At 38.6% G+C, this 57,671-nt stretch carries 50 protein-coding genes and 1 riboswitch (1 of these 51 running past the window's edge); of the genes, 29 read left to right on the forward strand and 21 right to left on the reverse strand.

Going from position 1 to position 57,671, the window contains the following annotated elements:
- Positions 1–182 precede the first annotated feature (182 nt).
- The 4 genes from ybeY to ABD769_RS10340 all read left to right on the forward strand — a co-directional run bounded on the left by ybeY (position 183) and on the right by ABD769_RS10340 (position 6,912).
- Complete coding sequence (ybeY, locus tag ABD769_RS10325; RefSeq protein ID WP_344851348.1) at positions 183–620, forward strand: rRNA maturation RNase YbeY; 438 nt, start codon at positions 183–185, stop codon at positions 618–620.
- A gap of 605 nt (positions 621–1,225) precedes the next feature.
- On the forward strand, positions 1,226–3,088 hold the full coding sequence (gene abc-f, locus ABD769_RS10330; RefSeq protein WP_344851349.1) for a ribosomal protection-like ABC-F family protein: 1,863 nt from the start codon (positions 1,226–1,228) through the stop codon (positions 3,086–3,088).
- A gap of 199 nt (positions 3,089–3,287) precedes the next feature.
- Positions 3,288–5,150 carry a tRNA uridine-5-carboxymethylaminomethyl(34) synthesis enzyme MnmG gene (mnmG, locus tag ABD769_RS10335; protein WP_344851350.1) on the forward strand — a complete coding sequence of 621 codons (1,863 nt, stop codon included), beginning with the start codon at positions 3,288–3,290 and terminating at the stop codon, positions 5,148–5,150.
- 121 nt (positions 5,151–5,271) lie between these two features.
- Positions 5,272–6,912 (forward strand): Ig-like domain-containing protein, encoded by a 1,641-nt coding sequence (locus ABD769_RS10340; protein ID WP_344851351.1) that lies wholly within the window; start codon positions 5,272–5,274, stop codon positions 6,910–6,912.
- A 114-nt stretch (positions 6,913–7,026) separates the two neighbouring features.
- On the opposite strand, the gene ABD769_RS10345 is transcribed toward ABD769_RS10340, so the two are convergent.
- Complete coding sequence (locus tag ABD769_RS10345; RefSeq protein WP_344851352.1) at positions 7,027–7,539, reverse strand: gamma carbonic anhydrase family protein; 513 nt, start codon at positions 7,537–7,539, stop codon at positions 7,027–7,029.
- 71 nt (positions 7,540–7,610) lie between these two features.
- Positions 7,611–9,197: an L-aspartate oxidase gene (gene nadB, locus ABD769_RS10350; RefSeq protein WP_344851353.1), complete on the reverse strand. Its 1,587-nt coding sequence runs from the start codon at positions 9,195–9,197 to the stop codon at positions 7,611–7,613.
- Between the two features lie 450 nt (positions 9,198–9,647).
- Between nadB and nadA the strand changes: the two genes are divergently transcribed.
- The 3 genes from nadA to thiL all read left to right on the forward strand — a co-directional run bounded on the left by nadA (position 9,648) and on the right by thiL (position 13,164).
- Positions 9,648–10,646, forward strand: coding sequence for a quinolinate synthase NadA (nadA, locus tag ABD769_RS10355; protein WP_113950144.1), 999 nt, complete (start codon positions 9,648–9,650; stop codon positions 10,644–10,646).
- A gap of 108 nt (positions 10,647–10,754) precedes the next feature.
- Entirely contained in the window at positions 10,755–11,990 is a 1,236-nt protein-coding gene (locus ABD769_RS10360) for a dicarboxylate/amino acid:cation symporter (RefSeq protein WP_344851354.1), read from the forward strand.
- 133 nt (positions 11,991–12,123) lie between these two features.
- On the forward strand, positions 12,124–13,164 hold the full coding sequence (gene thiL / locus ABD769_RS10365) for a thiamine-phosphate kinase (protein ID WP_344851355.1): 1,041 nt from the start codon (positions 12,124–12,126) through the stop codon (positions 13,162–13,164).
- A 328-nt stretch (positions 13,165–13,492) separates the two neighbouring features.
- On the opposite strand, the gene ABD769_RS10370 is transcribed toward thiL, so the two are convergent.
- Positions 13,493–14,878, reverse strand: a complete 1,386-nt coding sequence (locus ABD769_RS10370; protein WP_344851356.1) for a DNA recombination protein RmuC — start codon at positions 14,876–14,878, stop codon at positions 13,493–13,495.
- 118 nt (positions 14,879–14,996) lie between these two features.
- Between ABD769_RS10370 and purU the strand changes: the two genes are divergently transcribed.
- Complete coding sequence (purU, locus tag ABD769_RS10375) at positions 14,997–15,836, forward strand: formyltetrahydrofolate deformylase (protein ID WP_344851357.1); 840 nt, start codon at positions 14,997–14,999, stop codon at positions 15,834–15,836.
- Positions 15,837–16,259: 423 nt separating this feature from the next.
- On the opposite strand, the gene ABD769_RS10380 is transcribed toward purU, so the two are convergent.
- Positions 16,260–16,589 (reverse strand): hypothetical protein, encoded by a 330-nt coding sequence (locus ABD769_RS10380; RefSeq protein ID WP_344851358.1) that lies wholly within the window; start codon positions 16,587–16,589, stop codon positions 16,260–16,262.
- A gap of 83 nt (positions 16,590–16,672) precedes the next feature.
- Here ABD769_RS10380 and ABD769_RS10385 point away from each other — a divergent pair, with 83 nt between their 5' ends.
- Positions 16,673–17,368, forward strand: a complete 696-nt coding sequence (locus tag ABD769_RS10385) for a zinc metallopeptidase (RefSeq protein WP_344851359.1) — start codon at positions 16,673–16,675, stop codon at positions 17,366–17,368.
- Between the two features lie 551 nt (positions 17,369–17,919).
- Here ABD769_RS10385 and apaG read toward each other — a convergent pair.
- Both apaG and dusB read right to left on the reverse strand, forming a co-directional pair.
- A complete protein-coding gene (apaG, locus tag ABD769_RS10390; protein ID WP_025141661.1) occupies positions 17,920–18,306 on the reverse strand; it encodes a Co2+/Mg2+ efflux protein ApaG in 387 nt (128 codons plus the stop codon).
- A 35-nt stretch (positions 18,307–18,341) separates the two neighbouring features.
- Positions 18,342–19,349, reverse strand: a complete 1,008-nt coding sequence (gene dusB / locus ABD769_RS10395; protein ID WP_344851360.1) for a tRNA dihydrouridine synthase DusB — start codon at positions 19,347–19,349, stop codon at positions 18,342–18,344.
- A gap of 43 nt (positions 19,350–19,392) precedes the next feature.
- On the opposite strand from dusB, the gene ABD769_RS10400 reads away from it, so the two are divergent.
- Genes ABD769_RS10400 through ABD769_RS10410 form a run of 3 tightly spaced genes read left to right on the forward strand, consistent with a single transcriptional unit; the run spans position 19,393 to position 21,359 of the window.
- On the forward strand, positions 19,393–20,319 hold the full coding sequence (locus tag ABD769_RS10400) for a CPBP family intramembrane glutamic endopeptidase (RefSeq protein WP_344851361.1): 927 nt from the start codon (positions 19,393–19,395) through the stop codon (positions 20,317–20,319).
- A complete protein-coding gene (locus ABD769_RS10405; protein ID WP_029274925.1) occupies positions 20,300–20,506 on the forward strand; it encodes a putative signal transducing protein in 207 nt (68 codons plus the stop codon). The genes ABD769_RS10400 and ABD769_RS10405 overlap by 20 nt, the downstream gene beginning before the upstream one ends.
- 43 nt (positions 20,507–20,549) lie before the next feature.
- Positions 20,550–21,359 carry a phosphatidate cytidylyltransferase gene (locus ABD769_RS10410; protein WP_344851362.1) on the forward strand — a complete coding sequence of 270 codons (810 nt, stop codon included), beginning with the start codon at positions 20,550–20,552 and terminating at the stop codon, positions 21,357–21,359.
- Positions 21,360–21,470: 111 nt separating this feature from the next.
- On the opposite strand, the gene ABD769_RS10415 is transcribed toward ABD769_RS10410, so the two are convergent.
- The 3 genes from ABD769_RS10415 to metE all read right to left on the reverse strand — a co-directional run bounded on the left by ABD769_RS10415 (position 21,471) and on the right by metE (position 25,034).
- Positions 21,471–22,049 (reverse strand): class I SAM-dependent methyltransferase, encoded by a 579-nt coding sequence (locus ABD769_RS10415; protein ID WP_344851363.1) that lies wholly within the window; start codon positions 22,047–22,049, stop codon positions 21,471–21,473.
- Between the two features lie 151 nt (positions 22,050–22,200).
- Complete coding sequence (locus ABD769_RS10420) at positions 22,201–22,587, reverse strand: acyl-CoA thioesterase (RefSeq protein ID WP_025141655.1); 387 nt, start codon at positions 22,585–22,587, stop codon at positions 22,201–22,203.
- A 113-nt stretch (positions 22,588–22,700) separates the two neighbouring features.
- Positions 22,701–25,034 carry a 5-methyltetrahydropteroyltriglutamate--homocysteine S-methyltransferase gene (gene metE / locus ABD769_RS10425; protein ID WP_344851364.1) on the reverse strand — a complete coding sequence of 778 codons (2,334 nt, stop codon included), beginning with the start codon at positions 25,032–25,034 and terminating at the stop codon, positions 22,701–22,703.
- 195 nt (positions 25,035–25,229) lie between these two features.
- A riboswitch (cobalamin riboswitch) is annotated at positions 25,230–25,435 on the reverse strand.
- 623 nt (positions 25,436–26,058) lie between these two features.
- On the opposite strand from metE, the gene ABD769_RS10430 reads away from it, so the two are divergent.
- Both ABD769_RS10430 and ABD769_RS10435 read left to right on the forward strand, forming a co-directional pair.
- The gene (locus ABD769_RS10430) at positions 26,059–28,755 is read left to right on the forward strand and encodes a M14 family metallopeptidase (protein ID WP_344851365.1); all 2,697 of its coding nucleotides are present in this window, start codon (positions 26,059–26,061) and stop codon (positions 28,753–28,755) included.
- Between the two features lie 199 nt (positions 28,756–28,954).
- A complete protein-coding gene (locus ABD769_RS10435) occupies positions 28,955–29,671 on the forward strand; it encodes a DsbA family oxidoreductase (protein WP_344851366.1) in 717 nt (238 codons plus the stop codon).
- Positions 29,672–29,844: 173 nt separating this feature from the next.
- Here ABD769_RS10435 and ABD769_RS10440 read toward each other — a convergent pair whose 3' ends face one another.
- On the reverse strand, positions 29,845–30,063 hold the full coding sequence (locus tag ABD769_RS10440; RefSeq protein ID WP_025141651.1) for a DUF3820 family protein: 219 nt from the start codon (positions 30,061–30,063) through the stop codon (positions 29,845–29,847).
- A gap of 28 nt (positions 30,064–30,091) precedes the next feature.
- Positions 30,092–33,430, reverse strand: a complete 3,339-nt coding sequence (mfd, locus tag ABD769_RS10445; protein ID WP_344851367.1) for a transcription-repair coupling factor — start codon at positions 33,428–33,430, stop codon at positions 30,092–30,094.
- A 230-nt stretch (positions 33,431–33,660) separates the two neighbouring features.
- On the opposite strand from mfd, the gene ABD769_RS10450 reads away from it, so the two are divergent.
- The 5 genes from ABD769_RS10450 to ABD769_RS10470 all read left to right on the forward strand — a co-directional run bounded on the left by ABD769_RS10450 (position 33,661) and on the right by ABD769_RS10470 (position 38,023).
- Positions 33,661–33,963, forward strand: a complete 303-nt coding sequence (locus ABD769_RS10450; RefSeq protein ID WP_344851368.1) for a DUF2752 domain-containing protein — start codon at positions 33,661–33,663, stop codon at positions 33,961–33,963.
- 5 nt (positions 33,964–33,968) lie between these two features.
- On the forward strand, positions 33,969–34,355 hold the full coding sequence (locus ABD769_RS10455) for a TM2 domain-containing protein (protein WP_029985343.1): 387 nt from the start codon (positions 33,969–33,971) through the stop codon (positions 34,353–34,355).
- 168 nt (positions 34,356–34,523) lie between these two features.
- On the forward strand, positions 34,524–35,621 hold the full coding sequence (locus tag ABD769_RS10460; RefSeq protein WP_344851369.1) for a Nif3-like dinuclear metal center hexameric protein: 1,098 nt from the start codon (positions 34,524–34,526) through the stop codon (positions 35,619–35,621).
- Positions 35,621–36,364, forward strand: coding sequence for a zinc ribbon domain-containing protein (locus ABD769_RS10465; protein ID WP_344851370.1), 744 nt, complete (start codon positions 35,621–35,623; stop codon positions 36,362–36,364). The genes ABD769_RS10460 and ABD769_RS10465 overlap by 1 nt, the downstream gene beginning before the upstream one ends.
- A 171-nt stretch (positions 36,365–36,535) precedes the next feature.
- A complete protein-coding gene (locus ABD769_RS10470) occupies positions 36,536–38,023 on the forward strand; it encodes a YfgM family protein (protein WP_344851371.1) in 1,488 nt (495 codons plus the stop codon).
- Here ABD769_RS10470 and ABD769_RS10475 read toward each other — a convergent pair.
- From ABD769_RS10475 to rsfS, 4 genes are all read right to left on the reverse strand, one after another.
- Complete coding sequence (locus tag ABD769_RS10475; protein ID WP_344851372.1) at positions 38,020–39,096, reverse strand: 3-oxoacyl-ACP synthase III family protein; 1,077 nt, start codon at positions 39,094–39,096, stop codon at positions 38,020–38,022. The genes ABD769_RS10470 and ABD769_RS10475 overlap by 4 nt on opposite strands.
- Before the next feature lie 249 nt (positions 39,097–39,345).
- Complete coding sequence (locus ABD769_RS10480) at positions 39,346–39,990, reverse strand: LutC/YkgG family protein (RefSeq protein ID WP_344851373.1); 645 nt, start codon at positions 39,988–39,990, stop codon at positions 39,346–39,348.
- 63 nt (positions 39,991–40,053) lie between these two features.
- Complete coding sequence (ftsH, locus tag ABD769_RS10485) at positions 40,054–42,063, reverse strand: ATP-dependent zinc metalloprotease FtsH (RefSeq protein ID WP_344851374.1); 2,010 nt, start codon at positions 42,061–42,063, stop codon at positions 40,054–40,056.
- Between the two features lie 27 nt (positions 42,064–42,090).
- Positions 42,091–42,465, reverse strand: a complete 375-nt coding sequence (gene rsfS, locus ABD769_RS10490) for a ribosome silencing factor (protein WP_183766650.1) — start codon at positions 42,463–42,465, stop codon at positions 42,091–42,093.
- Between the two features lie 44 nt (positions 42,466–42,509).
- On the opposite strand from rsfS, the gene ABD769_RS10495 reads away from it, so the two are divergent.
- The 4 genes from ABD769_RS10495 (at position 42,510) to pfkA (ending at position 46,561) form a co-directional block, all read left to right on the forward strand.
- Positions 42,510–43,286 (forward strand): biotin--[acetyl-CoA-carboxylase] ligase, encoded by a 777-nt coding sequence (locus tag ABD769_RS10495; protein WP_344851375.1) that lies wholly within the window; start codon positions 42,510–42,512, stop codon positions 43,284–43,286.
- 7 nt (positions 43,287–43,293) lie between these two features.
- A complete protein-coding gene (locus ABD769_RS10500; protein WP_344851376.1) occupies positions 43,294–43,743 on the forward strand; it encodes a protein-disulfide reductase DsbD domain-containing protein in 450 nt (149 codons plus the stop codon).
- Positions 43,744–43,890: 147 nt separating this feature from the next.
- The gene (locus ABD769_RS10505; RefSeq protein ID WP_344851377.1) at positions 43,891–45,585 is read left to right on the forward strand and encodes a protein-disulfide reductase DsbD family protein; all 1,695 of its coding nucleotides are present in this window, start codon (positions 43,891–43,893) and stop codon (positions 45,583–45,585) included.
- Positions 45,578–46,561, forward strand: a complete 984-nt coding sequence (pfkA, locus tag ABD769_RS10510) for a 6-phosphofructokinase (RefSeq protein ID WP_344851378.1) — start codon at positions 45,578–45,580, stop codon at positions 46,559–46,561. The genes ABD769_RS10505 and pfkA overlap by 8 nt, the downstream gene beginning before the upstream one ends.
- An 85-nt stretch (positions 46,562–46,646) precedes the next feature.
- Here pfkA and ABD769_RS10515 read toward each other — a convergent pair whose 3' ends face one another.
- Positions 46,647–46,970 carry a heavy metal-binding domain-containing protein gene (locus ABD769_RS10515; RefSeq protein WP_025141635.1) on the reverse strand — a complete coding sequence of 108 codons (324 nt, stop codon included), beginning with the start codon at positions 46,968–46,970 and terminating at the stop codon, positions 46,647–46,649.
- 178 nt (positions 46,971–47,148) lie between these two features.
- On the opposite strand from ABD769_RS10515, the gene ABD769_RS10520 reads away from it, so the two are divergent.
- Positions 47,149–50,229 carry a VIT domain-containing protein gene (locus tag ABD769_RS10520; RefSeq protein WP_344851379.1) on the forward strand — a complete coding sequence of 1,027 codons (3,081 nt, stop codon included), beginning with the start codon at positions 47,149–47,151 and terminating at the stop codon, positions 50,227–50,229.
- 46 nt (positions 50,230–50,275) lie between these two features.
- On the opposite strand, the gene ABD769_RS10525 is transcribed toward ABD769_RS10520, so the two are convergent.
- Complete coding sequence (locus tag ABD769_RS10525; protein ID WP_344851380.1) at positions 50,276–50,797, reverse strand: 5' nucleotidase, NT5C type; 522 nt, start codon at positions 50,795–50,797, stop codon at positions 50,276–50,278.
- 144 nt (positions 50,798–50,941) lie between these two features.
- On the opposite strand from ABD769_RS10525, the gene ABD769_RS10530 reads away from it, so the two are divergent.
- Both ABD769_RS10530 and rimM read left to right on the forward strand, forming a co-directional pair.
- A complete protein-coding gene (locus tag ABD769_RS10530) occupies positions 50,942–51,514 on the forward strand; it encodes a 30S ribosomal protein S16 (protein WP_344851381.1) in 573 nt (190 codons plus the stop codon).
- 140 nt (positions 51,515–51,654) lie between these two features.
- Positions 51,655–52,182 carry a ribosome maturation factor RimM gene (rimM, locus tag ABD769_RS10535; RefSeq protein ID WP_344851382.1) on the forward strand — a complete coding sequence of 176 codons (528 nt, stop codon included), beginning with the start codon at positions 51,655–51,657 and terminating at the stop codon, positions 52,180–52,182.
- Here the strand turns inward: rimM and ABD769_RS10540 are convergent.
- Positions 52,179–53,243 (reverse strand): serine hydrolase domain-containing protein, encoded by a 1,065-nt coding sequence (locus ABD769_RS10540; protein ID WP_344851383.1) that lies wholly within the window; start codon positions 53,241–53,243, stop codon positions 52,179–52,181. The genes rimM and ABD769_RS10540 overlap by 4 nt on opposite strands.
- A 138-nt stretch (positions 53,244–53,381) precedes the next feature.
- Here ABD769_RS10540 and trmD point away from each other — a divergent pair, with 138 nt between their 5' ends.
- From trmD to ABD769_RS10555, 3 genes are all read left to right on the forward strand, one after another.
- Entirely contained in the window at positions 53,382–54,056 is a 675-nt protein-coding gene (gene trmD, locus ABD769_RS10545) for a tRNA (guanosine(37)-N1)-methyltransferase TrmD (RefSeq protein ID WP_025141629.1), read from the forward strand.
- Positions 54,057–54,194: 138 nt separating this feature from the next.
- Entirely contained in the window at positions 54,195–54,542 is a 348-nt protein-coding gene (gene rplS, locus ABD769_RS10550; RefSeq protein WP_057930964.1) for a 50S ribosomal protein L19, read from the forward strand.
- A 70-nt stretch (positions 54,543–54,612) separates the two neighbouring features.
- Entirely contained in the window at positions 54,613–55,788 is a 1,176-nt protein-coding gene (locus ABD769_RS10555; RefSeq protein WP_344851384.1) for a mechanosensitive ion channel family protein, read from the forward strand.
- A gap of 369 nt (positions 55,789–56,157) precedes the next feature.
- Here the strand turns inward: ABD769_RS10555 and ABD769_RS10560 are convergent, their stop codons facing one another.
- From ABD769_RS10560 to ABD769_RS10570, 3 genes are all read right to left on the reverse strand, one after another.
- A complete protein-coding gene (locus tag ABD769_RS10560; RefSeq protein ID WP_113950186.1) occupies positions 56,158–56,817 on the reverse strand; it encodes a phosphatidylserine decarboxylase family protein in 660 nt (219 codons plus the stop codon).
- A 55-nt stretch (positions 56,818–56,872) separates the two neighbouring features.
- Positions 56,873–57,415, reverse strand: coding sequence for a hypoxanthine phosphoribosyltransferase (hpt, locus tag ABD769_RS10565; RefSeq protein WP_344851385.1), 543 nt, complete (start codon positions 57,413–57,415; stop codon positions 56,873–56,875).
- Between the two features lie 193 nt (positions 57,416–57,608).
- Positions 57,609–57,671: the 3' end of a transglycosylase domain-containing protein gene (locus ABD769_RS10570; protein WP_344851386.1), read on the reverse strand. The gene runs 2,100 nt beyond the window's last position; 63 of the gene's 2,163 nt are visible here — the last part of the coding sequence; its start codon lies off the right edge, out of view; its stop codon occupies positions 57,609–57,611.

Consider the following 57,671-nt stretch of genomic DNA (forward strand, 5'->3'; position numbering starts at 1 on the left):
CTTAGGCATAAAAACCTTGACGACTTTTTAATGTGCCGCTACCGCTTTAGGTAATCTGATTAATAATTAAGCAAATTAGATATTTGTTATCCTAAAATTAAATATCAAAACAAATCTAAAGGACGACATTTATAAATAGTACAAAATTATATTTCCTAAATTTGCAATACAAATACAATATTATGCCTGCAATTTCCTTTTTTACTGAATCCGTTAGCTACAACCTTCTGCAAAAACTTAAAATCAAAAAGTGGATTAAAGCTACTATCGAAAAAGAAGGTTATAAATTACAAGAACTCAATTTTATCTTCTGCAGCGACGAATACTTGTTGGGCATCAACCAGCAATACTTAAACCACGACACTTACACCGATATCATCACATTCGATAACTCTGACGAAGAAAAACAGATTGTAAGTGATATTTTCATCAGCATTGAGCGTGTAAAAGAAAACGCCAAAACCTTTAAAACTTCTGAATTTGATGAGGTTTGCCGCATCATGATCCACGGAACCCTGCACCTGTTGGGTTATAAAGACAAAGGAAAAGCGGCCAAAACCCTTATGACCCAAAAAGAAGATGAACATTTAGGCTATAGAGTTGAAGTTGGATTGGTTTAGCAATTAGCCACCACCATTTCTCTTTTCCAGACTGTCCTCTCGACTGAAACACAGTGTAATGCCCGCCTGCTTCGGGCAGGGAAAGATCTATCTCGAAATAAATTTCTCTACTTCGCTGCACTCCCCTCGAAATGACGAATATGTTTTTCATGACATTTGCTATTACCATAATTCCCTAATTAAAAGGAAAATACTCCTGCCCCCTTATATTTTTTATTCGTGTTCGTCTAAATGTTACGGGTGTTCGTCGACAATTACACTCTACTGGTATAATATAGCCAATCTTCCTGCAACTTTTCTGCCCCGTTACAGTCTTATATTCAAAAAACAACAATAACATAATGAGCTTAGATTCTCCTTCGCTACATTATTCAAGATAAAGTTTAGTTTTAGTTAATGATTGAAGCAGCGGTGGAGCGAGTCCAACCGCTGTTTTGTATTTATCTTTTATTTACAAATGATCCATCGAACATTTGGACTCTAAGCATCAACATTTTGCCATTTTTACCTGATACAGATTGCTTTCCAATTTCAATATGCCGTTGCAAGTAATTTATCCTTACCTTTGCAATAATTTTCCTTTATAAATCCGAAATACAAAAAAATTGAGCACACTAATTGCGGCAGAAGGCTTAGGACATGGTTATCATGACGAATGGCTATTTAAGAATTTAACCTTGGGTATAAACACTGGCCAGCGCGTAGCGTTGGTTGGTATTAATGGTGCAGGTAAGAGTACACTTTTGAAATTACTGGCAGAAAGATTCCCTCCGCTTGAAGGTAAAATTGTAAAAAATAAAGCCGTTAAAATTGGTTTTTTAGATCAGGAACCTCAGTTTACTGAAGGTTTTTCCATTAGTGATCATATTTTTTCGTTGGAGAATAAACAACAGCAGTTGATTAAGGAATATGAAGAACTAATTGAAGATCCTAACCCGGATGAGAAAACGCTTAACCGTTTGTATGAAGAGTTAAGCGAGCATAATGCCTGGGAATATGAGCATGAAATAAAGACCATTTTAAATAGAATGGGGATTACTCATCTTCAGCAAAAAATATCTACACTATCGGGCGGACAAAAGAAACGTTTGGCCCTCGCTAAACTTTTAATTGAAGATCCGGAGATTCTGGTGCTTGATGAGCCTACCAACCATTTGGATATTGATACCATTGAGTGGCTGGAAAAATTATTAACTACGGGACAAAAAACAATTTTACTCGTTACCCATGACAGGTATTTTCTGGATAACGTTTGTAATACCATAGTAGAATTAGATAGAGGAAAAATCTTCAACTACAATGGAAATTACGCTTACTACTTAGAAAAGAAATCTGAAAGGGAAGCTTTAGATGCAACAGTTCAGCACAAGAACCAACAGCTATTAAAAAAAGAATTGGATTGGATGAGACGTATGCCACAGGCTCGTGGAACTAAATCTAACGCCAGGATTAATGCCTTTTATGATTTAGAGGAAAAAACAAAGAAAAAGTCTGACAATCAGAGCATTAGCCTGCAAATGAAGATGTCTCGCCAGGGTGGAAAAATTATTGAGATAGAGCATATTGCAAAAGCATTTGATGGCCGCCCGATTATTAACGATTTCAGCTATACCTTTAAAAAAGGTGATCGTATCGGTTTAGCTGGAAAAAATGGAACTGGTAAATCTACTCTGCTTAATATTATCACAAGTCAGTTAACACCTGATGCGGGCAAAGTGGACACCGGAGAAACTACTGTTTTTGGTTATTACAAACAGGGTGGTTTAACCTTCGATCCAAAGGAACGGGTTATCGATATTGTAAAATCTGATGCCGAATATATTAAAATGGCCGATGGTTCAGTGATTACAGCTTCTGCCCTTTTAACCTTATTTCTCTTTCCACCAAAGAAACAACATGGCCTGGTTGAGAAGTTAAGCGGTGGTGAAAAGAAGCGTTTGAACCTGATGAAAGTATTGATGCAAAATCCAAATTTTTTAATTTTGGATGAGCCAACAAACGATTTGGATATTGATACTTTAAACGTTCTTGAAGAATTTTTAGAAAATTTCCCTGGTATATTAATGCTGGTTTCTCACGACAGATACTTGCTAGATAAAATGAGCGACCAGCTATTTATTATGGAAGGCGAAGGTGTGGTTAAAATTTATAACGGTAATTATTCAGAGTATCGTTTGAGTTTAGAACAACCAAAAGTTAAAGTCGAAACCAAGAAAGCTCCTGCTTTGGTTACTGAACAGACACCTTTTAAAGCAGTAAAAAAATTAAGTTTTAAAGAACAAAAAGAATTAGAAGATAGCGAAAAAGGTATGGAAGAAACTGAAGCTAAAATAGCCAGCCTTACTAATACCTTAAATAAAGTTGATGCTACTGACTATATAAAAATTCAGGAAATCTCTAACGAGATAGAATCGCTCCAATCAAAGCTTGACGAGCTTACTATGCGTTGGCTGGAATTATCAGAATAAATTAGGCAGTTCAGAGATGTTTTATACGTTATGTTTCACGTGGAACATGCGTAAATTACAAAGTGATTGTCTCCCTGAACCTAGTCGAAGGGCTATAGATAATATTAAATTAAAGAGTAGTTTATTATGATCGTGATGAACATAAAAGTTAATTAAATAAAATTGTTCCACGTGGAACATTAAAGAAATATATCATAAAATGTTTTCAAAATACGATTTGATTGTTGTTGGTGCCGGTCATGCAGGCTGTGAAGCTGCTGCTGCTGCTGCCAATTTAGGATCATCTGTTTTATTAATTACAATGAACATGGGTACTATTGCCCAAATGAGTTGTAACCCTGCAATGGGTGGTGTAGCAAAAGGACAGATTGTTCGTGAGGTTGATGCGCTAGGTGGATACTCTGGTATTATATCAGATAAATCAACCATTCAATTTCGAATGCTGAATAAATCTAAGGGGCCTGCCATGTGGAGTCCCAGAGCCCAGATAGATAGAATGCGTTTTGCAGAAGAGTGGAGATTAGCGCTAGAGAATACTCCAAATGTAGATATATGGCAGGATAATGTTGTAGGTTTACTGGTAAAAAATAATACCGTATATGGCGTAAAAACTTCACTAGGTATTGAAATAGAAAGCACGGCAGTTGTACTTACCAATGGTACTTTCTTAAACGGAATCATTCACATTGGAGAGAAGAAATTTGGTGGAGGCAGAACTGCAGAAAGATCATCTACCGGAATTACCGAACAATTGGTTGATTTGGGAATGGAATCAGGTAGGATGAAAACAGGTACTCCCCCACGCGTTGATGGTAGAAGTTTAGATTATTCTAAAATGGAAGAACAATGGGGCGATGATGATCGAAGCAAATTTTCTTTCACTGATACACCTGTTACCACTGATCAACGTTGCTGCTGGATTACTTATACCAATAGTGATGTACATGAAACTTTGAAAGAAGGATTCGAAAAATCACCGATGTTTACCGGCAGGATTAAAGGTTTAGGCCCGAGATATTGTCCTTCCATTGAAGATAAAATTAACCGTTTTGCAGAACGCGATCGTCACCAGATTTTTGTTGAACCTGAGGGCTGGAATACTTGCGAAATTTATGTAAACGGATTCTCAACTTCACTCCCGGAAGATGTACAATTTAAAGCACTAAGATTAATACCAGGTTTTGAGCAGGCTAAAATGTTCAGACCAGGTTATGCTATTGAATATGATTTCTTCCCACCTACCCAGTTGTCTTTAACGCTGGAAACAAAATTAATCAGCAATTTATTTTTGGCCGGACAAATTAACGGAACTACAGGTTACGAGGAAGCAGCATGTCAGGGTTTTATGGCAGGTATAAATGCACACCAAAAAATTAACGATAAACATGAGCTGATCATGAAAAGATCTGACAGTTATATTGGTGTTTTAATTGATGACCTGGTTACCAAAGGAACTGAAGAACCCTACCGTATGTTCACTTCAAGAGCAGAACATCGTTTATTATTAAGACAAGATAATGCCGATATCCGCCTCTCTCCTATTGGCCATGAATTAGGCTTAATCTCTGACGAGCGTTTAGAAAAAGTAAATCAAAAAATTGCAAATGCTGAGACACTTGTAAAATTTACAAGAAACCAGGGAATCGAAATGGCTGATGCCAACCCGATGCTGGAAATTTTAGGATCGAGTGCTTTAAATCAAAATGTAAAAATCCATAGTTTAGTAGGAAGACCGCACGTTGGTTTACAAGACTTGATTAAAGTGAGTAAACCTCTTGCTAAAGCAACTCAGCATTTAGATAATGAAACCATAGAGCAGGCTGAAATCAAAATTAAATATGAAAGTTATTTTGAGAAAGAAAATGAAATAGTAGCCAAAATGCTGAAAATGGAAGACAAAGAAATTAAGCCGGATTTCGACTATAATAAAATTGTATCCATTTCGAAAGAAGCACGTGAGAAGTTATTTAAGATCAAACCTCGTACTTTAGGTCAGGCTTCGAGAATTTCAGGTGTTTCTCCATCAGATATCTCGGTATTAATGGTTTATATTAATAAGTAGTTGATTATCAATATTTTAATTAATTAAAAATAGACTTTAAATAAATCGATATAAAGCCATAAAAAGATTTTTTAATGTTAGAGTTCCAAAAAGTATAAAAATTCGTCAGAACGTTTAAAATATGCCAAATTTAAAAGCTCAGTATTTTAACCTTAAAAATTTAGTAGTTGTAATGACCCTACTCCTGTTTTTTGGTTGTGCAAGTATCCAGACACCACAAGGTGGACCAAAAGATACCAAGCCACCAAAAGTTTTGAGTATGACTCCAAAAAATCAGACAAGGAATTTTAATGCTAAAAAAATTATTATTGAGTTTGATGAATATTTTAACATCAAAGATGAATTTAAAGAATTCTCAATTTCCCCTGATCAGGAAAAATTACCGGTTTTAAAAAAGAGATCGAAAAGATTGGAAATTGTTCTTCAGGATTCTTTAGAAAAAAATACAACCTATACTTTAAATTTTGGAAAATCGATTGCTGATGTAAATGAGGGAAATGTGGTTAAAAATTTATCTTATGTTTTTTCAACCGGTCCTGAAATAGATTCTTTATCTATCAGTGGTAAGGTTATTAATTCGTTAAGTGATGAGCCGGAAAAAGATGCTACCGTATTTATTCTTCCTTTAGAACGGGATACCATTTTTGGAAAAAGGCGCCCGTCTATATACACCACTACCGATAGCGCCGGCACTTATAAATTAAATAACCTGAGAAAAGGTACTTATAAAGTTTATGCCATTAAAGAAAGTAGCGGTGGCGGAGATAAAATATACCAGCAGATTTCTGACGAAGTTGGTTTTATTAAAGAACCCCTTGTGATCGACAAAAATCTGGACAATATTAATCTACAGATTTTTAAAGAACTGGCACCAGAATTTCGCGTGGTTGACCGCAAATTAAATAATGACGGAAGTATATCAATTATCTTCAATCAGCAGCTTAAAAGCCCTAAAATCACCATTACAGATCCATCTGCGGTTGATGTGGGTAAATATGTTCACTTTACAAAAAATAACGATACTGCTAAAATATGGCTAAAAGACCTGAGTTTCGATTCGGTAAAAGTAGCCATCCAGGATAAGGATAAACTATTACAAACGCTTAACTTTACACGTGGTAAAAAGGATACTTATACCCGCGAGGTAACCATAGCAGATAATTTATCCGGAGGTAAATTAAATCCGTTCCAGAACTTAACCCTCACCTTTCCATTTCCGATGACTGGCGCAGATCCTTCAAAGATTACACTATTGGAAGATTCAGTAAAACGTACCAATTTCGAACTGGTAAAAGACAGTGTAGATCAACAGAAATACTACGTTAAATATCCCTGGAAAACCAAAAGAACTTATGATTTAAAACTTGGTGCAGGCGCTTTTACAGCTATTTTTAATGCTAAAAACAAAGATATACCTAAAAGATTTACTTTAGAGAACCAGGATGCTTATACTACACTTGTATTGAATGTAACCGTGCCCGATACGAGTAAAAGTTATGTAGTGCAATTTTTAACGGAGAAAAAAGACATTGTAAAATCGTACCCGATAAGCAAAAATTCGAAAATTACTTTTTCTAAGTACCCGGCCGGAAAATACATGCTGAGGGTAGTTTACGATGATAATAAAAACGGAATCTGGGATACCGGAAGTGTTAAAGGTGGTTATCAGCCAGAAAAAGTCTGGTACTTAAAAGCTTTAATGGATTTAAAACCAAACTGGGAACGGGAAGATCCATTGGTAATACCGCCTCCAGCACCTTAAAAAAGCTGTCACCTCGACTGGAACACAGTGGAATGCCTGCCCGTACAGGCGGGGAGAGATCTATCTTGAGGTAGATTTCTCGACTCCGTTGTACTCCGCTCGAAATGACGCAAACTATTGGGTAAACCAACCCGAATACATGATATAATTATCAGGTAACTTATTTAATAAAGCCCTTTGCTCATCAGTAATGGGCTTTATTTTTTTGGCAGGCGTACCGGCATATAAATAACCCGTTTCGCAGATGGTATTCTCTAGTACCACCGAACCAGCTGCAATAATGCAATACTCCTCTATTATCGCATGGTCCATTACAATAGCCCCCATACCGATTAAAACATGATCCTGAACGGTACAACCATGTACAATGGCATTATGCCCTACAGATACACGATTACCGATGTGTGTTGAAGCTTTTAAATACGTAGCATGAATTACCGCTCCATCCTGAATATTCGATTCATTTCCAATGGTAATGGCATTTACATCGCCCCTGATCACGGCATTAAACCATACTGAACATTTATCTCCGATGACCACATCACCAACGATGGTGGCATTTTCGGCAATGAAATTATCTTTTCCTATTTCAGGGTATTTATCTTTTACGGGTAGTATTAAAGGCATAATATAATGTAAAATGGGTGATAGATAATGGACGACGTGTTAAAGTCCCCTTAAGAGGATTTAGGGGTGGGCTAAAAAACAGTATCTACCAATTCTTTAGCATGCTCCGGATAATCCGTGGTATAGTGTAACCCCCTGCTCTCTTTTCGTTGCATGGCAGATTTAATAACTAAATAAGCCGTTTGGATGACATTTCTTAATTCGCAAAGTTTAACCGATACCTTATTCTTTTTATAAAATTCTTCTGTTTCCTGGTAAATTAAGAATAAACGGCGATGTGCCCTTTCTAAACGAAAATCAGACCGCACGATGCCTACATAATCGCCCATAACTTTTTGAAGCTCTCTTAAGTTATGGGTTACCAATACATCTTCATTACTTTGGGTAACCCCTTTAGAATCCCATTCGGGAATATGATCGGGAATGATATTATTTTTAAAGTTTTCAATGGCATCCTGATAAATTCGGTGTGCAAAAACGGTAGCTTCAAGTAATGAGTTGGAAGCCAAACGATTAGCGCCATGTAAACCCGTTGACGAACATTCTCCGCAGGCATATAAATTTTTGATCGAAGAACGGCCATATTCATCCACCAGAATACCCCCACACATGTAATGAGATGCAGGTGTAACCGGGATATAATCCTTCGTCATATCGATGCCTATCGATAAACATTTCGCATATATATTAGGAAAATGCTTCAAAATATCTGCTTTCTTACGCATCGTAATGTCCAGGTACACAAAGTCATCGCCCGATTTCTTCATTTCGTTATCTACCGCACGGGCCACAATATCACGCGGAGCAAGCGATTTACGCTCATCGTACTCATGCATAAATTCTTCGCCATTCTTACGTCGTAAAACACCACCAAAACCTCTTACAGCTTCCGAAATTAAGAACGACGGATATTCTCCGGGATGGTATAAAGCCGTTGGATGGAACTGTATAAACTCCATATTCCTCACTTTTCCTTTCGCACGGTAAACCATCGCCATACCATCGCCTGTTGCAATAACCGGATTTGTTGTGGCCGAATACACATGGCCCGCACCACCCGAAGCCATTACAGTCACATTTGCTACAATCTTTTCCACATCGTTAAGCTCTGTGTTAAAGGCATATATCCCATAACAGTTAATATCTTCTGTACGCTTATCAACAAATTCACCCAGGTGATGCTGTGTGATCAACTCCAGAGCGAAGTAATGTGTTAATATCTCTATGTTGTTATTCTCATGTATTTCATTTAGCAATACCCTTTCAATCTCGTATCCGGTGATGTCTTTATAGTGTAAAACACGATGTTCAGAGTGTCCACCTTCTTTAGCTAAATCGTAGAATCCTGAGTTGTCTTTATCGAAATTTATACCATAGTCAATGATCTCCTGGATGCGCTGAGGCCCCTCTTTTACAACGATTTCCACAATTTTTTCGTCGCATAATCCATCGCCCGCAATCAGCGTATCTTCGATATGTTTCTCGAAAGAATCACCTTTATCTACTACAACTGCAACACCGCCCTGGGCGTATTTTGTGTTAGATTCGTCTTCATTCGACTTTGTAACAATTAAAACCTTACCGAACTTTGCAGCCTTAAGTGCAAAACTCAAACCCGCTATCCCTGAACCGATTACCAGAAAATCTACTTTTCTCATTAATAAAAACATTTACTTTATCCACGATGTTAACAACTAGTTAATAAATGTTAACTCCATGTCTAAATTATCCTAACAAATAAATTTGAATGTTTAAAGCTACTCTAAAAACACAATTTGCCACAATCTTTTGCGCAATTTTTAAGCAGCTTTATACAAGTAATTAACTTTTTCCCCACTTATAAACAATTAACATTCCAGTATTGATAAAAATTGAACCGATTTTCGATAAGCCTGAAAATCAAACTCATGATATTACAAAAATGTAATCTAAATGTTAGTAAACGATTAACAACTTATATAAAAGAAAGAATTTTCTGAACTTGCCAACATTATTAACACACTAATAAACAAACAAGATTTATTTATTTAAAATAACTTATTAATTATTGAGACGTGGAAAGCTTTATCTTTGACCAACGTCAAAATTCAAAAAAGGAAAATTTTAAAATGAACATAGATGTCTTAGAAGAAATCAACAAAAAAGGTTTCGCAGAAGAAGAAATTGATCCTACGCTCGATCTTTTTGCAGAGATTGAGAAATTAAAAAAGGAAAAGAATGCCATCATCCTTGCACATTACTACCAAGAACCTGACATACAGGATATTGCAGATTATATTGGTGATAGTTTGGGATTATCTCAGGAAGCTGCAAAAACGGATGCTGACGTAATTGTGTTTGCCGGTGTGCATTTTATGGCCGAAACTGCAAAGATTTTATCGCCAAATAAAACGGTTTTATTACCTGATGTAAAGGCAGGATGTTCATTAGCAGATAGTTGTCCGCCGCATTTGTTTAAAAAGTTTAAGGAAAAATATCCTGATCACCTGGTAATCACTTATGTAAACTGCACGGCCGAATTAAAAGCTTTAAGTGATATTGTTTGTACAAGTACCAACGCGGTGCAAATTGTGGAGAGTTTGCCGAAAGATCAAAAAATCATTTTTGGTCCGGATCGTAACTTAGGTGCTTACGTGGCGAAAAAAACGGGCAGGGATCTGGTATTGTGGAATGGTGCCTGTATGGTACATGAAATTTTTTCGCAGGAGAAAATTACAAAACTGAAAGAACGCCATCCGAATGCCAAATTTATTGCACATCCTGAATGTGAAGAGGTGGTTTTAAAAATGGCTGATTACATTGGTTCTACTACCGGTTTGCTAAAGTACACCATCACTAATCCGGCTACCGAATTTATTGTGGCTACCGAAAGTGGAATTATCCACCAGATGGAAAAGGCAAATCCGACAAAAACGTTTATCCCGGCACCACCAAACAACAGTTGTGCCTGTAACGATTGCCCGTATATGAAAAGAAATACTTTAGAAAAACTATATTTATGTATTAAAAATGGTTTGCCTGAAGTAACTGTGCCTCAACATATTATTGAACAGGCAGTTAAACCGATTCAACGCATGCTGGATATTTCGGCGGAGCTGGGGTTATAATAAATAAAAGTCATCATTGCGAGTAGATAAGAATAAGCAATAAAGCGCACGCTACCTGCAATCGCTGTAGGATTGCTTCGTGCCTCGTAATGACGGAAAAATAATTACATGGAAAAAAACAACATTCTTAAAAATTATGCTGGCTTATTATGGCTTTTGGCGGGTATAACCGTTGGGAGCATTGTAGGTTTAATTTTTGGGAAAAGTGTTGAAAGTATAAAACCTTTGGGTGATATATTTTTGAACCTGTTGTTTACCGCTGTTATTCCTCTGGTATTTTTTGCAGTTTCATCAGCCATTGCAAATATCGACAGGAGTAAAAAATTAGGGAGATTATTAACCGTAATGGTTTTAGTTTTCCTGGCTACCATATTGATTTCGGCGGTTTTGACATTAGTGGCTACATGGATTTTTCCGATTCATCAGCAATTGGGAAATGCAACTTTACCAACCGAACCCGAAAAAATACAGTCATTTGGAGAGCAGATGACTCAACTTTTAACCGTTGGAGAATTTTTTGAGATCGGCAGCAGGAAAAACATGTTGGCGCTAATTATTTTTTCAGTTTTAGTTGGTTTTTCTACCCTATATGCCGAAAAAGAAGGCGAAGGATTTAAGAAATTCCTGGTTTCCGGTAATGAAGTGATGAAAAAACTCATCATTTTGATCATGAAACTTGGCCCGATAGGTTTGGGTGCCTATTTTGCCTATCAAGTAGGTGTTTTTGGTCCACAGCTCTTTGGAACTTACGCAAAGGCTTTAGGATTGTATTATGGTGTTGGCGCATTTTATTTTGTCGTTTTTTTTACGTTATATGCTTTTGTAGCGGGCGGATTTAAAGCAATAAAAGTGTTCTGGAAAAATAATATTGTACCTTCTTTAACCTCTATCGGAACCTGTAGCAGCATTGCCACCATTCCGGCAAATTTAGAAGGGACTACAAAAATGGGGGTACCGGCTTACATCACCAATGTAACCATTCCATTAGGATCCACATTGCATAAAGATGGTTCGAGCATTAGTTCCATTATAAAAATTGCTGTTGTTTTTGCCATTTTTGGTAAAGATTTAGTGCATGTTGATACCATTATTTTAGCTTTGGGTATTACCGTTTTGGTGAGTATAGTTGAGGGTGGAATACCAAACGGAGGATATATTGGCGAATTATTAATGATTTCGGCTTACCAATTACCACCGGAAGCTTTGCCACCAGCCATGATTATCGGTACTTTGGTTGATCCGATGGCGACATTGTTAAATGCTACCGGTGATAATGTTGCCGCGATGTTAATTGCCAGGTTTACCGAAGGTAAAAACTGGATGGAAAAAGATTTGCCATCCTGATGAAGGAAGGATCTTTTTAATTCTTCGCTAGGCTCAGCATAACAATTAATTTTTTAAAAATAAAAAATAAGGGCTTAGCCCTTTATAAATATATAATTATTAATAAAAGCCCCTTAAGGGGGTTGGGGTGAATATGTTTGAAAATAAAGAGCGTACAGATATTAATGAATTAGGTGAGTTTGGGTTAATTAACCACCTGACTACCAATTTCAAAATTAAAAATGATTATTCGGTAAAAGGTGTTGGTGATGATGCAGCCGTTTTGGATGCAAAAGGAAAACAGACCTTAATTTCTACCGATTTATTGCTGGAAGGAATCCACTTCGATTTAGCTTATGTGCCATTAATGCACCTGGGTTACAAGGCTGTACAGGTAAACCTGAGTGATATTTATGCGATGAACGGAAAAGCCAGTCAGATTACGGTTTCATTGGGATTGTCGAGTAAATTTCCTTTAGAAGCTGTTGAAGAAATTTATAAAGGGATTGAGCTGGCCTGTAACAAATACAATATTGATTTAATTGGTGGCGATACTTCGTCAAGTAAACAAGGCCTGGTAATCAGTATTACCAGTATCGGTTATGCCGATGCTGATAAAGTAGTGTATAGAAACGGTGCACAGGAACACGATTTGCTCTGTGTTTCCGGTGATTTGGGTGGTGCTTATTTAGGTCTGCAGATTTTAGAGAGAGAAAAACTGATCTATCTGGAAAACCCTCAAATCCAACCCGATCTGGAAGGAAAGGATTATATCATAGAGCGACAGTTAAAACCTGAAGCCAGGATGGATATTGTGGCACTTTTAGAAGATTTGAATATCAAACCAACTTCTATGATTGATGTTTCAGATGGTTTGGCTTCAGAAATTTTGCATCTGGCAGAACAATCAGATAAAGGGATAACGATTTACGAAGAGAAAATTCCTTTAGACCCTATGACCTATGAAACTGCCCGTGAGTTAGGTTTAGACCCAACGGTTTGTGCTTTAAGTGGTGGTGAAGATTATGAATTGTTATTTACCATCAGTCAGGAAGATTATAAAAAACTGAAACATGATGTAGATATCACAGTAATCGGCCATGTTACCGATAAAAATTCGGGCTGTAAAATGGTTTCGAAATCAGAAAAAGTACATGAGCTGAAAGCCCAAGGCTGGAACGCTTTTAATAAATAAACTTTAGTTAAAACTACACGTCGTCATCTCGACCGCAAGGCAGTGAAGCGGAGAGATCTATCTTGAGATAGATTTCTCGACTTCGTTGCACTTCGCTCGAAATGACGACTTTTTTATAAATGCCATCTTTAGAAAGGAGACCCTAAAATGAATTCAGGGTGATGACTATGAGTAAAATAACAGCTCTACATCCCGAAAAATAAAAAATAGTAAAAAAATCGTCCTAAGGGTGTCAGAAAAAATTACTAACTTTGTAAGTTTTGACTATTATTTTTAATAGCATAGATTTTCCAAAAATTGCGAGGCTTCGCATCGTTTTTAATAAAAGCTACAAATCCTGCGTTTCATTAAAATCGAGATACTTGGTATCGATCTGTTTAGTTGCTTTCGCACCAAGTTTTTTAATCTTTTCGGAAGTGTTTGTTAAATTTCCGGCGCCTACTGATAGTTTATTTATGGCTTTATCGTAAGCATCCTGTCCGTTTTTAATGTATTTGCCAATATTTTCCATATCGGCTACAAAACCTACAAACTTATCGTACATGCTGCCGCTTAAACGGGCAATTTCCATTACGTTTCGGTTCTGGCGTTCCTGTTTCCACATACTGGCGATGGTGCGTAATGTAGCGAGCAAAGTAGATGGACTCACAATTACCACTCTTCTGTCCCATGCAAAATTGAAGAGTTCGGCATCTTTTTGTACCGCAATGCTAAAAGAAGATTCTATCGGAACAAATAAGAGCACGAAATCCGGAGAATTGATTTTATATAAATCCTGATAATTTTTTGAAGACAGCTCCTGAATGTGATTCTTTATTGAGGCCAGGTGTTGTTTTACATGGCCTTCACGCTCTTCATCGGTCTCGGCTGATACCGAACGTTCATAAGCAACCAAACTAACCTTAGCATCAACCACAAGATGTTTGTCATCAGGAAGATCTATTACCACATCGGGTTGGTAGCGACTGCCTTCTGCAGAAGTATGCGAAGCCTGGATGCGGTATTCCTGATCTCTAACTAAACCTGAGCGTTCTAATACCTTTTCCAGAATAATTTCTCCCCAGTTTCCCTGTTTTTTACTGTCGCCTTTTAATGCTTTGGTTAAATTATTGGCATCTTCCTGGATGAGTTTGCTTTGAATCTGCAGTTCAGAAATCACACCTTTTAAAATATTTCTTTCATCTGATTCTGCTTTATAAACCTTTTCTACCTTATCTTCAAAGGCTTTAATGTTTTCTTTCAAAGGATTAAGGATAATATCTAGATTGGTACGGTTCTGCTCAATAAATTTAGTTGATTTTTCTTCCAGTATTTTATTGGCAATTAATTCGAAATCTTTATTCAGCTTTTCTTGCGATTGCTCATAACTTAACTTTTGTTCTGCCAGTTTTTCTTTTTCGGCAAGGTAAAATGATCTTGTGCTTTCCAGTTCACGATTGGCATCTGCCAGGCGGTCGCGTTCCGATTGCAATTCATCAATTAAGCGTTGTTGCTCCTGTTTCAGAAGCATTGTAATGTGTTCTTTTTCTATCGTTAAATTGGAAACGCGTTCGTCGGCTTTGGCCAAACTGATTTTTAAAGCTTCATTTTCGCTTTTCATCCGCTCAAAATCCTCTACTGAAATAATAGATAGCGCAGTCTGTGGTTTCTTTAGCAATAAAATGACCAGCACAATTAAAATAACGATTAGTAAAGCAATGCCGACGATCTCCATAATGATAAAAATTTTAGCAAAAATGGAAATTTAAAATAGATATACCAAAAAAAATTAGTCAAAATGAAACAGAAAAAACCGTAAAATTTTTCTATAATTGAGCATTAGTATTTTATAAATGAACGCATTAACAGTCCTTATTTCTTGTCCCGATCAGGTTGGTTTAGTTACAAACATTACCCGCGTCCTGGCTGCACATCAACTTAATATCGTCGCCATGCGTGAGTTTGTGGATGAAGCCAATAAAGCGTTTTTTACCAGGATAGCCTGTACCGGAAACCTGAAAGATGCAGATAAACTGAAGGAAAAACTTTTAGAAAATCTTCCAAATGCGGCCGAAGTAAATTTAATTACAAAACAGGAAAAGCAAATTGCTGTTTTGGTAACCAAAGAGTACCACTGTTTGGCAGAAATACTAATCAAAAACCAGTTTAAAACTTTAGGGGCCAATGTTCAATGTGTAATAGGCAATTACGAAAGTTTAAGGGATTTTACCGAAAAACTGGGCATCCCTTATTTTTATGTTGATCATAGCAATAAAGATAAAAGTGTATTCGAAGCCGAAATAAAGGAAATTATCAACCGCTTTGAGGTAGATTATCTCGTATTAGCAAAGTTTATGCGCATTTTATCTGCTGATTTTGTAAAAGATTATGCAGGTAAAATCATCAATATCCACCACTCTTTTTTACCGGCTTTTATTGGTGCAAATCCTTACCGGCAGGCTTTTGAGCGTGGTGTAAAAATTATCGGTGCCACAGCCCATTTTGTTACCGATAATTTAGATGAAGGCCCGATTATTACCCAGCACACCAATCATGTTGATCATAATTTTGGCGTAAAAGAAATGGTTAGGGCTGGTAAAGAAATAGAAAAAAAAGTGCTTTTAGAAGCTTTGGAACTTATTTTTGAAGACAGGGTTTTTGTGAGTGGGAATAAAACGGTTGTGTTTAAGTAGGACGCTTAGCGATAGGCGCTTGGCGGATTTGCGTAAACTTCTTTCCCGCGTATTCGTCATTTCGACTGTAACGCAGTGGAATGGAGAAATCTACCTCGAGATAGATCTCTCGACTTCGTTGCACTCCGCTTGAGATGACGGAAATTAAAAATATAAAAACTCTCCCGTTCTTTTTAGTTAAAAATTACAAACTCTTCAACAACAGCTCTGCCACATCTTCTCGCGTTTGTGAGCTGATGGTAACTCCCATACCATTAAGTCTCGTGCACAAAATACATTTGCACGGATTTCTTCAATTAAAAGGTCGAGTATTTTTCCAACCGGCAACATCGTTAATATGACGGTTAAAATGTTCAATTTTGGATACACTTAAGGTGGCTAAAAAACTGTGATCATTTTTAAATAATTCATAGCCGCCATGCATTAATAATCTATGGTATTATCGCCCAGCAAATTGTAAGTTTGACTAGGCCCTTTCAGCGTTTTCCAATAAGTGCTGCAAGCCCGATGGATGCCTGTTATTTCTTCTCGCTCAATTGGTTCAGAAATGCTTCCAAAACAAGTAAAACCCGCATTTTTGGTGTTAGCATCTGTAGGTATAAATCCTTTTTCGGGTATCGCCATTTTTAAGGATGGAACCAATTTTTGAAGGTGAATGGCCGCGTTTAAAACAACAATACCGCTACCAATAATAATGGCATCATGGTTATAAAAAAATGATTCTTTTTCCCAGTATGAAAGCCCGGTTGGCATAGTATAAATGAACTATTTTTTAACACTTAAATAATATGGGAACGCTTTTTGATATATGCTGATTGAAAAACATACATAAGAAAATGGGAGTTTATTTAATATTAATCATCCCGGTATTATTGTTGAGCATGTTTGTACAGTGGCGCTTTAGGAATAAATTTTCTAAGTATGCTGAAATGCAATTAAGTTCAGGTTTATCGGGCAAGGAGGTGGCAGAAAGAATGCTGCATGATAATGGGATATTCGACGTGAAAGTGATGAGTACCGAAGGGCAATTAACTGATCATTACAATCCAACAGATAAAACCGTTAATTTAAGTACTGATGTTTATTACAGCCGGAGCGTTGCAGCAGCAGCCGTGGCTGCACATGAGTGCGGGCATGCCGTACAGCACGCAAAATCTTACAGCTGGCTTAATTTAAGGAGTACAATGGTGCCTGTGGTAAGTATATCGTCAAATCTTTTACAATGGGTATTATTGCTTGGCGTAATGTTGCTGGCATTTTCTGTTACACCAATTGTTTTGGCCATTGGCGTAGTGGGATTAGCGCTTGTAACGGTATTTAGTATTATAACATTACCTGTAGAGTTTGATGCAAGTAACCGTGCATTGGCCTGGCTAAAAAATAATAACGGCGTAATGCAAATGGGAGAAGAAAACAGACAGGCTAAAGATGCGCTATGGTGGGCAGCAATGACTTATGTTGTGGCGGCTGTAGGTGCCCTGGCTAATTTACTTTACTATGCATCTATGCTTTTTGGAAGAATAAGGGATTAAGAAATACCTAATTATGAAAAACACATTGCGGCCGGGATAATAATCCTGGCCTTTTTTTTTGAAATTATTTTAATGAAGTTTTTTTGGAAAGCAGGTTTGGTGAGAATAGGCATGCTTCGGTCCCGCTCTACGTTTTTTCCGGTGAACCTGTGAAACAAGCAAGCACACAATAAAACAGCAAGAGCAAGTGCTTAAATCGGAACCACTTCGATCGGGTTTAGGTGGCACGGTTTGTTCTACTATTTGTGGTTGCAAGGCGCAGAAACTAAACATTATTAGCGTAATGCGATTAACCTTTAATTTATGCAGCGGCACTGCGGTTTAAACCTGATTGCAATGGAAAGCCCGTAAACGAGGAACGAGTGCGGACTTGAAATGAAAAGCAGGACTAACTTTAAAATGAAATGCTTAAATTGCTTTTCTAATAGATTTGTCGTCATTCGATCGGATCCGATACCAATCGGGTGCAAGTAATGCGGTCGAGAAATCTGTCTTGAGATAGAGCTCTCCGCTCCACTTCGTTTCGGTCGAGATGACGATTCTTAACCGGATTAATTTAATTTATATGGTGCTACCAATTGAAATTCGGGAATATCTACATCGAATTCAGAACCATCAATGTCGCGTTTCATGAGGTAGGTACCTTTCATGCTGCCCATATCGGTTTTGAGGTTACAGCCAGAAACATATACATGCGTTTCGCCGGGTTGGATAATGGGCTGTAAGCCTACAACACCCTCTCCTTCTACCTCTCTGCGGCTACTGTTCGAATCGAAAATTAACCACTGACGGCGCATTAACTGTACAGCATAATCAGAAAGATTAGAAATTTCTACGCGATAAGCAAACATAAAATGCTCGTTAGCCGGATTTGAATATTCTGGCTGGTAAACTGTTTCAACTGAAACTTTAACCCCGTCTGTAATAGCTGTAACCATGATAATAACGAATGTAAGAAAAAACCTTTCAAAAATCAAGCCAGTACGCTGGTGGCATCATAGTTGGCAAATTTTTCTGCCACTTCTCCTAAAATGCTGTAAATGTTATTGATATCGGGCTCTGCCACCAGGCGCATGCGGTAAGGTTTAAAATCAGGCAGGCCTTTAAAATAGTTTGCATAATGGCGGCGCATTTCGAAAATTCCGGTTTTAGGACCTTTCCATTCGAGTGATTTATCTAAGTGTGTGCGACAAACCTCAATACGTTCTTCAATGGTTGGTCCGGCAAGGTGCTGGCCGGTTTTGAAAAAGTGTTTTACCTCACGGAAAATCCAGGGGTAACCAATAGCAGCACGACCGATCATAATGCCATCAACCTCATATTCCATGCGCCAGTTGGCTGCTTTTTCAGGGCTATCTACATCGCCATTGCCAAAAATCGGGATTTTGATGCGTGGGTTGCGTTTAATTTCGCGAATTAAACTCCAATCGGCTTCGCCTTTATATAATTGTGCCCTGGTTCTGCCGTGGATGGTAAGTGCCTGGATGCCCACATCCTGAAGTCGCTCGGCAACCTCGTAAACATTTTTGGTATTATCATCCCAGCCCAGGCGGGTTTTAACGGTAACAGGTAAATGTGAAGCTTTAACTACGGCTTCGGTCATTTTTACCATTTTATCAATATCCTGAAGTAAACTTGAGCCCGCACCTTTACAAACCACATTTTTTACAGGGCAGCCGTAATTAATGTCGACAAGATCTGGTCCGGCGGCAGAAGCAATTTCAGAAGCTTCGCGCATGTGTTCGATATCGCCACCAAAAATCTGGATGCCGATTGGTCTTTCATATTCGAAAATATCAAGTTTTTGTATGCTTTTTGCAGCATCGCGAATCAAGCCTTCCGAAGAGATAAACTCGGTGTACATCATATCAGCCCCGTTTTTTTTGCATACATAACGGAATGGCGGATCGCTTACATCCTCCATCGGGGCCAGCAATAACGGGAACTCACCTAAATCTATATTTCCTATCTTAACAGACATTTTCTATCTTCAACGATTAATAAAACATACAAAGGTACAAATAATGAATTTTGTAACACCCATCCGCAAAGGCAGTCACCCACTTTTACAAATATTTTTACTTTGCGTTTACTGGGCAGCCGGTGCGGTAATATGCACATTATTAGGCTTTATTGTGGTTGCAATGGTTTATGGAACCTCTATATTTGGTGAATTCGGGTCAATTATGAATGGTGATCCAAAGTTTATTACAGCCTTAAAAATAATCCAGATTTCGAGTTCGATAGGGATGTTTATTTTGCCTCCTATCATTTTAGCCTACACTGAAGGACAAAAACCAGATACTTTTTATGGTTTTAAAAAGCCTACATTTCTTCCTTTTGTTTTAGTTTTTGCCATCATGGTGGTGAGCATGCCCGTTATGGAATGGGTAGCAGTTTTAAATCAAAAAATGGTGTTGCCGGAGTTTTTAAAGGGACTGGAAAACTGGATGAAAATGAAGGAACAGGAAGCCATGAAAATGACCATACAATTGATTACGGTGAGGAGTAACTGGGATTTTGTGGTTAACCTGATGATGATCGCTGTATTGCCTGCAATAGGCGAAGAATTATTTTTCAGGGCCGGGCTGCAAGGCTCGTTGCAAAAAATGTTGGGCAATCATCATGTGGCCATTTGGAGTGCTGCTATTATTTTTAGTGCCATACACGTCCAGTTTTATGGTTTTATACCGCGTATGCTCCTGGGTGCAGGTTTTGGTTATTTATATTATTACAGCGGAAGCATCTGGTATGCCATGCTGGCCCATTTTATAAATAATGCTTATGCAGTTTGTGCAGCATTTTACATGCAAAAACACCACATGCCACTCGATAAAGCAGATGAACCGATCGGTTTTCCTTGGTATGGCTATTTAATTAGTGCAATAATTACCATAGCTTTGTTTAAATTTTTTAAAGATAGCGCAACACGTGAGCGAAAATTGGGTTAAAGTATATACCACAAGCGATGCCTTTGCGGCCGAGGTATTAAAACAGGGATTAACAGAAGCCGGTATCCCGGCGGTAACGATAAATAAACAGCTCTCGGCATATAATATTGGCGAAATAAATGTTTTGGTAAACAAGGTCGATTTTGATAAAGCCATAGAATACATTGTTGAAAACGAAATTGAGTAGTAATAATGACCTTAAACCTTACACCCTTTACCTCTTACCTTAAATGAAAACCAGGGCAATAACCGCTTTCTTTTTTACCATAGTAATGCTTGGCTCTATCTTTTTAGGGAGTTATACATTTTCGATATTCTATCTTATTTTAAGTGTTTTATCTTTATTTGAGTTTTATAAACTGATTAAAAATTCTGGGATCAGGCCACACCGCAATATTGGTTTGGTTGCGGGATCTTTAATTTTTTTGATGGCTGCAGGTTTGCATTACCTAAAGTATGATGTGAAATACCTGTTGCTTTGTATTCCTTTGATTTTTTCGGTTTTTATTACGGAACTGTATAAGAAAAACAAAATTCCATTTGCCAATATCTCTTACACCTTTGTTGGTTTTGTTTATGTAACTATTCCTTTCTGTTTTTTTCATGCTTTAGGATTTTTAAAAAACTGGAACGAATATAATTTTCATTTTCCGCTGGCATTTTTGCTGATGCTTTGGGCAAATGATACGGGTGCCTATCTTTTTGGTGTAAAATATGGTAAAAGCAAACTGTTTGAACGCCATTCGCCAAAGAAAAGCTGGGAAGGCTTTTTTGGTGGAATGTTTACGAGTGTTTTGGTTGCCTTTGGTTTATCTTTTTTATTTACCGAAAGTCCTGCCTGGGTTTGGGCGGGCATGGCGGTATTAATTGCAAGCTTTGGTACACTGGGCGATCTGGTAGAATCGATGCTTAAACGCAGCCTGGATACGAAAGATAGTGGCGGTTTATTGCCAGGACATGGCGGTTTGTTAGACCGTTTTGATGGCTTGTTATTAGCTGCACCAGTGGTTTATGCGTATTTGTATCTGATTTTGTATTAAGTAACCACAAAGAAATGAGGTTAATATGTATAGTGCAGTCGTGCTGTTAGCGATGCAATCACTATTCTCACTAACCCTCTTACAAACGAGGACTATACTTTTTCATAAAATCTATTCAGCAGAAGCAACAACAATGTGATATTCTCTCTCTATCTGTTCCCCTGTTTGGCTTTTTACCTGTTCGGTTTTGTTAAGGATATTTTTAATTGTAAAGTCAGCATTTTTCAATAATTCTTTTACTTTTTCTACTTCATAAAGGGTAAAGCCGTACGGTGTAAAAGGAAGATTTTGCATAAAACTTTTATCAGCAAAGCATAAGGAAAAAATACCGTTTGGCTTTAAAGTCCGCTTAATTTCGGAGAGATATGCACCGGGGTTTTCCCAAAAATAAATGGTATTTACAGTAAAAATTTTATCGAACAGACCATTTTCAAATGGTAGCTTATTGCCGTCGGTTAAAGTGAACTGAACAACTCCATTATCAATAAAATCCTGATTGATTTTCTCAGCTTCTGCAATAATGGTTTCTGAAATATCAGCTCCATAATAGCTCAGATTTTCTGCTTTTGATAATAATCGGGCAATGTGCATACCATTACCATGGCCAATTTCTAAAACGAAATCATTGTTTTGAAGATTCAATGCATCAATAGCCGAAGTCGTCATCCCAATATTACTGGCATGCATCATCTCCCCTGTTTTAATGCCGTGTTCGCCTTCAGGACAGCTTAGCTGCTTGGCAATATTTTTTAAATCTTCTTCCGAATGTTGATGGCTAATAAGTCAAATTTAAAGAATTAAACCTGATGATTTTTATCTCGTTTTGCTTGGAGCTTATAAATTATTTGATTACCTGTACCGGTTTTTTGTTCTCATCGATGGCCACAAAAGTAAAATCTCCATGTACGGCCAGCTCCCTTCCTTCGGCATACATCTGCTCGATATAAATTTCTACGTTAACCTTTAAACTGGTATTTCCAACATGGTTAACCTTTCCAATCAGTTCTACAATGGTTCCTGCGGGAATCGGTTTTTTAAAATCGATCCGATCGCTGCTTACCGTTACCATAATCTGGCGGCTAAAACGCGTGGCGGTAATAAAGGCAACCTCGTCCATTAAATGCATGGCGGTACCACCAAAAAGCGTATCGTAATGATTGGTTGTATTTGGGAAAACGGCTTTAAAAATGCTGGTTTTAGAGTTTTCTATTCTTTCTTCTAAGGTCATGGGGTAAATATATGAGGAGTAAAAAGCTTTGACAACTTTCTAATCAGAAAGTTGTCAAAGTAAGGATTTGCTTGAAAGAAAACGATTGGCTTTTTTAGCAAAAATGAGGCAAATTAATTTGCCTGGAGATCTGCTGATAGCACCTTTTCTGCTTTACGCATCTCTTTTGCAGCTTCAACCATTTCGATCAATGCTTTTTTGGTTTCGTCCCATCCGCGGGTTTTTAAGCCACAATCAGGGTTTACCCAAAGTTGTTCTGAAGGAATAACGGCTTTGGCTTTTTTAAGTAACTGAACCATTTCTTCGCGTTTAGGAACCCTTGGCGAATGAATATCGTACACACCGGGACCGATTTCGTTTGGATATTTAAAATCGGCAAAAGCATCCAATAGTTCCATCTGCGAACGAGAAGTTTCGATGGTGATCACATCCGCGTCCATATCGGCAATATTTTGAATGATATCGTTAAATTCCGAGTAGCACATGTGCGTGTGGATCTGGGTACCGTCTTTTACGCCACTGGCCGAAATTTTAAAGGCTTTAACAGCCCAGTTCAGGTAGTTTTGCCAATCTGCCTTGCGCAAAGGTAAACCTTCTCTAATGGCCGGTTCATCAATCTGAATGATTTTTATGCCTGCATTCTCCAGATCACAAACCTCATCACGGATGGCTAATGCAATTTGTGTACAGGTTTCGGAACGTGGCTGATCATTACGCACAAACGACCATTGTAGAATGGTAACGGGGCCGGTTAACATGCCCTTCATGTATTTTGAGGTAAGTGATTGCGCATAGGCTGTCCACTTCACCGTCATAGGTTCAGGGCGCGAAACATCACCAAAAATGATAGGTGGTTTTACACAGCGCGAGCCATAGCTTTGTACCCAACCGTTTTTAGAAAAAGCGAAACCATCCAGTTGCTCACCGAAATACTCAACCATGTCGTTACGCTCAAACTCTCCATGTACCAGTACATCTAGGTTGATTTCTTCCTGCCATTTTACCGCTTTTTCGGTTTCCTGGGCAATTAAATTATCATATTCTTCAACAGTTAAACTTCCATTTTTAAGTTTTGCCCGCCAGCTTCTTACTTCTGCCGTTTGCGGAAACGATCCGATAGTGGTTGTAGCATAATTTGGCAAATTAAGTTCCTGTTGTTTTATTTTTCTGGCCGAAAACGGACTTAAACGTTCAGCATCCTTCTCTTTTAGTGCTGAAACACGCGCTTTTACAGCAGGATTATGAATGATTTTAGAAACTTTACGGTTACTGATCGCAATTTTATTTTCTTCGAGTTTTTGCAGGGTAGATGCAGGGCTTTCGTGGGTGATCAGTTTTTTTAAGGTAGCTACCTCGGCAATTTTTTGCTTTGCATAAGCCAGCCACTGTTTAATTTCTGCCGACAGGTTTTTCTCGTTGGTTTCGTTATCTAAATCAACCGGTGAGTGGATTAATGAACAAGATGGTGCAATCCATACTTTAGCCAAGCCTCTTTTTTCTACTGCCTGATTGATGATAGAAAGGGATTTTTCAAAATCATTTTTCCAGATGTTTCTTCCATCTACCAAACCTAATGAAAGGATGATCTCTTCTTTTAATGAAGCTAAAACATCATTTAACTGATCTTCTGCACGTACCAGGTCGATATGTAAAACATCTACAGGCAATGACGTGGTTAAAGCTAAATTATTGCCCAAACCTTCGAAATAAGTCGCTAAAACAATCTTTAACCTCGGGAAAGCCTTTCTGATTTCTTTATAAACATGCTCGTAAGCTTTTTTATCTTTTTCGGTTAAATCTAAAGTTAAAAACGGCTCGTCAAACTGTACATATTCTACATCCAGTGCATTTAAACGTGATAAAATCTCGATATAAACCGGAAGCAGATTTTTAATCAGGTCTATTTTTTCAAAGCCAGCCTCTTTTTCCTTACCCAATAAAAGATAAGAAACCGGACCAATTAGAACAGGTTTGGTGGTAATGCCCAGTTGTTTGGCCTCATAAAACTCATCTATAATTTTGGTTGAGAAAAGTTTAAAAGGCTGGTCTTTGCAAAACTCCGGCACAATATAATGGTAATTGGTATCGAACCATTTGGTCATTTCCATTGCCACCACATCCAATCCTTCTTTTTGGTAACCTCTTGCCATGGCGAAATAAAGATCAAGCTCTTCGTTCCCTTTTTTCAGGATCACTTCGTTATACCTTTTCGGGATGGCCCCAAAAGTTAAGGAATGATCGAGTACATGATCGTAAAAAGAAAAATCGTTTGATGGAATTACATCAATGCCGGCTTCTTTTTGAAGTTTCCAGTTTTCGTGGCGAATGTTTTTGCCCACCTGAAGTACATTTTTGTACCCCGTTTTATCTGCCCAGTAATTTTCGCAGATTTTCTTTAATTCCCGTTGACTACCTATTCGCGGATAGCCCAGATTTTGCGTTAGCATCTCTTTTAAAGATTAAGTAAATAAATCATTTAAAAGCCCTCAAGCAATATTTTGTAATACTCTATGTTAAAAATTAAAAGGAAAGGTTATGGCACAGCTTGCCAACTCATCAGCCAAAAGCTTAAAGCAAGCCTATAAAATTTTAATTTTATCGTGTACAATCAGACCTGACCAATTACTTTATAACGCGAAAGTACCGTCAATTCAATATAGGCAGGTCTCCTGACTTATTCCCGACCTTATCGCCTTCCCATACCTAAACGGCACAGTGGCATGAATGATAAGACCGTTGTCTTTTTAGTAAAAGACAGAATTTACAGTTGCGCGACAGCTCGTGATTTGCACACGATTCCCTATTAATCCCGGGTGTAATTCCGGGAACCTGTATCGGTTGATGAAAAATAAAGTTAAGAACTTACATCAACGCAAATGTATGGATTAGGATTTAAAGATTAAGGTATTTTTGTAAGCATTGATTTTACCGCCTTCATACAAATGCTCTTTAGTTAGAGAACATGTGGACGTATTATAGTAAATATTTTTCCGCTCTATCCCGCGGAGGCATGGTACTTTGGAGCGCCAAAGTAACCAAAGCGCTTCGTCAATCCAACAAGGAGCCTCCACACGACCTCTCCCTCATCAAAAAAACAACGGCACTTTGTTTTGTTCGTTGGATGCTAATTGAATGTTTTTACAGATCTGAACACAAAACCACTGCGTAAAGGTTTGGTTGTGCTAATGGGTTCTGTCCTGCATCTGTTTTTTGATTTCCCGCTCTTGGGATTGACGACGTTCTTCGGTATAACCTGTTCGTTTTTTCAAAGTAAGCCAGCATAGTGCCTTAAAATATTTCAACGACGCGTTACATAATAAATTAGATGAACTGGCATAAACACCTATATCTGTGTGCATCTTTTTTATCTGTGGTTAATAATGCTTATGGAATCACTTGTAACAAATTTACAGCAAGCTGTTTTTGGATCAGATTCTCTATTATATTTGATTACCAACTAAACTCCTTATTATGATAAAAAACTACTTTAAAGGGCTCTGCATTGCTTTTTTAATGGTAAATAGTGATGCAGTGCCGGCGCAGGAGGTACCCACGCCAAAATCTCATTTCGGTTTTGATATCGGCGACGATTATCAACTGGCCAATTACACCCAAACAGAAGCCTATTTTAAAAAACTTGCTACAAGCTCTAATCGTGTTAAACTGGTTGATATCGGTAAAACCGAAGAAGGCAGAAGCCAATATATGCTGATTGTTTCTTCACCAGAAAACCTGAAGAAATTAGACCGTTATAAAGAAATTTCACAACAACTGGCGCATGCAGAAATTACCCCTGAGCAGGCCAAAGCTTTGGCGCAGGAAGGTAAAGCAGTAGTGTGGATTGATGGCGGCCTGCACGCAAATGAGGTGGTTGGCGCGCATCAGCTGATCGAAACCGTATATGAATTTGCTTCGAGAAAAGATGCCGAAACCATGCGCATTTTAGACAATGTGATCATCTTGTTTACTCACGCAAACCCTGATGGGCAGGAATTGGTAAGCAATTGGTACATGAGGGATAAAGATCCGAAGAAAAGAACCACTTCCGGACTGCCTGTTTTGTATGAGAAATATGCCGGGCATGATAATAACCGTGATTTCTTTATGCTAAACCTCAAAGAAACGCAAAATATCGGCCGTCAGCTTTTTGTAGAATGGATTCCGCAGATTATGTATAACCACCATCAGGCTGGCCCGGCGGGAACGGTTGTGGCTGGTCCGCCTTACCGCGACCCTTTTAATTATGTTTTTGATCCTACAATTTTAACGAGTTTAGATGCCGTTGGTGCGGCCATGCACAACCGCATGAACGTAGAAAACAAACCTGGTTATACCCAGCGTGGCGGATCGGTATATTCTACCTGGTACAATGGCGGCCTGAGAACTACCACCTATTTCCACAATATGGTCGGACTGTTGACCGAAATTATCGGGAATCCTACCCCATCAGAAATTCCTTTGGTTCCATCCCGTTTATTGCCAAGTGGCGATTCGCCAAACCCGATTACGCCCAGAAAATGGTATTTTAAAAACTCGATCGAATATTCAGTTTCTTTAAACTACGCAGTTTTAGGTTATGCACAGCGTTACCGTGATGAGTTGCTGTTTAATATTTACCAGATGGGCCGGAATTCGATTGAACGAGGCAAAAAAGATACCTGGTCTTTCTCTCCAAAGAAAATTGAAGCCATTAACAATGCAGCTAAGGGTGAAAAAGGTGCTCCGGTTGCTGGTGGTGATGCTGATTTTGGACCGAGAAGGCAAATCAGCATGAAAGCTTTTGATACGGTGATGAAAGCGCCTGCAAACCGGGATCCACGAGGGTATATTTTAAGTGCCGATCAGCCTGATTTTAATTCTGCCATTAAATTTTTAAATGCATTGATCAGAACAGGAATTATGGTTCAAAAAGCAACAGCTTCATTTACAGTTGCAGGTAAAAATTATCCGGCCGGAAGTTATGTGGTAAAAACCGATCAGGCTTTCCGTCCGCATGTTTTGGATATGTTCGAACCGCAGGATCACCCAAATGATTTTAAATACGAAGGTGGTGCACCCATTCCGCCTTATGATGCCGCCGGCTGGACTTTGGCATACCTGATGGATGTGAAATTTGACCGCATTCTGGACGATTTTTCAGGTCCGTTTGAGAAAAATCCTTACGGAGAATTATTAAAACCAGAAAATAAATTGCCAAATGGATCGGGTTATGTGTTGAGCGCTGCACAAAATGATTCTTACACCGCAGTTAATGATTTGTTAAAGAATAAGGTTGAAGTTTACCGTTCTTCCGAAAATGGCGATTTTTATGTTTCTTCAGCAGGAAAATCAGTATTGGAAAAGACAAATATCAAATTAAAAACGGCGTCGGCTCCGAAAAATAAAATCAAGGTATCTACAGCCAGAATTGCCCTTTGGGATACTTATGGCGGCTCGATGGCGTCGGGTTGGGTTAGGTTTTTAATGGAGCAGTACCACTACAATGTCACAGTAATTTATCCGCAGGACATTGATGCCGGAAATTTAAAATCTAAATACGATGTAATTGTTTTTGTGGGAGGCGCCATACCATCGGTGCAGGGTGCAGGTGGAGGAAACAGATCTTTCGGGCCAAAGGCAGACGAAATTCCCCAGGAATTCAGAAACCGTTTAGGAAGAATTAGCGCTGATAAATCGATCCCTGAATTAAAGAAATTTTTAGAAGCCGGAGGAAATATTGTAACCATAGGCAGCAGTACCAACCTGGCTTATCACTTAAATCTTCCGGTAAGAAATGCAATGGTTGAAATTATAAACGGTGAAGAAAAAAGATTGCCTGCCGAAAAATATTACGTTCCCGGAAGTGTGTTAAATGTAGGTGTAGATACCGCTTTACCAACAAACTGGGGAATGGAAAAAGAAGCCGATGTTTATTTTGACAACAGCCCGGTTTTTAAACTGACTGGAGATGCCATTGCTTCAGGCAAGATTAAACCTTTAATGTGGTTTGAAAATGCAACACCATTGCGCAGCGGCTGGGCCTGGGGACAGGCTTACCTGCAGGATGGGGTAACGGCCTTTGAAGCAAAGGTTGGAAAAGGCAAGTTGCTTGCTTTCGGACCGGAAATAGCTTTCAGGGCGCAAACTCATGGTACTTTTAAACTGATATTTAACCAGTTGTATAAATAATTGATGAGATCGACTAGTTTTTAATCTTCATGTTAAGTGGGATACATCGTCATTGCGAGCGGGCCTTCTCGGAAAGATTGCTTCGTCGGCTGAAAAAGCCTTCTCGCAATGACGATTACTCTCGGCCGCTATCCTGAACGATAGCGGCTTTTTACTTTGGCCTTACCATAGCCAATTATAATCACCTTAATTTTGTGTTATGAAAGTAGAAATCTGGTCGGACGTAATGTGTCCGTTTTGCTATATCGGGAAAAGACATTTTGAACAGGCCATTGATAAATTGCCCTTCAAAAACGAAATCGAAATTGACTGGAAGAGTTTTCAGCTCAATCCTGAGTATCATAATACTAACAATGAAACGGTTTATGATTACCTTTCGAGAAGTAAAGGAATGCCCGTCGAGCAAGCTAAACAAATGACTAAACAAGTAGTTGATATGGCTGCCAATGCCGGTTTAACTTTGGATTTTGACACCAATATCCCTGCAAATACTTTTAATGCACATCGTTTAATCCATTTGGCAGCAAAATATAACCTTCAGGATTTAGCCGAAGAAAAAATGTTTGAAGCTCATTTTGTGAATAGCAAAAATATTGGCGAAACAAACGTTTTGGTAGATCTTGCTGTAGAAATTGGCTTGGATAAGGCTGAAGCCGAAGCGGTTTTACAGGGAGATCAATTTGCAGAAGCTGTTCGTTATGATATTTATGAAAGCCAGAATTTAGGTATTAGAGGAGTTCCTTATTTCGTAATGGATCGTAAATATGGTGTTTCTGGTGCTCAGCCTGTTCAGGCGTTTACCGATGCCCTTACCCAAAGTTTTACCGAATGGAAATCCGCCCAACCTAAAACGACAATAACCTCATTAAATAAAAATGATGATGCGGTTTGTGATGAAAATGGCTGTGAGATATAGGTTTGTTCCGGCAGATTATAATAATACCGTTATCTCACCGAAACGTCCCGAATATTCGGAGAGAGATCTGTCTAGATAGATTTAGCTTCGCTGAGCACTTACGTGGTTCTCGGCTCCGTTGCACTCCGCTCGAAATGACGGTAACTTAAAGGTTCTACTCTTTTGATGATGCATCACCGCTGATTTTTCAGCGGTGTTAACAAATACTCCAATCCATTAACCCGTATTTCGAACATCGTGGCCATTAAATCGCCCAATTTACCTTTCGGAAAACCCTTGTCTTTATACCACAGTAAATAACTTTCAGGAATATTGCAGATCAGGTAACCTTTATACTTTCCATAAGGCATTTGCATTTTCACTAAATCGAGCAATAATGTTGGGTCTAACATTTTTTATTTTAAGGTAGTGCTGATCATTTTAATCAATAAGCTCTAAGGTCTGGATTGCTTCTTCAACAGTACTAACATTGTCGAAAGCAATTCTAAGTGTATTTTTTACCTCTTTCAAGTTGCACATCCTTGGATGGTTCTGCGCAAAAGTTAAAATTTTGGTGAATGTATTCGAATCGAAATAGGCAGATTGCTTATCACTTAAAAAATATCCTCGCAAACTATTTTTCTTGAAACTAATTTTCTCAAAGCCCAATTTTTTGCCCAACCATTGCAAACGCACCACGCTGAGCATCGTTTTTACCTGCGGCGGAACCGGTCCGAAACGATCGGCCAGGTGTTTTTCAAAAATGGCCAGTTCGCCTTCATTATCGAGTTTTGATAGCTCCGTGTATAAATTGTACCGTTCGGTAATATTAGTGATATAAGCATCAGGAATATACAGTTCAAGATCGGTATCTACCTGTGTAAAGCCGACAAACGGACGGACAGGTTCATTTTCGAACAGGCCTTTAAATTCAGCTTCTTTTAGTTCCTGTATGGCTTCATCCAATATTTTATGGTACATTTCAAAACCAATTTCGGCAATGAAACCACTTTGCTCGGCGCCTAATAGGTTTCCGCTTCCACGGATATCCAGATCGCGCATGGCTACGTTAAAGCCACTGCCAAGATCAGAAAACTCTTCAATGGCGCTTAAACGTTTACGCGCTTCGGAAGTTAAGGTAGATAAAGGCGGCGAAAGCAAATAACAAAATGCTTTTTTGTTGCTCCGGCCCACCCTGCCCCGCATCTGGTGCAGATCGCTCAAACCAAACATATGCGCATGGTTGATGATGATGGTATTGGCATTTGGAATGTCTAAACCGGCTTCGATAATCGTAGTAGCAACCAAAACATCTTTTTCACCGTTGATGAAATCGAGCATCACATCTTCCAGCTGGTCGCCATCTAACTGCCCGTGCGCAATACCAATTCTTGCCTTTGGAACCAGTTTCTGGATCATCCCGCCCAGCTGCATCAGGTCGTTTACGCGGTTATGTATAAAAAATACCTGTCCGCCACGGTCTAATTCGAACTGAACGGCTTCCTGGATCAATTTATCGTTAAAAACATGCAATTCTGTACTTACCGGCTGGCGGTTTGGTGGTGGGGTACTGATGATCGATAAATCCCGAGCACCCATTAAAGAGAAGTGCAGTGTTCTGGGTATTGGGGTTGCAGTAAGTGTTAAGGTATCAACATTTACTCTAACAGCTTTTAAACGTTCCTTCGCCGTAACGCCAAATTTCTGTTCCTCATCAATAATCATGATGCCGAGGTCTTTAAACTTAACGTCTTTGCTGAGTAAACGATGTGTTCCGATTAAAATATCAACTTTACCTGCAGCTGCTTCTGCCAGAGTATCTTTAATCTGTTTATTGGTTTTAAAACGGTTGATATAATCTACCGTAACCGGAAAATCTTTTAAACGAGACGAAAAGGTTTTAAAATGTTGCAAAGCCAAAATGGTGGTCGGCACCAGGACAGCTGCCTGTTTGCCCTCTGCAACCGCTTTAAATGCCGCACGAACAGCGATCTCGGTTTTTCCGAAGCCTACATCTCCGCAAACCAAACGATCCATTGGATGTGGCGATTCCATATCCTTTTTTACATCCTGCGTAGCTTTCAGCTGATCGGGGGTATCTTCATAGATAAAAGAAGCCTCTAATTCTGTTTGTAAGTAGCTATCCGGAGAAAATGCCGTTCCGGCCTGGGTTTTGCGCAAGGCATAAAGCTTGATCAGATCCCTGGCGATATCTTTAACTTTTTTTTTAGTAGTTTTTTTTAGCTTGTCCCAGGCATCTGTACCCAGTTTATTCATTTTAGGTACGCCACTTTCCTTTCCGCTGTATTTTGCAATGCGGTTTAGCGAGTTGATGTTTACATAAAGCAGGTCGTTATCTGCGTAAATTAAACGGATCATCTCCTGGGTTTTGCCGTTCACCTCCACCTTTTCGAGTCCGGCGTATTTACCAATGCCGTGATCAATGTGGGTAACGTAATCGCCTGATTTTAGCTCTCTTAAATCTTTCAGGGTAATGGCCTGACTTTTCTGATAACCCTTTTTAAGCTTGTATTTATAATAACGGTCGAAAATCTGGTGATCGGTATAAAATGCCGTCTGGATCTGCGGATCAACAAATCCCTCGCGCAGCATGCTGTTGATTGGCGTAAATTTGGCCGTTTTGTCGATATCTTCTAAAATGGCGTACAAACGCTCGATCTGTTTTGGCGAATCGGTAAAAATAAAGTTAACAATCCCTGCTTTTTCATTCTCCTTCAGATTATGAATTAAGAGGTTAAAATCTTTATTGAAAGATGGCTGTGGCTTGGTTTCGAATTCAAACCGGTTATCAGTTTTATAAAAGAACTGCTTGCCGAATTCAACCAAAGGGAAATCCTGAAGATGATCGCCCAGTAACTTCTCGTCGCTAAAAGCAAACTTAGGGTCAATCCACTCCGGATTTTGAGTTTTATCTGCTGCGGGCAATGCTTTCCATAGCTCAACCGCTTTTTTATATCCTGCTTTAACAATGTCTAAAGTAAATTCTACATCTTTAAACCAGAGTTGGGTATCCTGATCAATATAATCAAGAATACTGATATTACTTTCCGTTAAAAACTTGGCTTGTACATTTGGTACAATGGTGAGCGATTTAACATCGGCAACTGAAAGCTGACTCTCAATTTCAAAACTTCTGATGCTTTCTACCTCATCGCCAAAAAATTCGATACGGTAAGGCAAATCAGAAGAGAATGAAAATATATCTACAATACCACCACGGATAGAAAACTGCCCCGGCTCGTAAACAAAATCCCTGCGGTCGAAATCGTAATCGATTAAAAATTCATTGATGAAATCGATACCCAGTTTAGCGCCCAGACTAATTTCCAGCGTATTTTTTTCCAGAGCAGAGCGGTCAATTACCTTTTCGGCGATGGCTTCCGGATAAGAAACCACAATTTTTCCATATTCAGAGTCATGGTTCAGTTCGTTCAATACTTCAGCACGGGCCAAAACATTTGCTGTATCTACCTGCGTAAAATCGAAAGATTTACGGTAAGATGAAGGAAACAACAAAACCTGTTTATCCAGTACGCTTTCCAGGTCAGACTGGAAATAAGCAGCTTCTTCCCTGTCAGGTAGAACGAATAATATGGGTTTGTGTAATAAGAAGTAAGAAGAAAGTGCAACAATAGCATCGGCCGAGCCCACCAATCCCTTTAATTGTATCTTTGGGTTTTTGGTAGCGTTCAACGCTTTGGTAAATTGTGTTACCCTATCGTCGGTTTTGTATCTGTTTATTAAATCGCGGATGTTCAAGGCACAAAAATAAGCTTATCTTTTAATATTAACCCGCAATTTGTGTAAAGGTTTTTTTAACTATTTTTGGCTGGGTTACGATTTGAGCTTCAGATACCGGAAGAGATGAAAACTTATTCTTAGATGCGATCGCTTATTTGGTCGAAATATATCCCCCTTTCGTCGATTAAGGGCAAATCGGTGTAACAAAGGTAGTTCTATAGCCTCTAAATTGTATAAAAAGTGAAACAATGAAGTACATTAAAAGCTTTCCGCTAGAACTTTTTTTCTGGTTAACAGCTTTAGTATTACTGGCAACAGCGAATGGCCACGAGCATCATTTTACACTTTGTCCTTTAGCCAATTTGGGTTTTAAGGATTGGTGTCCGGGATGTGGTATAGGCAGGTCGATTGGTCATATTTTACATGGCGAGTTTACCGAAAGCTTTTCCGAACACTGGTTTGGGTTTCCGGCACTTTTAATCATCGTTTATAGAATTTATACATTGATAAAAAATAAAAAAAAGTTTAAAATTTCACCAGCAAATACATAGAAACCATGGATATATTTCAATCACCTCTAATGTCGTTACCAGGTATAACACCAGAGGAATACTCATATTTACAACAAGCAACAACAGGTTTAACCGAAGAGCAATTGCGTAATTTCTTAATGATTTACAGCAGCAAAAGAAAAAACCCGTCAGATATGTTGATTTTCTGCTTAATCGGACTGTTTGCTGTTCCGGGTTTGCAAAGGTTCATTATCGGCCAGATCGGCATGGGTATTTTATACCTTTTAACAGCAGGTTTATGCCTGATCGGATCAATAATCGACGTAGTAAATCATAAAACCCTTGCTTTTGAGCACAACCAGAAAATGGTTTTCGAAAGCCTGCAAATGGTTAGAATGAGCGGCGGATTTCAACAGCCCGGAAAATTCTAATATAACTAAATCTTAATATTTAAGTCCGGATCTAAATCAATTAGATGCGGATTTTTCTGTTAAATAAACTGTCAAGCTGAGGCACGAAGCATCTCTTTCATCGGTAGCGGCTGCTTTGTACCTCAGCATGACAGAAAAAGAAAACAATGAAATTTCTATATTTATCGAATGAAATTAGCTGAAATTACCAATTACTTAGAGAGCATTGCGCCGCTTAATTATCAGGAAGATTATGATAATTCGGGCTTAATTGTAGGCGATCCGAATATGGAAATCCGTGCTGCTCTGGTGGCTTTGGATTGCGTGGAGAAAATTGTAGATGAAGCCATTTCTACAGGCTGCAACCTGATTATTACCCATCATCCCATTGTTTTTAAAGGACTAAAAAAACTGAACGGCAAAAATTATGTAGAGCGGGTGGTTTTAAAAGCCATTAAAAATAATATTGCACTTTATGCCATCCATACCAATTTAGACAGCATCCATACCGGTGTAAATGCCAGGATTTGCGAACGTTTGGGCTTAACCGGAACCAAGGTGCTTTCGCCAAAAGCCGGATTATTAAAAAAGCTGGTTACCTACTGTCCGCAGGCACAGGCCGAGCAATTGCGCTCAGCTTTATTTTATGCAGGTGCCGGAAATATTGGCAATTATAGCGAGTGTAGTTTTAATGCCGATGGTATTGGCACTTTTAAGGGAAATGAAGATGCTGACCCTTTTGTGGGCGAAAAAGGCGTTCGCCACCGCGAAGCCGAAGTAAGGATTGAAATGGTGTACCCAACGCAGGCTGAGCGCAAAATTTTAGTCGCCTTGTTCGAAAACCACCCTTACGAAGAAGTGGCATATGATATTTATAAAATCGAAAATAAACACCAGCTGGTTGGTTCGGGAATGGTGGGCTGGCTGGAATACGACATGGATGCCTACGATTTTTTACACCTGGTAAAAGACAGGATGCAAGCTAAAGTGATTAGGCATACCGATGTAACTGGCAAAAGGATTAAAAAAGTGGCGGTTTGTGGCGGTTCGGGTAGTTTCCTTTTAAAAGAGGCCATTGCCGCTGGCGCAGACGCCTTTATCACTGCAGATTTTAAATATCACGAGTTTTTTGATGCAGAGGAAAAACTGATCATCGCCGACATCGGACACTTTGAAACTGAACAATTTACCTCAAATTTATTGCTTGAAATTATTCAGAAAAAATTTACTAACTTTGCAATCCGTTTAACGGAGCAAAATACAAACCCCATAAATTACTTGTTTTAATGGAACAAACCGTAGAACAAAAGCTAAAGGCTTTATACGAATTACAAAATATCCACACAAAAATTGATAAGATCCGCCAGGTACGTGGTGAATTACCAATGGAAGTTGCCGATCTTGAGGATGACGTTTTAGGATTAGAAACTAGAATTGCAAAAATCAAAGGCGAACTAGATGATCTTGAGGATTCGATCGTAACCCGTAAAAATACAATTAAAGATGCGCAAGCGGCCATCAAAAGATACGATACTCAATTAAAAGAAGTTAAAAATAACCGTGAATACGATGCTTTAACTAAAGAAATTGAGATTCAAGGTTTAGATATCCAGGTTTCTGAAAAAAAGATCAAGGAACATGGTTTCGAAATCAACTCTAAAACTGAAATCTACGAAGCTGCAAAAGCTGAACTGGATGGCAGAAAGAAAGATTTAGAAGTTAAAAAAGGCGAATTGGATGTAATTACTGCAGAAACTGAAAAAGAAGAGCAGGATTTACAAAAGAAAGCTGATAAAGCTGAGCCTCAGATTGAGGAACGTTTATTGGTTGCTTACAAACGTTTACGCAAAAATGCAATTAACGGTTTGGCTGTAGTAACCATCGACCGTGATTCTTGTTCAGGTTGTTTCAACCAGATTCCGCCTCAACGCCAGTTAGATATCCGTCAGCGTAAAAAAATTATCGTTTGCGAGCACTGCGGCCGTATTTTGGTTGATGAAGCTTTAACCCACGAGGTAGCCGAAGGTTAATCAAGAATATTAAAATAATTTAAACGTCCCGATCCTAATCGGGACGTTTTTTGTTTAGGCCTGTTTTTTGCTCACACAAAACAAGAATAAGATTTTAGCGTTTAATGTAGATATTTGTTAACATGTGAAGCTGTTGCAGCAGCACAGAACCAAACCGAAATAGAATCCCGAATGAATAAAAGCTTCCGTTTTTTTGTAACCTCTGCCCTGCTCCTCTCTCCTCTTTTTTCACTTGCAAACTTCGATTTTAACAACAATTGCTTAAACGCCTACAAAAGCATTTTCGAACTGAAACTGGGTAATGCCAGGGCATATATTTCGACCGAAAAGAAACAGCATCCAAATAATTCGATTATTCCGCTTCTCGAAAATTACGTTGATTACTTTACAGTACTTACTTCAGAGAGCAAAGCCGATTTCGACCGTTTAAAAGGTAATAAATCATCCCGGCTGGATCAGATCAGCGATGACGATAAAAATTCGCCTTATTACCTGTATGCACAGGCAGAGATCAATTTACAATGGGCATTGATCAGAGGCCGTTTTGGCGAATATTTTAACGCCGCCATGGAAGTTAAGAGAGCGAACAGCCTTTTACAGGAGAACAATAAAAAATTCCCGAATTTTCACCTGAATTTAAAAGGTTTAGGCCTGATTAATGCCGTTTTGGGCAATTTACCCGATGGTGCTTTAAAAACTGCACTTTCTACCTTTGGTATAAAAGGAAACCTGCAAAGCGGATTAAATATGTTCGAAAAGCTGGCCAATAACCTGCCAAAATCAACATATGAGCCGTTTTATGAAGAAGTGGTATTTTATTACGCCTATGTATTAACAGATGTGGCACACAGTCCGCAGGCTTACGCCAAAACCATGAAATATACTGAGAGGATTGCCGATACCAGTTTGCTTAAAAGTTATCTGCAAAGTTATGTATGCATTAAAAATTCACATAGCGATGAGGCCATAGCCATTTTAGCCAAACGGCCTGAAGGTGGCGTTTATCAGCCCTTTCCTTACCTGGATTACCTTGAAGGGATTGCACACTTAAACAAACTAGATCTTAACGCTGCTACCTGTTTTAACCGCTTTTTACAGGCTACAAAAGGCGTAAACTTTGTAAAGGACGCTTACCTCCATTTAGGGTGGATCTCGCTGCTGAAGGGAGATAAAGCCGGTTATACTGCATTTGCCGCCAAAGCAGTTAAAAACGGTTATACCTATATGGAAAAAGATAAACAGGCTAAAGGCGAAGCCGCTGCCGGAATACCCACAGTTGATCTTTTAAAAGCCAGGCTTTTGTTTGATGGAGGTTATTTAAACAGGGCATTGCAGCTGTTGGATGATAAAAAAGCTACAGATTATACCAATGATAAAGATAAAACGGAGTTTAATTACCGTTTGGGAAGGGTGTACGATGATTTAGGCAAAGATGAGCAAGCCCTGGCCGCTTACCAGGAAACGATTGATGAAGGTAAAAACCTGAAGTATTACTTTGCGGCCAATGCAGCTTTGCAAATGGGCAAACTTTACGAGAGAAAGAAGAATGATGCAAAAGCTAAAGAGGCTTTCAATACTGCCATTGCCATGAAAAACCATGAGTTTGAAAGCAGTATCGAAAGCCAGGCCAAAGCCGGATTAAGAAGATTGGCGAATTAAAAACGGTGTACAAAAGCATTAATATGCATGCCCGCCCCTACCGAGGCAAAAACAGCCACATCACCTGCTTTAACTTTATAGCCTTTAACTTCTCCTTTTAGTACCAGATCAAGTAAGGTTGGTACGGTAGCAACCGAACTGTTCCCCAACCACGAAATCGTCATGGGTACCAAATTCTCAGGTACTGTATCTTTATCGTAAAGTTTAAATAGACGCTTCATGATAGCAGTATCCATTTTACCGTTGGCCTGATGCACAAACACAATATTAATGTCTTCTACGCTCAAGCCTGCTTTATCAATGGCTTTTTTAATCACCTGTGGTACCTGTACAACCGCAAATTCATATAGCTTACGGCCATTCATTTTAAGGTAGAAATTACCGCTGGTCTCATCAGGATGTGATCCTTTGCCCATGGTTAGCAGGTTGCCATAGTTTACAGCATGTGTTTCTGTTTTATGGGCCAGTATTCCCTTTTTTTCGGTTGATTCTTCTGCTTCGAAAATCACCGCTCCGGCACCATCTGAGAAAATCATGCTGTCGCGGTCGTGCGGATCGATAATTCGGCTCAGGGTTTCTGCACCAATAACCATCACACGTTTGGCATCGCCGCTTTTAATGTAATAATCAGCCTGTATTGCCCCCTGAACCCATCCCGGACAACCAAAAATAAGATCGTAAGCTACACAATCAGGGTTATGAATCCCCAGCTGCTGTTTTACCTTTGATGCCAGCGAGGGTAAGATATCGCTGCGGTTACTGTTTAAAGGAATATCTCCAAAATTATGGCAGAAGATAATATAGTCTAAAGTTTCTTTGTCTATACCAGCATTTTCTATAGCCTTTTCTGCAGCTTTTGCACCGATATGATTACTTAATTGTTCAGGGCATGCATAACGCCTTTCTACAATTTCAGTAATTTCAGAGAATTTATGAATAATCTCCGCGTTCTCTTTGTCTAAACGGGTTCCGTTCTCAAAAAACGTCGAATTTAAGAATTCGTTACCAGAAATAACATTCTGTGGAATATAACTTCCAGTACCGGCAATTACCGTATTTATCACTTTGCTCATAATTATAATACCGCATACTAAAACGGTATGTAGTATAAAAATATCAATTATATTCGATAATCGAAAATATATTTGTTTTTAGCAAAGTTTATTTTCCAAAAGCGGCTTTAATAACATTTCTGTTCTGGTCAGATTTAGTCGTCATACTACACATTTTATATGGTGTATTTTTACGATTTAAAGCTAAAAATATTTTTGGGTAATTTACGGAGTGGAGCAGTATGATGCTTAATTTTTAGTTAAAAACGTTTAACTAAAATCGTCAATCAAAAATACAAATAGTTCCTTGGGGCCATGTGCTCCTAAAACCAATGTTTTTTCGATATCGGCAGTTCTGCTCGGTCCGGTAATGTTGCTGATCATGGAGGGGATCTGGTTGCCGTATTTATTTTTTAACAGTTGAAAACCATCTTTAAGATCCAGAACCAATTGGCTTGTTTTTGCAATTACAATGTGGTGGTGTGGAAAAATGCTCAGCCTCCGGCCTGCAGCACCGCTGTTGCTCACCATTACACTTCCGTTGCGGGCAACCAATGCTTCGCAAAGGGTAATGCCTACTTCTGCCTGCTCAAAATCTTTATCGGTTTGGTAAAACGGAAATTCGTATTTGCTTAAAAACTGTTGCAGTTCAGGTTCCCAGCAGTATATTTTACGCCATTTATATTTATCGGCCAGCTGGAGCATATTTTCAAAAAAGTCGATCCCATCTTCACAGAAAATAAAATTACCCGATATGGCAGTAAGCTGCTCGGCAAATAGTACTTCCAGCTCCTCTGTATTTTTTTTATACAAAGCGCTCTCCTCTAAATTAGGATAAGGATTTTCGCGCTTTTCTAAGAGGGCTTTTCTTATCTTTTTTAGTATTTGTTCTTTCGCTGTCGTATTATCCTTCATATAAAAAAAAGCTACCCTAATGATTAACCAGGGTAGCAAATGTAATTAATAGAAATTATTTATTTAAGCCTCAACCGGAGTAATATGTCCCGGTGTTCCGCTTTCGCCTTGATTTTCGAATAAACGTTTTCCGAAAATCTCTTCTAAATCGTCTTTAAATAAAACTTCTTTTTCAATTAAGATATCAGCCAGCTGAATCAGTTTATCTTTATTTTCTTCCAATAAATTGATTGCTCTTTGATACTGACCTTCAATTAATGCTGAAATCTCTTTATCAATGGTTAAAGCAGTATCTTCTGAATATGGTTTAGAGAAATTATACTCGTTCTGACCAGATGAATCATAATAAGTAATGTTTCCTAATTTATCGTTCAAGCCATAAATGGTTACCATTGCTCTGGCCTGTTTGTTCACTTTTTCCAAATCGCTTAATGCACCGGTAGAAATGGTATCGAACATTACTTTTTCAGCAGCTCTGCCACCCATGGTTGCACACATTTCATCAAGCATTTGGTGTGGACGAACAATTAAACGTTCTTCTGGTAAATACCAGGCTGCACCTAAACTTTGTCCGCGTGGTACGATGGTAACTTTAACCAATGGCGCTGCGTGTTCCAATAACCAGCTTACCGTAGCGTGACCAGCTTCATGGATAGCAATAGCACGTTTTTCGCTTGGAGTGATGATTTTGTTTTTCTTTTCTAAACCACCAACAATACGGTCAACCGCATCTAAGAAATCCTGTTTATCAACTGCCGATTTATTTTTACGGGCTGCAATTAAAGCGGCTTCGTTACAAACGTTTGCAATATCTGCCCCGGAGAAACCAGGAGTTTGTTTTGCTAAAAATTCGGTATCTAACTCCTCTGATTTTTTGAGTGGGGTAATGTGTACTTCAAAAATCTGTTTACGCTCAATAACATCCGGTAAATCAACATAAATCTGCCTGTCGAACCTTCCTGCCCTTAATAATGCTTTATCTAAAACATCAGCACGGTTGGTAGCCGCTAAAATAATAACGTGTGTATTGGTTCCGAAACCATCCATTTCAACCAAAAGTTGGTTTAAGGTGTTTTCGCGTTCATCGTTTCCGCCCATTACACCGTTTTTACCACGGGCACGGCCAATGGCATCAATCTCATCAATAAAGATGATACAAGGTGATTTATCTTTGGCTTGTTTAAACAGATCGCGTACACGTGATGCACCTACCCCAACAAACATCTCCACAAAATCAGATCCTGATAAAGAGAAGAAAGGAACCTGCGCCTCACCGGCAACAGCTTTGGCCAATAAAGTTTTACCCGTACCCGGCGAACCTACCAATAAGGCACCTTTCGGGATTTTACCACCCAGATCGGTATATTTTTTAGGGTTTTTAAGGAAATCTACAATTTCCATTACCTCTGTTTTGGCTTCTTCTAAACCGGCAACATCATTAAAGGTAATGTTCACCTGGCTTTCTTTATCAAATAAAGTAGCTTTCGATTTTCCGATGCTGAAAATCTGACCGCCACCACCAGCACCACCGCCCATTCTGCGCATCATAAAAATCCAGAAACCGATTAAAAGCAGTACAGGTAAGATGATGCTTAAAAACCAGCTTGCCAATGGATTGCTACGGTTTTCTGATTGGAACGAGATTGGTTTTCTGCCTGCAGGCAATGCTTTTTGCGATTCGGCCAGCGCAGCCCTTAAATCAGCAAATTTACCACCATAGGTAAAAAATACAGTTGGTCCGTTTGATACATTAAAAGAACTGGTGCTTTTAAATGCTTTGTACTGAGGTTTGTTTAAACTGTCTTTTTTAATGTAAACCTCAGCTTTTACTAAATCTTCCGTTTGGTAAGCAACAATCCTGTCAACATCTCCTGTTAACAGCATTTTACTTTCGAAAGTATCATATTTTACTTCTTTACCACTATCTCCGGTAAATAAAAACTGTGCAGCAATAATCGCTATGATGATGGCGGCATAAACCCAGAAAATATTAAATTTTGATCCTTTTTGTGGTTTTTTCGGGATGTTCGGTATTCTTTTTCCCTGTTTTTCGGTATTTGGATTGTCGTTCATTTGTCTTTATCAAAATGGTTCTAAGGGTTATGCGCTCTGATAATTTGTGCTTTCAGCATCCCCCCAAAGTTCTTCTATGCCATAAAAGTGGCGCTTTTCGGTTTTAAAAATGTGCACAACCACATCAAAATAATCAAGAATAATCCAATCTGCAGATTCGAAACCTTCTTTATGACGTGGATCGGCCTGCGTGGCTTTATATATTTCTTTTTCTACACTATCGGCAATAGCTTTTACCTGCGTAGCAGAGTTTGCGCTCGCAATAATAAAGTAATCCGCTACTGAAGTATGAATATTTCTTAGATCTAACCGCACTATATCTTCTCCTTTTTTTTCTTGGATGCCATGTACGGCCAACTCAGAAAGGTATGTAGAAAGGGCTACTATTTTCTTTTTTACCATTAAAATGCTTTAATTTTGGAATTACAATAATATAAATTCAACACTTGCAAAATAACACTTTTTCGACACTATTTGTTGGTCAAAATTTAATCAAATTAAAAGAAGTTGATTCTACCAATAACTTTTTGAAAGATTTGGTGTCAAAATCCGAGCCATTAGCCGAAGGGACTGTAATTATGGCAGATAATCAGTTTGCGGGCAGAGGGCAGCAGGAAAGCGTTTGGCAAACCCAGGCAGGCAAAAACATCAGCACCAGTATTTATTTAAAGCCATCGTTTCTACCTTTAAATAAACAGTTTTACCTGAATATAGCGGTTAGTTTGGCTGTTAGCGATGCTTTATCCTGTTTTATACCAGAGGGAATAAAAGTAAAGTGGCCTAATGACATGTACTACAAGAACAAGAAATTAGGTGGAATATTGATTGAAAATACCCTGACAGGCACTTCCATCAGATCATCGGTAATTGGCATTGGTTTAAATGTAAATCAATCAGAATTTTCTGAAAGCATCAGTGAGCGTGCCACTTCGGTGATTCAAATTTTACAAAGAAATGTTCCTTTGATGGATATTATGATGAAAATATTCATGTTTATGGAAAAATACTACTTAATTTTGAGAGCAGGGAAATACAGTATTTTACAAAATGATTACCTTGCAAGGCTTTATAACTTCAATATTCCTGCGTTATATAAAAAAGATGGAGAACTTTTTGAAGGGATAATTAAAGGAGTTGAAGATGGTGGTAGGTTAGCTGTTGAGACCAATGAGGGATTAAAAACCTTTAACTTTAAAGAAATAGAATTTACACACACAAAATAAACACATAATGAAAAAAATCATCCTGATGCTTTCAATGGTACTTTTTACCATTGCCGGAGCATTTGCCCAAATCGAAAAACCCGTTACCTGGGCTTATTTCGCAAAAAAAACAAGTAAAACAGAAGCGGTTATATATTTAAAAGCCACTATTGACGACAGATGGCATATTTATTCGCAAAATGTTAAAGACGGTGGTCCTGTAAAAACCACTTTTACTTTTACTCCTTCAAAAGATTTTAGCCTGGTTGGCAAAACCATCGAGCCTAAAGCCATTGTTAAATACGAAAGCACTTTTAAAATGAACGTAAGTTATTTTGAAAAAGCAGTAATTTTTCAGCAAAAAATAAAATTGAACAAAGCCACTACAGCTGTTAAAGGCAAAGTAGAATTTATGGTTTGTAATGATAAACAATGCCTTCCGCCAGAAGAAGTTGAATTTAGCGTTCCCGTTAAATAGTTGATCTCAAAATATTTACAAACAGTCCCGAATTTTCGGGACTGTTTCTTTTTAAAGTAAAATCTATCTCCCGCATAGGTTTATAAAGAGCCGTTTATAAAATTATTCTTAATTTCACAGGCTCAAATACACACACAAAACACACAAATGAAAAAGGTTTTATTATTGTTACTAATGGCTGGCATGTTTATCGCATTGCCTGCTGTTAAAAGTTACGCTATTGTAACACAAGATACCACAACAACCGCACCTCCAGATGATATTGTTTTTACCGAAGTAGGTTCTGCACAGGATAGTGCGGCAAACAGCGCAGTAAAAACGGTTAATGATACGGTTAAAAAGGATACCGCCAAAGTAGAAAAAGCTTCGGTTGCTGCAAATGCTGCCCCGAAACAATCGCTATGGGTAACCTTTGGCTTAGGGCTGCTGGCTGGTATAGCTGCTTTTTTTCTTCCATGTATTTTTCCTATGGTTCCACTTACCGTTGGTTTTTTTACTAAAAGAGCCGAAAGCAGGGCAAAAGGAATCAGGAGTGCCATCATTTATGGTCTGTCCATCATTGTAATTTATGTTGGTTTAGGTGTAATTATTACCTTAATCTGGGGAGCGAGTGCATTAAATGAAATATCGACCGATGGATTTTTTAACATTTTCATCTTCTTTATACTGATTGTTTTCGGCGTATCTTTTTTAGGTGCGTTCGAAATTACCCTGCCAAGTTCATTTGTAAATAAACTCGATGCAAAATCGGATGCTAAAGGCTTAAGTGGGATATTTTTTATGGCTGCAACCTTAGCAGTTGTTTCTTTTTCGTGTACCGGACCGTTAATTGGAACCTCGTTGGTAGCCATCAATACCGATCTGCTAACACCTGTTATTGTCATGTTTGGCTTTTCGCTATCATTGGCGTTAATTTTTACCATGTTTGCCATTTTCCCAAGTTTAATGACGGGCTTGCCAAAATCTGGAGGATGGTTAAATTCAATTAAAGTTTTTCTTGGTTTTTTGGAGTTGGGTTTATCGTTGAAATTCCTTTCAACAGCAGATCTGGCTTACCATTGGGGAATATTGGACCGTGAGATATTCCTGGCCATCTGGATTGTACTAGCCTTAATTTTGGGCGTTTATTTATTGGGAAAAATCAAATTCTCTCACGATAGCGACCTTCCTTACGTTTCGGTACCAAGGTTGTTTATTGCAACGGCAACTTTTGTATTTGCCATTTATTTAATCCCAGGTTTGTGGGGTGCTCCTTTAAAAGCTGTAAGTGCATTGGTACCTCCGCTTTCTACCCAGGATTTTGTAATCGGACAGGATAGTGGTGGTGGATCAAGCCAAACTGCAGCACCTAACCATGCTAAACGTAAATATGCTGAATTCTTGCACATTCCGCATAATATTGATGGTTTTTTTGATTATCAGGAAGCATTGGCTTATGCCAAAGAAGTAAAAAAACCGTTATTTCTCGATTTTACCGGACATGGTTGTGTAAATTGCCGCGAAATGGAAGCCCGTGTTTGGTCGGACCCGAGAGTGCTTAAAAAGTTAAAAGAAGATTACATTGTGGTATCTCTGTATACAGATGACAAAACAGACCTTCCGGAAGCGGAACAGTTCGACTCGAAAATTTTAGGTACAAAAGTAAATACAGTTGGTAAAAAGTTTAAACATTTGCAGGCTGAAAGATTTAACACCATTTCGCAGCCATATTATGTACTTTTGGGTACCGATGAAAAAGAATTAGTTTCCCCTCCTATCGGAGTCGAATTTGATATAGATAAATATTTGCAATACCTGGATAATGGATTATCCGAATTTGCCAAGAAACAAACAAATGAATAAGATTAAAAACATTGGCGTTTTAACCTCTGGCGGCGATTCGCCAGGCATGAACGCTGCAATTAGGGCCGTAGTAAGGGCTTCTATTTATTATGATATCGAAGTAACCGGATTTATCCGCGGCTATGAAGGGCTGATTAACAATGATTTTATCCCTATGGACAGAAAGTCGGTAGCCAACATCATTCAGCGCGGAGGTACCGTTTTAAAAACCGCACGTAGTGAAGCTTTCAGAACTGTTGAAGGGAGAAAAAAAGCCTACGAAAACCTAAAAGCACAAAATATTGATGCATTGGTTGTAATTGGTGGAGATGGAACATTTACCGGAGCCAATATTTTTTCAAAAGAATTTGATTTCCCGATTGTAGGCCTTCCGGGCACAATAGATAATGATTTAGCTGGAACAGATTTTACCATCGGTTACGATTCTGCCATTAATACCGTTATTGATGCGGTAGACCGGATCAGGGATACAGCCGAATCGCATGATAGATTATTTATCGTTGAAGTGATGGGCCGTGATTCTGGTTTAATTGCTTTAAGAAGTGGAATTGGTGTTGGTGCAGAAGCCATCATGATCCCTGAGGCAAACATGAATGCAGATGATATTTTACACAAACTAGAACACAGCCGTAAAGATAAAGCCTCGAAAATTATTATTGTTGCCGAAGGTGATGATACGGGAGGTGCATTTAAAGTTGGTGAAATTTTGCAGGAAAAATACCCGCATTACGATACCAAAGTTTCGGTTTTAGGCCATATTCAACGCGGAGGTAAACCAACCTGTATGGACCGTGTACTGGCAAGCCGTTTAGGTGTTGCTGCAGTAGAAGGGCTAATTAGTGGCGAAAGTGGCGTAATGGCCGGACAGGTAAACCGCGAAATTATTTTTACCCCTTTCGATCATGCCATTAAACACATTAATGCCGAAAAAGTGAGTGCCAAATGGCTTAAACTCATCGATATACTTTCGTTTTAAACCGAAACAGGATATAAAAAGAAAAGTCTTTCCCGCACCGGAAAGACTTTCTTGTTTTTGCTTAGTTTTCGCAATAAGCAATTTCTTAATCTTCTAAAATTACGGCTGTGCCATTGGCGCTTACCATAAGCATGCTGCCGCCGCTACCTACCGTTTCGTAATCTAAATCTACGCCTACAATTGCATTGGCGCCCAAAGCGGCTGCGTATTGTTGCATTTCATTAACTGCGGTATCTTTTCCTTCACGCAGAACACGTTCGTAAGAACTCGATCTACCCCCTACTATATCCGTTATTCCTGCAAATAAATCCTTAAAAATATTTGCACCAATAATCGTTTCTCCGGTAACTAAACCGATATATTTTACAATTTTTCTGCCCTCAACTGTAGGCGTTGTGGTTACTAACATAGTTTTAGTTTTTATCATTAGAACATTTTTTTTTAGAAATGTTACAATTTTTAACAAATGCCCTTTTTAGTGTTTTTCACAGGTTTTAAACGGCTAAAATCAGGTGTTTAAAACAGGCTTCCGAAAATAAATTTATGAAATCGCTTGTGCTTTTGCATCACTATTAAAAATCATTGCTATGAGCACATCTAAAACCTTACTCATCCTTCCTTTATTATTGATGGCCCTTTTTGTGAAAGCACAAATGCCTGTATTAAAGGTACAACAGGCCGAAACTGCCGAACAGAAAGAAGCGGTTAAACTTAAAAAACTGAACATCGATGTACAGATAACAGGGAATATTGCCACAACGGTGATGACGATGACCTTTCACAATAGCAGTAACCGCATTTTAGAGGGAGAACTTACTTTCCCGATGCCTGAGGGAGTGAGCATTAGCCGTTATGCTTTGGACATTAACGGGAAAATGCGTGAGGCCGTACCTGTTGAAAAAGCAAAAGCAACTGAAGTTTTCGAAAGCATTGAACGCCGGCGTGTTGACCCGGGCCTGTTGGAAAAAGTTGAAGGCAATAATTTTCGCACAAGAATCTACCCTTTGCCAGCCAACGGTAGCCGAACTATTATTGTGGGTTACGAAGAAGAGTTGAGTTTTAACAGCGCAAATGTTTTAAGGTATCACCTGCCCCTGGATTATAATCAGGCCATTGAAAATTTCAGCTTAAAAACCACGGTTTTTGAAAGCATCATTAAACCAGAGCTTGGCGAGCAGCCCGATGGCAGCTTTGACTTAAAAGCCAGCGGAAATACCTACGTTGGCGAAATAAACAAAAGCAATTACCAGCCTAAAAATGGCCTCACCATTAATCTGCCAAAGCGGAATAACCTGCCCGAGGTGCAAATGCAAAAAGCATCTTCAGGTTATTATTTTCTGGTAAATGTTTTTCCTAAAATGGAGAGCCGGGAGCGTCAGTGGGCCAATCACATCGGCTTAATCTGGGATGTATCGTTAAGCGGGCTTCAACGCAATACCGAAAAAGAAATAGAATTACTGGATTTGATTATTAAACAAAAGCAAAACTTAACCATCCAATTGGGCCTGGTAAATAACGGCTTTAAAAATGCCGGAACTTTCGTTATCTCAAACGGCAACTGGGCAGCATTAAAAGATAAATTAAAGAACCTGGTTTACGATGGTGGTACAAATTTCAGTGCGATAAATGCAAAGTCGATTCTGGCAGATGAATATCTTTTATTTACTGACGGCTTATCTACCTTCGGAAAAAGCACCGTGAGTTTAAATAAGCCCGTTCATTGTATCAATACATCATTAAAGGCAGATTACAGCACCTTAAAATACATTACCTTAAAAACAGGCGGACAATTTGTAAACCTCAATTCTATTGCTGTTAATGATGCTTTTAAACAGTTAAATCAACAGAACCTTCAGTTTTTAGGAGTCAAAAATGGAAACAGCATCCGGCAAACCTACCCTTCAATGAAAGTAAATGTAAACGGGCATTTTTCTTTGGCAGGCATTATGAGCGATTTTAATACGGAATTTATACTGCAATTCGGATTTGGAAATACCGTGGTTGCCGAGCAAATGGTTCGGTTAAATGCTACAGAACACACTTTGAGTAGCATTGATGTAAGCCGCGTTTGGGCACAGAAGAAAATTGCCGAAATGGATATCCGGTACGAAGAAAACAAAGAGGATATCAGCATTTTAAGTAAACAGTTTGGTATTGTTACCCGCAACACCAGTTTAATCGTACTGGAAAATTTAGATGATTATTTGCGTTATGATATTGTGCCACCTGTTGAATTGCAACAGGCTTATAATGCCGTTTTAAAGCAGCGCAGAACCGATCTTTTAGAACACAGGCAAGACCTGATTAATGCTGCGGTAGCCATGACCAAAGAATTAAAAACCTGGTGGAACACCGATTTTAACTATAAAGAACCGGAAAAGAAAAAGGAAAGCTATCCTGATCCGGGACAAAGAGATGTAAAAGGCGATCCAACAGCAGATATTGTAATGAGCGAACCCACTGGTATCGCACCAAGACGGGAAGTTGCGAAAGCAGCCGAAGTAATCGTTCCTCCCATGCCGCAAGCTGTAGCTGCTGCCCCGCTTACCGGGGCCGCCAGCAGAGATAAAGAAACGAGTCAATTAAATGAGGTGGTGGTTGTAGGCTATGCCACACAGCGAAAAGCCTCTTTAACAGGAGCAGTAACAACTATTAGGGGAAATGTTTCGAGTGCTCTAGAGGGCAGGGTTGCAGGAGTGCAGGTAGGAAAAGCAGATGCCAAAAGAATTTCGCCCGTACCACCTCCACAACAGCCAGCCATTATGATCCCCGAATTTAAAAGTGATAAAGATTATATGAAAAATCTGGTTGGCAAACCGGATAGCGCTTACCAGGCTTATTTAAAAATGCGCCCGAAATACATTTCTACTCCAATGTTTTATTTTGATGTAGCTAATTGGTTTTACCAACAGAAAGACAGTGTGAGGGCATTAACTATTTTAAGCAATATTGCCGATTTAGATTTGGAAAATGCCGATCTCTATAAAACACTTGCTTACAAATTAAAACAAACGGGCAATTTTAAAGAAGAAATTTTTATTACCCAAAAGGTGTTGCAATGGCGCCCGATGGATGCACAAAGTTACCGCGATTATGCTTTGGCCCTGGCTGATGACGGACAGTACCAGTTGGCAATTGATAATTTATACAAAGTGCTTACCCAAAGTTATAACGCCCAGATTGCCGACAGAGACCAGGGGATTGAAGAGATTGTAATTTCAGAAATAAATAACCTTATTGCAAAACATGGCAATAACATTAATTCTAAGGGAATAGATAAACGTTTAATCCAGCCTTTGCCTGTGGATGTACGTGTGGTACTTAACTGGAATAAAAATGATACCGACATCGATTTGTGGTTAACCGATCCTACTGGCGAAAAAGGCTTTTATGGTAACTCGAGAACCAAAATTGGTGGAAGGATCAGTAACGATTTTACCTCGGGTTATGGCCCGGAGCAGTTCATGATCAAAAAAGCGATTAAAGGGAAATATAAGATAGAAGTGAATTATTACGGCGACAGGCAGATCAACATCAGCGGGCCAACAACGGTAACGGCTGAGATTTACACCCGTTATGCAACCGGCAAACAGCAGAGAAAAGTAATTGTGCTACCACTGGCTGCCGGAAGCGGTGGCGGAAATTTTGTTGGGGAGTTTAACTTTTAAATATATTCATAGGGGGTCGACTTAAGTCGACCCTATGAATACAATATTATAGCAATAAGCCCGCTACCTCTTCCCAGGTATTTACACGCTCATATTCTGTTATCAGTAAATTATGTGGCGAGGTAAACAATAATGGCCTGCCGTCAAAATTTACAAAGTTTTTGATTCGGTCGTCGATAATGATGTCGACGTTTACAATTTTATTTCCGCAGAACATAATGTGCTGCCAATCAATAAAAGGGAAATGTTCGGCCATCCAATCGTATTTATCCACCAGTGAGTTACGAAATTCCATTGCCGCGGAAACGATATAAACATCATATTTTTCCTGCAATGCCTTAATTACCCGCTGGCTATCTTCAATTACTTCAAGATCGCGGAAAAATCCGGGCTCATTAATGTACTCGAACCATTTTTGGTTTACTTCCCGGGGCACATGGTGATAAATTTCATTTCCGGCATCGATCTTTAAATCAAGCGGAACATTAAAATCACGGTTATATAATTTAATAAACTTTCCAACGGCATCGGCAATCACCTCGTCCATGTCAATCGCAATTCTTTCCATTTTGTAGCTGCAAATATTTTGGTGCAAATATCCTTAAAACAAAGAATTTAAACTATGTTTTTAATTTCCAGTATTTTAGTTATCTTTGCAGCCCCGCAGCATGAAGCTCCGGGAACTATGTTGAATACATAAATACAAAAGAAAATGGCAACTAAAATCAGATTGCAAAGATTCGGTAAAAAAGGGAAACCTTTTTTCCACGTTGTGGTAGCAGATTCCCGCTCTCCACGTGATGGTAAATTTATTGAGCGTTTAGGTTCTTATAACCCAAATACCAATCCTGCAACCATCGAAATTAACTTCGAAAAAACTTTAGCCTGGGTTAACAATGGTGCAGAACCAACTGATACTGCCCGTGCTATCCTTTCTTACAAAGGTGTTTTATACAAAAAACACTTAGAAGGTGGTGTTAAAAAAGGTGCTTTAACTCAAGAACAGGCAGATGAAAAATTTGCAGCCTGGTTAGATGCTAAATCAGGTAAAATTTCTGGTAAATCAGAAGGTTTAGCAGCTTCTAAAGCTGACTTACGTAAAGCAGCTTTAGCCGCAGAAGCTAAGAAAAAAGAAGATAGAGCAGCAGCTATCGCAGCTAAAAATGCACCAGTTGCAGAAGAGGTTGTTGAAGAAGAAGCTACTGAAGAAGCACCAGCAGTTGAAGCTGAGGCAACTGAAGCAACTCCTGCAGCAGAAGCTACTAAAGAAGAAGGAGCAGAATAATTTTAATTATTCTGACTTGTTAAATAGCGTTCCGGATATTCGGAACGCTATTTTTTTAACTAAAAATGTCATCCTGAGGTACGAAGGATCTGTTTCATCGCTTTCAGATCCTTCGTGCCTCAGGATGACAATGTAATAATATGAAACACGAAGAAGCATTTTACATAGGTTACGTTACCAAAACGCGGGGTTTAAAAGGAGAAGTTCAGGTATTTTTCGAATTCGACGATTATGAGCAGCTGGAATTTGATGTTGTTTTTGCAGATATGAACGGTAAACTGGTTCCCTATTTCGTGGCATCAGCAAAATTACAGGCCAATAAAACAGGTTATTTTAACTTTGATGATGTTGACCATATTGATAAGGTACAGCCCTTATTGAAAAAGAAACTTTACCTTCCGATTGCCCAAATGCCTGAGAGAGATGAATCTGAGTTCTTCTATACCGATCTTAAAGGTTTTATAGCTGTTGATGAGACGCTTGGCGAGCTGGGAGAAATCACTGAGGTAAATGAATATCCGCAACAGTTTGTCGCTACGGTTATTTATCAGGAAACGGAAGTCCTTTTTCCGTTAAATGAAGATTTTATTGTCGAAATTGATGATGAGGAAAAAATCCTGATGCTTGATCTGCCTGAGGGTTTATTGGATATCTATTTAGAAAATTAAAAGACTATTTTTCCAAGTTTAGAAGCAAAATCGCCAAGGTCGGTTAAGTTGGTATTCGATAATATAATAATGCTGACATTATGATTTAAGTAATGGAACCAGACACAGTTGGCACCTTGTATTCTTCCGTATCGTTCCATTCTTTTATATTTTTGATTACTTCCTTTGTAATCTCTTATCCAAACGCTGTATCCATAATCATCGAGGCCAGGGGTTAATAGTTGATTTAGGGTTTGCTGCTTGATAAGTTGATAACTAAAAAGAGCATCATTAAATTTTATCAAATCCGCTGTGCAGGAATACATTGCACCTGCAGAAGAAAAATCTTCTACATAGATGGGTATATTTGGAATTAGTTTAAAATCTTTTCCTTTATAATAAGCTGTAGCAAGGTTCGGTATTAATTTATAGTGATTAATTATACCAGAATTATTCATGTGTAAAGGAATCAGAATTTGTTCCTCTAAGATTTGTTCAAAAGGTTTTTTATATATGATTTCCAGAATTCTACCTAGAATCATGTATTCTCCATTGTTGTAATCAAACTTTTCTCCGGGTTCGTTAATAAGAGGATTTGAACAAAAATTATCTACGATCTCCTCTAAAGTATATGGCCTATGATAAAAACCAATCCCATATCTCATAAAATTAGCATCTGAGGCCGTATCTGTATTTTTCATTCCAGATGTGTGATTTAGTAATTGACGGATGGATACTTTTGAGCCGCTCTCACCCTTATAAGAGGGTAAATAGGTGTTTATTTTTTTATCAAGATCAATTTTTCCTTGTTCCATTAGTTGGAGAATCAAAACTGCTGTAAATGTTTTTGTAATAGAACAAATTTGATATTTTGTGTCATTTTTAACTGGTAAATTAAATGAACGTTCCGCCACTCCGAAACTTTGATGATAAATAATCTTTGCATCTTTTTTTATCAAAATGGTTCCATTGAACTGATGATGATTTGCATAATCAACAGCGAAATTTTTAACGTTTTTAGATTGAGCTGGCAGATTATAGTTAAAAATAAAAATGGAAGAAAATAGCAGAAAATATTTCATCAAGGTTTGGATTAATTTCTACTATATGACGTGCAGCATCATTTTATGTTACAATTAAGGAAAAGCAATAAAATGCGCTTTCACGCTAAAATTCGACTTCAGGCTAAAGACTTCGCGCTAAAGGCTTACCTTTGCAACATGCGTTTCGATATCATAACAGTTCTGCCGGGTTTACTAGAAAGTCCGTTTGCCCATTCTATTTTACAGCGGGCCCAAAAAAAGGGTATTGCCGAAATTGTGGTGCATAATTTACGTGATTATGCCACCAATAAACAAAAAAGTGTAGACGATTATCAATATGGTGGCGGCAGCGGCATGGTAATGAGCATCGAACCCTTTGCGGCATGTATTGAAAAACTACAGGCTGAGCGAGAATACGACGAGATTATTTTTATGAGTCCGGATGGTGTTACCTTAAATCAAAGTACTGCCAACGAACTTTCCATCAAAAAGAACATCATTATTTTGTGCGGGCATTATAAGGGCATAGATCAGCGCATACGCGATATCTTTGTAACCAGGGAGATATCGGTTGGTGATTATGTTTTAAGCGGAGGTGAGCTTCCTGCTGCCATCGTGGTAGATGCTGTGGTGCGTTTAATCCCTGGTGTTTTAAATGATGAGACTTCTGCCCTGTCTGACAGTTTTCAGGGAGATTTGCTTGATGCTCCGGTTTATACCCGCCCGGCCGATTGGCGCGGACATAAAGTGCCCGATGTTTTATTAAGCGGCCACGAGGCGAAAGTGAACGAATGGAGACACGAACAGGCCTTAGAGCGGACTAAAACCCGCCGTCCTGACCTTTTGGAATAGAAGCATTTAACACAATCAAATGTGGAATTCATAAAGAATGTGGAAAAAATTAAAATAGGTTTTTTTTTCTCAAAAATAATCCCTAATATTGCAATCCGATTTTCACGGGATGAAATATCGATTTAATAGCTTAAAATCATGGATTTAGTAAAATTTGTTGAAGAGCAGGCCATCGCGAAAAAAGATTTTCCTGCGTTCAAGTCTGGCGATACAGTGAGCGTACACTATAAAATTCGCGAAGGTAATAAAGAACGTGTTCAAATTTACCAGGGTGTTGTAATACAACGTAACAGTGCAGGTGCTAACGAAACCTTCACCGTACGTAAAATGAGCAACGGCGTTGGTGTTGAGCGTATTTTTCCTTTTAGTTCTCCAAACATTGAGAAAGTAGAAGTAAATAGCTATGGTAAAGTTCGTAGAGCGAAATTGTTCTATTTACGTGCTTTAACTGGTAAAGCTGCTCGTATCAAATCATTGAGAAAATAATATTCTTTATTATAAGATATAGCCTTCACGATTAATTTCGTGGAGGTTTTTTTGTTTATACCTTTGTTAAATGTTAGATTCTACTTTTTTCGACCAGGTTTTTTGGGGCAATACTGTAAAAGCCTATTTTCTTTTCGGAGGGATATTATTTTTAGGCCTGGTATTTAAAAACATTGTTTCTAAGCTGTTAAGCAGGTTGCTGTTCAGGCTTTTCAGAAATTTCTCTAACCAATCGCATAACGATGCCTTCGTGGCTTTGCTGGTAAAGCCGATTGAGATTTTTATCCTGTTATCTACCCTTTACCTTTCCATTAACCAATTAAAACACCCTTTAGAAGTAGCTGTATTCCATTACAGTAAATTAATTGGCAAAACCAAGGAATTAATCCCGGTAACCATTGGCGATTGTGTAGACCGGATTTTCCTGTTTATGATTATCCTGTCGTTTTTCTGGATTGTTTTAAGGATTATCGATTTTATCAGTCATGTGCTGCTGTACAAAGCTTCTCTAACCGAAAACAAGGCAGATGATCAACTGGTACCTTTTTTAAAGGAATTATTTAAAACCATCGTCATTTTTATAGGCTTTTTTACCCTTTTGGGCTTCGTTTTCGAAGTGAATGTACTCACGCTGATTACCGGCTTGGGTATTGGTGGTATTGCCATTGCTTTGGCCGCTAAAGAAAGTTTGGAAAACCTGATCGGATCATTCACTATCTTTTTAGATAAGCCTTTCACCGTTGGCGATCTGGTAAAGGTTGATGGTGTGGAAGGAACTGTAGAAAAGGTGGGTTTCAGGAGTACAAGGATCAGAACTTCCGAAAAAACGATGGCTACCTTACCCAACAGGGGTATGATAGATGGGGTATTGGAAAATCTTTCGTTAAGAAACTCACGCAAAGTATCTTTTGTTATCGGGCTTACTTACGAAACGAGTTCGGATTCGCTAAGAAAAATTATTTCCGAAATAGAAAGTTATATCAATAACCATCAGGGTACAAGTGACGATGGGAATGCCTCATTTAAGAGTTTTGGCGATTCAGGCCTGAATGTAGAGGTTAATTATTTTGTAACGGAGCTTAATGCTACACAATTCCTTAAAATCAGGCAGGAAATTAACCTCGAGATTATGGATATCGTAGTTCGGAATAAATCAGATTTTGCCTACCCAACACAACGTTTAATCAGCGACAGGCCGCTTAACAATGCCACAGAAAAAGAAGTGGGCAATGATGCTACGGATTAGTTCTGATCCCGTGGTTTGTGTTTCCACAAACCGCTGCATAAATTAAAGAAATTCCCATACAGAAGGTGTAATGGATAAGGATAAAAGTTGCTTTTTTTGGAAAACAAAGCCTGTAGAAATGATTAAAGTTTGTTCCTGCTATCCACTCCAAGTCCTCCTCCGATGAAAAATCGGGATCGGGGCTTTCCGTTGCTATCAGGTTTAGGTGGCGGTTTTGGTGTTTCAAAATATGAGCCTTTCCATTTCACGATCGTAGCAAAATCCATGGTCTGTGTCCTCACAGACCACCGCGTTAACCAAATGATAATAAAAACAAAAAGCCGGTTTAGCATAAACTAAAACGGCTTTTTCTGTATTTTTTTAATGTCCTTAGCTTAAAGTTGCCAATGTGGTGATTCCACCTTTTACAACCTGATTAAGTTCTACGTTCACTTTGGTGCCTACCGGAAGAAAAACATCAACCCTCGACCCGAATTTGATAAAGCCAAACTGCTCTGTTTGAATTACCTGATCGCCTTCTTTTACGTACCATACAATTCTGCGGGCCAAAGCACCTGCAATCTGGCGGAATAATACCGGCGTACCGTTTTTATGCTCTACAACTGTGGTTGTACGTTCGTTTTCGGTAGAAGATTTAGGGTTCCAGGCTGCAAGGTATTTTCCCGGGTGATATTTGAAAAATTTAACCACTCCTGAAATAGGGTTACGGTTAATGTGCACATTTACCGGCGACATAAAAATAGACACCTGTAAACGTTTATCTTTAAAGTATTCGCCTTCTTCGGTTTCTTCAATTACCACAACTTTACCATCTGCAGGACAGATCACCAGGTTTTCTCCTGAAGAGAAACTGCGGCTTGGGTTACGGAAAAACTGCAGTACAATGATAAATAGTGCAGCCGAAAAAATATAAATAAACCAGCGCAGCCAGGTTATGTCGTGATATTTATAATCAACAACAGCGTTGATGACGAAAATAAACAATACGCTCAGGGCAATGGTGGTGTAACCTTCTTTATGTATGGTCATTGTGTTAAAAATTATTGGGCAAAGGTGCGAAAAATAAATTAATCCAATCTAATAATTATGCCTCAGTTGCTCTATAAATGTCGGTTAAGTTCCGGCCCAGGCCATTATAATCTAAGCCATAACCTACAACAAATTCGTTAGGTATTTCAAAACCAACATATTCCAGTTCTTCAATTTCGTACTTCAGGGCACTTGGTTTTAGCAAAAGAGAGCTTACTTTAACCGATGCCGGATTTTTTTCTTTAATTGTTTTTAAAATGTGGGTTAAAGTTAAGCCGGTGTCAACAATATCTTCTACAATAATGATGTCCCTTCCTTCAATATTTTCAGGCAGTCCGATCAGTTCTTTCACATTGCCAGAACTTGATGTGCCTTCATAAGAGGCTACACGCATAAAAGCAACTTCGCAGGGTACGTTGATTTCTTTGATCAGATCGGCCATAAATAAAAAGCTGCCGTTCAGTACGCCGATAAATAAAGGGCATTTGCCTTCATAATCAACATTCATCTGGATACCCATCAAACGGATCCGTTTATTTAAAGTGTCGTTTTCTAAAAATATCTCAAACTCTTTATCCTCTACTTTTATTTTGTGCATGCTGCATTAGATGGTTAATTGTATAAATTGGTTAACTGGTTAATTGTTGTGGCAACCGCCAACTGAAAATTGTGAACTACAAACTGATCTTGGTTAATCGTTTACCCTTCTACTGCGCTCAGTGGGTTAACTGGTTAATTGTTGAGTTAACTAAAAACTGTAAACCGTCAATTGTAAAACTGAGAACCGGCTACTACTGCTCATTCTTCTCCAGTTCCTTTTGCCGCCTGCGTTCTTCCCTGCGTTCCTGCCTTAA

This window comes from Pedobacter jeongneungensis, assembly GCF_039538295.1.
GTDB classification, from domain to species: domain Bacteria; phylum Bacteroidota; class Bacteroidia; order Sphingobacteriales; family Sphingobacteriaceae; genus Pedobacter; species Pedobacter jeongneungensis.

Coding starts and splice junctions, on each gene's coding strand:
- dusB (WP_344851360.1), bottom strand. CDS start 19,349: ATGTCTGTTAAGATAGGAAATATAGATTTAGGTGAGTTCCCGTTATTG.
- ABD769_RS10380 (WP_344851358.1), bottom strand. CDS start 16,589: ATGCCAACCGGGCTTTCATACTGGGAAAAAGAATCATTTTTTTATAAC.
- ABD769_RS10530 (WP_344851381.1), top strand. CDS start 50,942: ATGGCAACTAAAATCAGATTGCAAAGATTCGGTAAAAAAGGGAAACCT.
- ABD769_RS10515 (WP_025141635.1), bottom strand. CDS start 46,970: ATGTTAGTAACCACAACGCCTACAGTTGAGGGCAGAAAAATTGTAAAA.
- ABD769_RS10430 (WP_344851365.1), top strand. CDS start 26,059: ATGATAAAAAACTACTTTAAAGGGCTCTGCATTGCTTTTTTAATGGTA.
- ftsH (WP_344851374.1), bottom strand. CDS start 42,063: ATGAACGACAATCCAAATACCGAAAAACAGGGAAAAAGAATACCGAAC.
- rimM (WP_344851382.1), top strand. CDS start 51,655: ATGAAACACGAAGAAGCATTTTACATAGGTTACGTTACCAAAACGCGG.
- purU (WP_344851357.1), top strand. CDS start 14,997: ATGAACGCATTAACAGTCCTTATTTCTTGTCCCGATCAGGTTGGTTTA.
- hpt (WP_344851385.1), bottom strand. CDS start 57,415: ATGCACAAAATAAAAGTAGAGGATAAAGAGTTTGAGATATTTTTAGAA.
- ABD769_RS10560 (WP_113950186.1), bottom strand. CDS start 56,817: ATGACCATACATAAAGAAGGTTACACCACCATTGCCCTGAGCGTATTG.
- ABD769_RS10460 (WP_344851369.1), top strand. CDS start 34,524: ATGAAATTAGCTGAAATTACCAATTACTTAGAGAGCATTGCGCCGCTT.
- ABD769_RS10520 (WP_344851379.1), top strand. CDS start 47,149: ATGAGCACATCTAAAACCTTACTCATCCTTCCTTTATTATTGATGGCC.
- nadB (WP_344851353.1), bottom strand. CDS start 9,197: ATGAGAAAAGTAGATTTTCTGGTAATCGGTTCAGGGATAGCGGGTTTG.
- ABD769_RS10340 (WP_344851351.1), top strand. CDS start 5,272: ATGCCAAATTTAAAAGCTCAGTATTTTAACCTTAAAAATTTAGTAGTT.
- ABD769_RS10360 (WP_344851354.1), top strand. CDS start 10,755: ATGGAAAAAAACAACATTCTTAAAAATTATGCTGGCTTATTATGGCTT.
- ABD769_RS10385 (WP_344851359.1), top strand. CDS start 16,673: ATGGGAGTTTATTTAATATTAATCATCCCGGTATTATTGTTGAGCATG.
- ABD769_RS10555 (WP_344851384.1), top strand. CDS start 54,613: ATGTTAGATTCTACTTTTTTCGACCAGGTTTTTTGGGGCAATACTGTA.
- apaG (WP_025141661.1), bottom strand. CDS start 18,306: ATGGTTACAGCTATTACAGACGGGGTTAAAGTTTCAGTTGAAACAGTT.
- ABD769_RS10410 (WP_344851362.1), top strand. CDS start 20,550: ATGAAAACCAGGGCAATAACCGCTTTCTTTTTTACCATAGTAATGCTT.
- ybeY (WP_344851348.1), top strand. CDS start 183: ATGCCTGCAATTTCCTTTTTTACTGAATCCGTTAGCTACAACCTTCTG.
- ABD769_RS10420 (WP_025141655.1), bottom strand. CDS start 22,587: ATGACCTTAGAAGAAAGAATAGAAAACTCTAAAACCAGCATTTTTAAA.
- mnmG (WP_344851350.1), top strand. CDS start 3,288: ATGTTTTCAAAATACGATTTGATTGTTGTTGGTGCCGGTCATGCAGGC.
- trmD (WP_025141629.1), top strand. CDS start 53,382: ATGCGTTTCGATATCATAACAGTTCTGCCGGGTTTACTAGAAAGTCCG.
- ABD769_RS10470 (WP_344851371.1), top strand. CDS start 36,536: ATGAATAAAAGCTTCCGTTTTTTTGTAACCTCTGCCCTGCTCCTCTCT.
- ABD769_RS10370 (WP_344851356.1), bottom strand. CDS start 14,878: ATGGAGATCGTCGGCATTGCTTTACTAATCGTTATTTTAATTGTGCTG.
- ABD769_RS10540 (WP_344851383.1), bottom strand. CDS start 53,243: ATGAAATATTTTCTGCTATTTTCTTCCATTTTTATTTTTAACTATAAT.
- ABD769_RS10505 (WP_344851377.1), top strand. CDS start 43,891: ATGAAAAAGGTTTTATTATTGTTACTAATGGCTGGCATGTTTATCGCA.
- ABD769_RS10415 (WP_344851363.1), bottom strand. CDS start 22,049: ATGATGCATGCCAGTAATATTGGGATGACGACTTCGGCTATTGATGCA.
- ABD769_RS10465 (WP_344851370.1), top strand. CDS start 35,621: ATGGAACAAACCGTAGAACAAAAGCTAAAGGCTTTATACGAATTACAA.
- ABD769_RS10450 (WP_344851368.1), top strand. CDS start 33,661: ATGAAGTACATTAAAAGCTTTCCGCTAGAACTTTTTTTCTGGTTAACA.
- rsfS (WP_183766650.1), bottom strand. CDS start 42,465: ATGGTAAAAAAGAAAATAGTAGCCCTTTCTACATACCTTTCTGAGTTG.
- ABD769_RS10455 (WP_029985343.1), top strand. CDS start 33,969: ATGGATATATTTCAATCACCTCTAATGTCGTTACCAGGTATAACACCA.
- nadA (WP_113950144.1), top strand. CDS start 9,648: ATGAACATAGATGTCTTAGAAGAAATCAACAAAAAAGGTTTCGCAGAA.
- rplS (WP_057930964.1), top strand. CDS start 54,195: ATGGATTTAGTAAAATTTGTTGAAGAGCAGGCCATCGCGAAAAAAGAT.
- thiL (WP_344851355.1), top strand. CDS start 12,124: ATGTTTGAAAATAAAGAGCGTACAGATATTAATGAATTAGGTGAGTTT.
- ABD769_RS10440 (WP_025141651.1), bottom strand. CDS start 30,063: ATGTTAGACCCAACATTATTGCTCGATTTAGTGAAAATGCAAATGCCT.
- ABD769_RS10400 (WP_344851361.1), top strand. CDS start 19,393: ATGAATTTTGTAACACCCATCCGCAAAGGCAGTCACCCACTTTTACAA.
- ABD769_RS10480 (WP_344851373.1), bottom strand. CDS start 39,990: ATGAAGGATAATACGACAGCGAAAGAACAAATACTAAAAAAGATAAGA.
- ABD769_RS10525 (WP_344851380.1), bottom strand. CDS start 50,797: ATGGAAAGAATTGCGATTGACATGGACGAGGTGATTGCCGATGCCGTT.
- ABD769_RS10435 (WP_344851366.1), top strand. CDS start 28,955: ATGAAAGTAGAAATCTGGTCGGACGTAATGTGTCCGTTTTGCTATATC.
- ABD769_RS10500 (WP_344851376.1), top strand. CDS start 43,294: ATGAAAAAAATCATCCTGATGCTTTCAATGGTACTTTTTACCATTGCC.
- ABD769_RS10475 (WP_344851372.1), bottom strand. CDS start 39,096: ATGAGCAAAGTGATAAATACGGTAATTGCCGGTACTGGAAGTTATATT.
- ABD769_RS10345 (WP_344851352.1), bottom strand. CDS start 7,539: ATGCCTTTAATACTACCCGTAAAAGATAAATACCCTGAAATAGGAAAA.
- pfkA (WP_344851378.1), top strand. CDS start 45,578: ATGAATAAGATTAAAAACATTGGCGTTTTAACCTCTGGCGGCGATTCG.
- metE (WP_344851364.1), bottom strand. CDS start 25,034: ATGCTAACGCAAAATCTGGGCTATCCGCGAATAGGTAGTCAACGGGAA.